This window comes from Dactylosporangium salmoneum (assembly GCF_039532525.1).
In the GTDB taxonomy this organism is placed as follows: Bacteria; Actinomycetota; Actinomycetes; order Mycobacteriales; family Micromonosporaceae; genus Dactylosporangium; species Dactylosporangium salmoneum.
Genome location: NZ_BAAARV010000086.1, coordinates 112,892 through 169,671, shown reverse-complemented (window position 1 = coordinate 169,671; position 56,780 = coordinate 112,892). Strand labels below are relative to the sequence as shown.

Below are 56,780 nucleotides of genomic sequence, written 5' to 3'. Positions count from 1 at the left end.
ACGTCGAGCACCCGCTCCCGGCCGGCGGGCGCGAGGTCGGCGAGGGCGGCGAGGACGCGGCTCGGTTCCATAGGTGCCCGATTCTGTCACCGCGGCGCACCCGCCGCCGGGTCGGCGCCGTTCAGCCGGTCGCGTCCACGGAGTACAGGTTGACGCGGGAGTTGGTCATCCGGCGCGGCACGAAGGCGTTGACGGCGGCGAGGGTGAGCCGCGTGTGACGGGGCAGGGCGCGGCGGACCACCCAGTCGGGCCGGCTCAGCGGCCACGACTCGCGCAGCGTCAGGCCCAGGTCCCAGTCCTGCAGGGCCTTCGGGTCCTCGCAGGCCCACACCAGGTCGGCCGCCATCCGGGTGAGCGGGCCGCGGGAGCGTTTCACGATCCACTCGCCGTGGGTGTCCAGCGCGACGCGGCAGCCCGGGAAGCGGGTGGCCACCGTGGTCAGCGCCCGGCGCACGCCGGCCGGCTCGAGATAGACCAGGACGCCTTCGGCGAGGAAGAGGTACGGCCCGGGGTCGGCCGCCACCGCGTCGGCCCAGCCGTCCTCGAGGACCGAGCCGGTGATCGTGCGGCGCCGCTCCCCGTCGGGCAGCAGGGCACGGCGCAGCTCGGTGGCGTCGGGCAGGTCGACGTAGCACCAGTGCGCCGTGCCGTTGTCGAGGCGGTCGGCCCGGGTGCTCAGCCCCGCGCCGAGCTCCACGACGGTCCCGTGTGGACACTCGGCGAGGAACTGGCGGGTCCACTCGTCCAGCGCCGCGCAGCGCAGCACGTGGAACAGCTCCGTGGCGCCGGCGTTGCGCTGCATCGGGGCGAAGTCGTAGTCGATGGCCTCGACCAGCCGGGCCGCGGCCTCGTCGCCGCAGCGGGCCCGGGCGTGCAGCGTGATGAGCATCGTCTCCTGCACGGCGCCGAGCCCCGGCGCCCGCTTGGCCACCGCCGTCAGTCCTCGTCGGACTTCTTGGTGCGCCGCTTGCGGGTGGTGGCGCGCTTGCGCGGGCGCGGGGCGCCGGAGGCGAGCTTGGTGTACGTCAGCATGTTGGCCAGCCCGACGCCGACCGCGGCGAAGAGGACCTGGATGCCCAGCTCCCACCAGCTCCACTGGATCTTCCACACCTTGACGACGGCCTTGTCGTCGAGGTTGACCAGCTCGGCCACCAGCGTGCCGAGCAGCGCCGCGCCGACGCCGATCAGGAACGTGATGAACCCGCCGATGTTCTGCTTGCCGGGCAGCACGAGGCGCCCGAGCACCCCGATGAGCAGGCCGACCGGAATGGCGACCCAGAAGTCGTTGATGTGCATGGTCCCGCGCTCCCCTCGCGTGTGGTTCGACGGGACCGTACACGATCACCCGGGGAGGCGCAGAGATGGGCATGTTTCGTTCAAGCGGCGGTCATGCCGCCGTCGACCGTCACCACCTGCCCCGTGACGAATCTGGCCTGGTCGGAGCCGAGGAACAGCACCGCGTCGGCGATCTCGTCGGGAGTGCCCAGGCGGCCCATCGGCACCTGGGCGGCGAAGTCGGTCTCGGTCGTGCCGGCGGCGCCCACGTACCGGTCCAGCATCGCGGTGCGCGTCGGGCCCGGCGCGACGGCGTTGACCCGGATCCCGTCGTCGGCGGACTCCAGCGCGACCGACTTCGTCAGGCCCTCGACGGCGTGCTTGCTGGCCGCGTACACCCCGGCGCCGGCCAGCCCGGCGTGGCCGGCCACCGAGGAGACGTTGACGATGCTGCCGCTGTGCCTCGGCCGCATGACCCGCAGCTCGTGCTTGAGGCTGAGCATCGTGCCCAGGACGTTGGTGTCGAAGATCTCGGCGTACGACTGCGGGGTCTGCTCCTCGATGCGGCCGACGTGACCCTCGGTGCCGGCGTTGTTCACCGCCACGTCAAGGCGGCCGTAGTGCTCGACGATGTCGTCGACGAGCCGGCCGACCTCCGCGTCGTTGCGGACGTCGGCGTGCACGTACTCGGCCCGGCCGCCGGCGTCGCGCAGGTCGGCGACCAGCTCCCGGCCGGCGTCGTCGTGCCGTCCGGTGACGACGAGGGCGGCGTGACGCTCGGCGTAGGCGAGCGCGGTGGCCCGGCCGATGCCGGTCAGGGCCCCGGTGATGAGGACGACAGGTGTGGTCATGGCGGTGAGGATGCCCGCCCGGGCGGGGTCAAACCCGTTCCCGGTCCGTTCCCGGTCCGTTCCCGTGCGTTACGGGCGCCCCAGCGTGGCCAGAATCGTGTCCCGGACCGAGGCGCGGCCCGCCTCCTGGGCGCCGAGCAGGGCGGCGTCGTCCTGGACGCGGGTCGTGGCGATCGTGGTGTCCAGCGGCGCCGCCTCGGCCAGCGCCATGGCAACCGCGGTGCCGAGCAGCTCGCCACCCGCCTGCCCGACCTCGCCGCCGATGACGACCAACGGCGGGTCGAGCACCGCGACGACGGCCGACAGGCCGATCGCGATCCGGCCGGCGAGCTGCGTGACGAACGCCCCGGCCGCCGCGTCGCCGGCGCCGGCGCGCTCGGCCGCCTCGGCCATGGTCTCGGCGGCGCTCGGCGCGGCGATGCCGTGCGCGGCCGCGAGCTCGAGGACGGCCGCACCGCCGACGAGGTCCTGGAAGGCGAGGCGGCGGTCGCCGCCGGCCATCGGCATGTACCCGATCTCGCCGGCCCCGCCGCGGGCGCCCCGCAGCAGCGTGCCGCCGAGGTCGATGGCCAGGCCCAGGCCGGTCTCGCCGAGCCACAGCAGCGCGAAGCTCTCCGCCCCGCGCCCGGCGCCGTGCGCCCGCTCGGCCACCGCGGCCAGGTTGACGTCGTTGTCCACCCCGACGGGCACCCCGAGCCGGCGGCGCAGGTCCTCGACCAGCCCCGGCCGGCCCCAGCCGGGCACCTCGACGTGGTGCAGGACGTCGGAGCGGGGGTCGTACGAGCCGGCCACGGCGATCTGCACCTGGGCCACCGGGTCGCGGGCGAGGCCGGCCTCCTTGCAGACCGCCTCCACGGTGTCGACGACCCCGGTCACCGGGTCGGTCCGGGCGAAGTCGACGGCGGACTCCAGCCGCCCGCGCACCGCCCCGGACAGGTCGGTGACGGCGGCGGTGACGGTCGGCGTGTCGCTGTCCCCGCGGTCGCGCACCGACAGGGCCACGGCGTAGGCGGCGTCGGGGTTGACGGCGTACACCTCGGCGTTGGGACCCGGCCCGGCGCTGACGTAGCCGACCACGCTCACCAGGCGCGCCTCGGTCAGGCGCCGCAGCGCCTCCGAGATCGTGGGCTTGGACAGCCCGGTGAGGTCGCGCAGCTCCCCGCGGGTCAGCGGCCCGCGTTCCAGCACGTGACTCAGGGCGGCCGCGTCGTTCATGGCCCTGAGCAGCTTCGATGATCCACCGAGGTGCGTCATGGTGGCTCGAACCGTATGGTCGGCGCGCAGCGTGTGTCAATCGCGGATCGCGTAATTGGGCACATGTCACGATTTATGCACATAATCCGGACAGAGAAGCCCTTGCCCGGATCGCCCCCGAGAGAGACCGTGGAAGGGGTACTAGGGGGTGCGTCATGCTGCTGGAACACAGTCCCGTCGTGGTCGGCGTCGACGGCACGACGGCGTCGATGGGCGCCGTGCGGTGGGCCGCCGACGAGGCCGCCCGGCACGATCGCTTGCTGCGCATCGTCCACGCGCTGACCTGGGAGGGTCCCGCCGACGGTCAGGGTGTGGCGCTGAACGCCGCCGCCGAGGCCCGCGACTGGCAGCCCGGCATCGCGGTGGAGACCATGACCCTGGGCGGCGCCCCGGCCCGGATCCTGCGCGAGCAGTCCCGCACCGCCCACCTGGTCGTGATCGGCGGCCGGGTCCACGAGGGCGGCCAGTTCGACGCCTCGATCAGCGCCCACCTGGCCGCCTTCGCGCACTGCCCGGTCCTCGTGGTCAACAACGGCTGGCGCTGGGCCGACCCGATCACCGCCCTGCCCGGCCACGCCCCGGTGGTGGTGGGCGTCGACGGCTCCCCGTCGAGCCAGCGGGCGCTGGCCTACGGCTACGGCGAGGCCTCCTCGCGCCACGTGCCGCTCGTCGCCCTGCACGCCGGCCGCGCCCGCCCGCACGACGTCGTGGCCGCCGAGCTCGAGCCGTGGCTGCGCCGCCACCCCGAGGTCGAGACCCGCTTCGACAGCCGCGACACCGGCGTGCTGGAGACCCTGACCGAGGCGGCCCGCGATGCGCTGATGCTCATCGTGGGCGCGCACCGGGTCGGGTGGTACGAGCGGCCCCGGCCCAACCCGGTCACGCAGCTCGTGGTCCGCCACGCCGCGTCGCCGGTGCTCGTGACCCGCAGCGTGTAGCCCGGCCCCGGCGAAAGGCCCACCCCGCGTGGAGCCCGGCCCCGGCGAAAGGCCCACCCCGGCATGGAGCCCGGCCCCGGCGAAAGGCCCACCCCGGCATGGAACCCGGCCCCGGCGAAAGGCCCACCCCGGCATGGAACCCGGCCCCGGCTACGCGGCCGGGACCGGGTCCAGTCCGCGGGCGCCGCCCGGGCGGCAGCGCGACAGGCGGCGGGCGGCCAGCCACCCGCCGCGGACCGCGCCGTGCCTGGTGATGGCCTCGGCGGCGTAGTGGGAGCAGCTCGGGGTGAACCGGCAGCACGGGCGCTCCCGCTTGGCGCTGACCTCACGCTGGTACCGCCGGATCGCACCGACGAGGGGACCGTCCGCGGCGGCGGCCGAGCGCGGCGCCCGCGCCATCGTGAACAGCATGCTCGGCAGGGAGAGCAGGCCCAGCATCAGGCAGCTGCCGTCGATCGCCTCGCCGATGCAACAGCCGGCCTCGAGCAGGCAGGCGTCGCGCAGGCAGCTGTTGCCGCCGCCGCGCCGGTAGCCGTAGTCCTGGTTCCGGCCGTAACGCCGGCGTGACCATCGTTCGCGCATACGTCCGTGATAGCGCCCCGGCGCCACCAGTAAGGGTGGACCCCGAGGCCGGTCAGCTCGCGCTGCCCTCCCGCGCCTCCTGGAACACCCCCGCGGCGGCCAGCTCGCCGATCACCGCGTTCAGCTCGTCGATCTGCTCGTCGGTGTTGGCCGCGGTCACCTGGACCCGGAAGCCCACCTGGTCGCGGGGCACGCCCGGGTACGGCGCCAGCGTCACGAACAGGCCGCGCTCCCACAGCAGCTCCGAGACGTCGACGAGGTCGCGGTCCAGGGCGATGGGCAGCTCGATGATCGGGGTGTCGTCGGTGTTCGGGGTGAAGACGCCCAGGCCGCGGACGTGGTTGAGCACGCGCATCGACATCCGGTGCAGATCGGCGCGCAGCTTGTCGCCGCGCTCGGCGTTGACGTCGAAGCCGGCCAGGACGGTGGCCAGGGAGGCGGTCGGCGACGGGCCGGAGTAGAGGTAGGGGGCCGCGGCGGACTTCAGGCGGTTCTTGAGCACCGTCGGCAGGGCGAGGAAGGCGAGCAGGGACGAGTACGCCTTGGAGAACCCGCCGACGAGCACCACGTCGTCGTAGGACTCCCCGCAGTACCGGATGATGGAGTTGCCCATGGTGCCGTAGGGGCTCGTCTCGTCCTCGCTGCGGGCGCCGATGACGCCGAAGCCGTGCGCGTCGTCGATGTAGAGGACGGCGCCGTGCGCGCGGCACAGGTCGAGATACCGGCGCACGTCCGGGATGTTGCCGGTCATGCTGTTGACGCCGTCCATGCAGACCAGGATCGGGGACGTGGTGGCCTCGGCCAGGCGGTCGGCCAGCTCGTCCAGGGTGCGGAAGCGGGTCAGGGTGGCGCCCTGGGCGCGGGCGAAGACGCAGCCGTCCCAGATGGTCTTGTGGGCGCGCGAGTCGATGAGGATCGTGCCCTGGCCGGCCAGGGCCGGGATCACGGACAGGTGGATCTGCGTGATCGTCGGCAGGACCAGCGTGTCCGGGGCGCCCAGCAGCGCGGCCAGGCGCTCCTCGATGACGGGGTACAGCCGCGGGTTGCCCAGCATGCGCGACCAGGACGGGTGGGTGCCCCAGCGGCGCAGCTGCTCCTCGACGGCGCCGATGATCTGCGGCTCGAGGTCGAAGCCGAGGTAGTTGCAGGAGGCCCAATCGGTGAGCCAGTGCTCGCCGATGCGGATCCGCCGCCCGTCGATCTCGTCGATGACCGCGTCGTAGAAGCGGGTCTCCTCGCGGAGGCGGGCGATGCCGCTGTACCGCGGGTCGGTATCGACGGCAGTGGCGAGTTGCTCGGCGCGCACGTAATCCCCCAGGGTCTCTCAGGCCGCGGTGCGACCTCCCCGTTGAGGCCCCGACGAATCCTCGGACAACCATTGACTCGCGTCACCGTAGCTCAAGGGCCGCGAGAACAAGTACCCCTGGCCGTGATCGCAGCCCATCTCCACCAGCAGCTCACGCTCGGCCATGGTCTCGATGCCCTCCGCCACGACCTGGAGCTTCAACAGGCGCGCGAGCTGCACGATCATGTTGACCACGGCGTGCTGCTCGCTGGAGGACACGACGGTGTCGATGAAGCTCTTGTCGAGCTTCAGCACGTCGACCGGCAGCCGGCGCAGATACGACAACGACGAGAAGCCGGTGCCGAAGTCGTCGATGGCGATGCGCACGCCGGCCTGGCGCAGCGCGGCGAGCTCGGCGGCGACCTCGCCGTCGTCGTGCAGCAGCAGGCTCTCGGTCATCTCCAGCAGCAGGCCGCCGGGCGGCAGGCCCATCCGCTCGATCTCGGCGAGCACCCACTGGGCGAAGTCGGGCGAGCGGAACTGCCGGGCGGAGACGTTGACCGAGACGTAGACCTCCTCGGTCGGGTACGCGATGCGCCACTGCGCGGCGGCGGTGATGGCGCTGGAGAGCACCCAGTAGCCCAGCGGCACGATGAGGCCGCTCTCCTCGGCGACCGAGATGAACTCGTCGGGCGGGACCATGCCGCGGGTCGGGTGGTTCCAGCGGACCAGGGCCTCGAAGCCGCGGGTGCGGTCGTCGGCGAGGGTGACGATCGGCTGGAAGTGCAGCAGGAAGGCCTCGTCGGCGATGGCCCGGTCGAGGTCGGCGCGCAGCTTGTGGCGCTCGACGACGGCGCTGTGCAGCGAGGACTCGTAGCGGCGCCAGCGGTCGCGGCCGGCGTCCTTGGCGACGTATACGGCCAGGTCGGCGTGGCGCAGCAGGTCCTGCGCGCTGCCGGCCTCGGCGGTGGTGGCGACCCCGATGCTCGCGGTGGCGGTGACGGTACCGTAGGCCAGCTCGAACGGCGCCTTGAAGCTCTCCAGCACGCGCCCCGCGACCCGCTCCACGTCCGACGGGCTGCCGGCCCGGCGCACCAGCGCGGCGAACTCGTCGCCGCCGAGCCGGGCCACGGTGCCGGTCGCGCCGTAGGAGCCGTCGACGGCCCGCAGCGCCTCGGTGAGCCGCTTGCCGACCGCGACCAGCAGGGCGTCGCCGGCGCCGTGGCCGAAGGTGTCGTTGACGACCTTGAAGTCGTCGAGCTCGACGATGAGCACGCCGACGGTCGCGCCGGTCTCCGCGCCGGAGGCGACGGCCTCCTGGACCCGGGTGAGGAACACCTCGCGGTTCGGCAGGCCGGTGAGCGCGTCGAAGGTGGCCCGCTGGTACAGCTCGGCCTGCAGCCGGCTGCGCTCGGTCACGTCGCGCAGGGTGACCACCACGCCACGCACGGTCGGCTCGGCGCGCAGGTCCCGGAACGCGGCCTCGACCAGCGCCGGGCGCCCCTCGGGGCCGGTCACCTGGAGGTCCTCACCCGGCCGGTCGGCGGTGCCGGCGCGCACCTCGGCGAGGCGCCGGGCGACCTCGGCCGCGCTGTCGTCGGCGAACGCGGCCGGCAGGGCGGTGCCGACGAGGTCGGAGCCGAAGAGCGCCTGCGCCGAGGGGCTGGCGTAGTTGACCAGGTCGTCGGCGCCGACGATGAGGATGACGTCGGCGGTGTTGAGCACGAGGGTGCGGAAGTACGCCTCGCTGTTGCGCCGCCCGATCTCGTCGCCGAGCGCGATGCGTTCCAGGGCCATGGCGGCCTGGGTGGCGAGGATCTGGGCGGCGTCGGTGAGCCCGGCCAGCACGGCCTCGTCGGTGGCCACGTAGAGGGCCCGCTCGGCCGCCCGCCCGTCGGCGAGGGCGAGGGGGCAGCAGAGCGTCACCTCGAACTCGCCGAGGGTGGCGGCCACGCCCGCGTCGATGTCGCGGGTGTACGGCATGGTCGTCCTGCCCCCGAGCGCCGGCCCGAACGCGATCGCGTGCGGGCGGCCCGGCGGCAGCAGCGCGGCGACGGCGTCGCGGACGGTCTGCGCGACGGCGGCCTCGTCGGTGGCCAGCAGCAGCGCGGCGCCCGCGCTGCGCAGCCGCCGCTCCCGCTGCACGGTGAGCCGCTGCGCGCGCACGGCCCGGCCGAGGCGCAGCAGCACCAGCCCGGACAGCAGCGCCGACACGGCGGCGATGGCGGCGGCGTCGCGCACCTGGCCTCCCCGCATCTCCACGAACAGCACGATCGGGGCGATGAACAACGACAGGCCGAGCAGCAGCAGCCGGCCGAGCCGCTCGTCGCCGGCCCGCTGCACCTGCGGCTCGGTGAGCTGCCGCATCGAGGGGTGCAGGGCGGCGGCGCCCCACAGCACGTAGAAGGCGGCCCAGCCGATGTCGACCGGGCCGCCCGTGGCCCAGTCGTCGGCGAGCTGCCGCAGGCCGTAGCCCACGTCGGAGCTGAGCAGCCCGACCCCGCCGAGGGCCAGCAGCGCGACGGCGGTGTTGAACCGCACCGAGGCGATGAGCCGGGCGCCGACGAGCAGCACGATGATGTCGGCGAGCGGGTAGGCGATGGAGATGGCCCGGTCCAGGGCCGACAGGTGCGGATTGTCGACGTAGGGCCGGATCAGGAAGATGTACGACAGCAGGCCCAGCCCCGCCGTCAGCGTGATCGCGTCGAAGAGCCCCGCGGGGTCGCGGCGGACCACCCCGAGCCGGTAGAGCCAGACGAGGGCGGCCGCGATCAGCACGTACATCGACAGGTAGCAGGTGTCGGCCAGCGACGGGAAGCCCGGCCGGTGCAGCAGCCGGGTGAGCACGTCGGCGGTGAGGTCGCCGGTGATGAAGCAGCCGACGGCGGCGGCCAGCAGCAGCCACGGGGCGCGGCGGCGCGGCCGGTGCAGGTACACGCCGAGGAGGATCGCCGCGACGCTGGCGTAGCCGATCGCCGACCACAGCACGAGGTGGAAATCGGGCAGCGCGAAGTTGGCGATCACCAGGACCGCCATCGTGCCGACGTACCCCGCCAGCACCCCGCGTGCCGACCCGTTCACTCCCAGCTGCCCTCTACCTATCCGCGCTTGCCTGTAGCGAGGCAGACGCTACCCAGTTCGTTGCCGAATGAGGAGTACCTGGCAGGATCGTTCCGAGCACGCTGGGCGCCGCTTTTGACGGCATGTACGTATTTAACGGCTTACATGCGACTGACGGACGCGTCACACATCAACGCGGCGCAGTGGAGTGCTTGACGCAGCGCAATCACCGGCAACCGCTTTCCCGATTCATTCACGCGACGGCGGCGAGGAACGTGGCCGCGATCGGGGCGGTGACGTCCGCCCCGGAGCCGGCGACGTAGACGCAGTAGGCGATGTCGCCGCGCACCCCGAGGCTCAGCCCCGGCACGTCGAGCGCGCCGGAGACCGCCGGGCCGGCCGGGGCCGGCTCATCCGGGGCCGGGTCCTTCACGAGCACGGGCTGCTGCCACTTGCCGCGGGCCAGGGCGGCGGCCGCGGCCGCGTACCCGATCGGGGCGGCCACGACGCCGCCGGACGCGGCGCGCCCGGTGAACACGTCGGCGCCGAGGTGCCAGGGCGCGCCGACCCCGAGCGCGGCGGGGTCGGCCGGCCAGGCCGGGCCGGGCACCTCGCCGAGCAGGGCCAGGTCGTAGCCGGCCGCGTCGGGGCCGTTGGCCACGGCCAGCACCGCGCCGTCGCTGACCCGGATCGCGACCAGGGCGGACTGCTTGGCCGTCCCCGTCAGCGCGGCGTCGGCGGCCTGCTGCACCTTCACGTCGAGGGTGGTGACGACCTTCGCGCCGTCCTTGGCCGGCAGGGTCACCAGCGCATCGCCGGCCTTGGCCTTGCCACCGGTCGCGTCCACCGGCACCACCGAGAGCCCTGGCAGGCCGCGCAGCTGGGTGTCGTACTGCCGCTGCAGCCCCGTCAGCCCGGCGATGTCCCCGTCCTCGAGCGCGCCCTTGCTCGCGTCGATGAGCTCCTTCGTCACCGGGCCGGAGGTGCCGAGCAGGGCCCGCGCGAAGGTGCGGGTCAGCGGCAGCGACAGCGAGCCCTCCCGCAGCCGCACGCCCTCGGTCGCGCCGAGGTCGCCGGCGATCTCGGTGTAGTCGCTCTTGCGCAGGGTGACCACGTCGACGAACGCGTCGGGCTTGGCGGCCTTGAGCCGCGCCGGCAGGCCCTGCACGTCGACGGTGACCTTCACCGACTGGAACAGCAGGTCCAGCCGCTTGACCAGGGCGTCGACGTCGGGCACCCGCTGCGGCTCGACGCCGATGTAGACGACGGGCACGTCGCCGGCGATCTGGGTGCCGTCGGCGGCCGCGACGACGCCGCGCTTCGCCGGGGAGCTGCGCAGGGCGAGCTTCTGGCCGTCCTGCAGGGCCGGGTGGACCGTCTGCGCCCCGAGGTACAGCCGCCAGCGCTCGTTCAGCAGCCGGGCGGTGACCGTCGTGTCGTAGTCCCAGGTGCGCCCGTCCGGCAGCGTCCAGCGCACCCCGACCGTGAGCGCGGCGTCGGAGTGGTCGACGAAGGCCTTGCCGTGCGGGGTCAGGGCCGGGCGGCGGGCGGCCAGGTCGCCCTCGAAGCCGGCCAGCGCGGCGTTGGCCGCGGCGGTGTCCAGCGCCCGGCCCTGCGGGGTGAGCAGGTCGGCCACCCCGGCGAAGTCGCCCTTGCGCCAGGCGGCGACGAACCCGGCGAACCGGTCGTCGACCGACGGCTGGTCGGGCTCGCAGGCCGCGACGGCCGGAAGGGCCAGGACCAGGGCCGCGAGTAGGAACGCCATCCCCCGAAGCTTCCTCACGGCCCTGACCCTATCCCGGTCTATGCGCTGAGCCGGGACACCGACCGCATCTTGTTCATTGCGTCAAGCGCGGCAACCTTGTAGGACTCCGCGAGCGTCGGGTAGTTGAACACCGCGTCGACCAGGTAGTCCACGGTGCCGCCGCAGCCCATCACCGTCTGTCCGATGTGGACGAGCTCGGTGGCCCCGGTGCCGAAGACGTGCACGCCGAGGATCTTGCGGTCCCCGGGCGACACGATGAGCTTCAGCATGCCGTACGAGTCGCCGATGATCTGCCCGCGCGCCAGCTCGCGGTAGCGGGAGATGCCGACCTCGAACGGGATGTTGTTGTCGGTCAGGTCGTCCTCGGTCCGCCCGACGAAGCTGATCTCCGGGATGGTGTAGATGCCGATCGGCTGCAGCTCCTGCATGCCCCGCACCGGCTCGTCGCAGGCGTGGTGGGCGGCCAGGCGGCCCTGCTCCATCGAGGTGGAGGCGAGCGCCGGGAAGCCGATGATGTCGCCGACGGCGTAGATGTGCGGGACCTCGGTGCGGAAGTTCGCGTCGACGCTGATCCGCCCGCGCGCGTCGTAGGACAGCCCGGCCTTGTCCAGCCCGATCAGGTCCGCCGCGCCCTGGCGGCCCGCCGAGTACATGACGGTGTCGGCGGCGATCCGCTTGCCGCTGGCCAGCACCGCCACGGCCGCGCGCCCGTGCCGCTCGACCGCCGCGACGGACTCGCGGAAGCGGAAGGAGACCGAAAGATCCCGCAGGTGGTACTTCAGCGCCTCGATGATCTCCAGGTCGCAGAAGTCCAGCATGCGCTCCCGCCGCTCGACCACCGTGACCTTGGTGCCCAGCGCCGCGAACATCGACGCGTACTCGATGCCGATCACCCCGGCCCCGACCACGACCATCGACCCGGGCACCTTGTCCAGGTTGAGGATGCCGTCGGAGTCGATGATCGTGACATCGTCGAAGTCGACGCTGTCCGGCCGCGCGGGCCGCGTCCCGGCCGCGATAATGATCTTCTCCGCCGTGATGTGCGACTCCCGCCCCTGCTCGTCCTCGACGGCGATGGTGTGCGGGTCGACGAACACGCCGGTCCCCTGCAGCAGCCGCACCCGGTTGCGGGCCAGCTGGCTGCGAATGACCTCGATCTCCCGCCCGATGACGTGCGTGGTGCGGGCGGCGAGGTCACCGACGGTGATGTCCTCCTTGACGCGGTAGCTCTGGCCGTACATCTCCCGCTGGTTCAGGCCGGTCAGGTACATGACCGCCTCCCGCAGCGTCTTGCTCGGAATCGTGCCGGTGTTGATGCAGACGCCACCGATCATGTTCCGCTTCTCGATCACGGCCACCCGCCGGTCGAGCTTCGCGGCCGCGATCGCGGCTTTCTGCCCACCCGGCCCGGAGCCGAGCACGAGGACATCGAAGTCGTACATGGGCCACAGTCTCCCCGGCGCGCCCGGCACCGTAAAGACGCGGACGGCTATGGTCGTCGGCGTGAAACGACTTCTTCAGGCCGTGGCAACGCGGCTGGGCCTGGCCCCCCGCCCGACCACCTCGGTGCGCCCCGTCCCGCCGCGCCAGGCCCCCGCCACGCCGGCGCCGCGCCCCACGGCCGCCCGCCACGCCCCGGTGCCCGGCCCGCCGCCGCACCACGAGACGCAGAAGCTGCTGGAGTACGCCCCGCAGCTGGACGGCGACGCCGACCCGGGCGAGATCGTGTGGACCTGGGTGCCGTACGAGGACGACCCCGCGCAGGGCAAGGACCGCCCGGTCCTGGTCGTCGGCCGCCAGGGCGCCGCGGTGCTGGGCCTGATGCTGTCGAGCCAGTCGGAGCGCAACGGCCAGCACAACTGGTTCGCCCTCGGACCGGGCTCGTGGGACCGGGAGAAGCGGCCGAGCTGGGTCCGCCTGGACCGCGTCCTGACCGTGGACGCCGACGGCATCCGGCGCGAGGGCGCGATCCTGGACCGCGACCGCTTCGACCGGGTCGCGGCCGAGCTGCGCTCGTCCTACGGCTGGTCCTGAGTCACCGTTCGCGTTCGAGGAGACGATCGAGGATGCCCCGGGCCGCACGGCCGGGGCATCTTTCGCGTTGACCCGCGATGTTCTGGTTGATGTCGGCGCCCAGGGCCTTTCAGCGCGGGCGGGTCCCGTCGGCGTCGCGGCCGGTCGGGGGTGTCGCGGGCCGCACGGGTCAGCGTCGACTGCGCTACTGCGTGAAGTAGGCGGCACTCGCCGCGTCTGCCGGGTAGTACGACTCGATCGCGACCTCGTCGACCGTGACGTCCATCGGGGTGCCGAATGTGGTGATGGTCGAGAACAGTCGCAGCTCTCGTCCACCGACGCGAAGGATCATCGGGATCACGACGTCGGTGTCGACCCGGTGGCTCGACGCGTCGCCGGGTTCGGGCGCCAGCAGTCCTTCGTAGAGCGCGGTGAGCTCAGGGTCGGGGGCAGTGGCGAGCTGGCGTGCGATCCGGGTGCGGAACACCGCGCGCACGTCGGCCAGGTTGACGACCATGCGAGCGAACCCGCGCGGGTCCAGTCCCAGCCGCACGAGGTTGACCGGCGGCCGCAGCAGGTCGGGAGCCACCTGCGCGAAGAACGGGTCGACGGCGCGATTGGTCATCACGATGTTCCACCGCCGATCGAAGACCACCGCCGGATACGGCTCGTGCGCGCGCAGCACCCTTCGGATCGCGTCGTGGACGGCCGACAGTGCTTTGTCGGCGAGCGGACGCTCGGCGTGCCGGGGTGCGAAGCCCCCGGCGAGCAGGAGCCGGTTGCGATCGCGTAGCGGCACGTGGAGCTGATCCGCGAGCCGGAGGATCATGTCGGCGCTCGGCCTGGATTTGCCCGTCTCGACCAGGCTGACGTGACGAGCCGAGACGTCCGCGGCGATCGCAAGATCCAGTTGGCTGAGTCCCCGGCGGTGCCGCCACTGCCGCAGGAGCTCCCCGACCGTGTACACGATCATGAAGCGTACGCGTCGCTGAGCCGGACGCCATGAAATGCGAGTTCATCGACAATCGAAGCAGCCGCGGAAACACTGCGTCCATGACCACGGAGAACACGAGCATCGTCCAGCGGGCGCTGGCCGGGCTGATCGAGACCGGTGACGTCGCTGCGCTCGGACAGTTCCTGAGTGATGACTTCGTCCACCACAGGCCGGGTTCAACCACATCGACCAAGGCGGAATGGCTCGCCGCCGTCCACGCCGCGCTGGTGCCGCTCGCCGGCATGCAGGTCGAGATTCATCAGATGCTGGCCGACGGTGATCACGTCGTGGTGTACTCGCGGCGCTGGCTCCCCGATGCGGGACCAGAGATCGCGGTCGTCGACATCTGGCGGATCGACGGCGGGCTGATCGCTGAGGGGTGGGAAATCATCGAGCCGGTGGCCCAGGTGGCCGCCAATCTGGTGTGGTGGGAATCCGCTCAGCGCTGACCGTGCGCATGGAGGCGAAGGCTACGGCCTGGGCGCGGTCGGGTAGCCGGGCTGCGGCCGCGCCCGCCGTGCCGGGGCGGGTGCCCGGCCGGCTGCCGCGCCGGCGCCCCGGCGGCCTTCCTGCGGCTGCGCCGGCGCCCCGGCGGCCTTCCTGCGGCTGCGCCGGCGCCCCGGCGGCCTTCCTGCGGCTGCGCCACGCCGAGGCGCGTTAGCATCGGGCCATGTCCTTGCGGCCCGGCGACGTCGAGCGTTTCGAGGCCGCCCGGCCGCGGCTGGAGGCCATCGCCTACCGGCTGCTCGGCTCGGCCGCGGAGGCCGAGGACGCCGTGCAGGAGACGTTCCTGCGCTGGCAGGGCGCCGACGTCGAGCGCGTCGAGGTGCCCGAGGCCTGGCTGACCAAGGTGCTCACCAACCTGTGCCTCAACCAGCTGACCTCCGCCCGGGCGCGTCGCGAGACCTACGTGGGCCAGTGGCTGCCCGAGCCGCTGCTCGCCGGGGATCCGATGCTCGGCCCCGCCGAGACCGCCGAGCAGCGGGAGTCGGTGTCGTACGCCGTGCTGACACTCATGGAGCGGCTCTCCCCGAGCGAGCGGGCGGTGTACGTCCTGCGGGAGGCCTTCGACTACCCGCACCGGGAGATCGCCGGGATCCTCGACATCACCGAGGCCGCCAGCCAGCAGATCTTCCACCGCGCCAAGCAGCACGTCGCCGGGGGCAGGGCCCGCACCGAGGTCGACGCGGCCGCCGCGCGGCGGATCGTCGAGGAGTTCCTGGCCGCCGCGACCAGCGGCAAGACCGAGCCGCTCGTGCGCCTGCTGACCGCCGACGTCCTCTCGGTCGGCGACGGCGGCGGGAAGGTCCCGGCCCGCGCCAAGGCGTTCGAGGGCGCCGTCGCGGTCGCGAAGTTCGTGTGGGGCCTGTTCAAGCCCAGCCCGGCCAAGCGCGCCTACGTCGGCGCGGCGCCGCAGGTGTACGCCTGGACCGCCAACGGCGATCCCGCCGTCGTGGCCGTCTCGGACGGCCGGGTCATCGGCGTCATGTGCCTGGCGGTCACCGCGGACGGCATCGCCGAGATCCTGAACCAGGTCAATCCGGACAAGCTCGACCGCGCGACCGCGCGCTGGGCCGCCGCCGACCACGAGGAGCCGCTGTTCCGGGCCTTCCTGTGAGGTGCGGCGCCCTTGTGAAGTGCGGCGCCCTTGTGAACTGAGGCGCCGTTGTGAACTGCGGCGCCGTTGTGAACTGCGGCGCCGTTGTGAAGTGCGGCGCCGTTGTGAAGTGCGGCGCCCTTGTGTAAGTGAGGCGCCTCACAGCCCGCTGCTGTCAGGAAACGCGGGGCCGCCCGGTTCAGGGGGCAACCGCACAAGACAGGAGCAGGGACATGCCGCATCGCATCATCGTCCTCGGCGCCGGATACTCCGGAGCGATCGCAGCCGGCCGCCTCGCCCGCCGGCTGCGCCGCGAGGACGTCGCCATCACCCTCGTCAACGCCGAGCCCGACTTCGTCGAACGCGTCCGCAATCACCAGCTGGCGACCGGGCAGACCCTCAAGCCGCGCCCGCTCGCCGAGTTGTTCGCGGGCACGGGGGTGGACCTGCGGATCGCGCGCGTTGCCGCGGTGGACGCCGACCGGCGGACCGTGACCCTCGGCGACGGGAGCGAGCTCGCGTACGACACCCTGGTCTACGCCCTCGGCAGCGGCTGGAACGCCCGGGCCGTCCCCGGAGCCGCCGAGCACGCGTACGAGCTCGCGAGCCGCCCCGGCGCCCTGCGGCTGCGCGAGCGGCTGGCCGGCCTGACCCCCGGGAGTACCGTGCTGGTCGTCGGCGGCGGCCTGACCGGCCTGGAGGCCGCGACCGAGATCGCCGAGGCCCGTCCGGACCTGCGGGTTTCCCTGGCCGCCCGGGATGCCCTCGGCGACTGGCTGTCCCCGAAGGGCCGGGCCCACCTGCGCAAGGTCCTCGCCGGGCTGGGCGTCACCGCCCACGAGCACACGGCCGTCGCCTCGGTCGAGTCCGGCCACGTCACCACCGCGGACGGCGCGACGATCCCGGCGGAGGTCACGGTCTGGACGACGGGCTTCGCGGTGCACCCGATCGCGGGCGCGACGACCCTGGAGGTCACCGGCACCGGCCAGATCGTGGTCGACGGCTCGATGCGCTCGGTCTCGCACCCGGACGTGTACGCGATCGGCGACGCGGCGCGGGCGATGGGCCCGGGCGGCAAGCCGCTGCGCATGTCGTGCGCCTCGGGCACTCCGATGGCCTGGCAGGCCGCAGACACGATCGCCGCGCGCCTGACCGGCGGCAAGCTGCCGCACGCCCCGCTGCGGTACTTCAACCAGTGCATCTCGCTGGGCCGCAGGCAGGGCCTGATCCAGTACGTGACGGCCGACGACCGGGCGGTGTCCGCGGTCCTGACGGGGAAGGCGGCCGCGATCTACAAGGAGCTGGTCTGCAAGGGCGCCGCCTGGGGCGTCGCGAACCCGATGCTGGGCCTGCCGGCCAGGCGCCGCCCCGTCACGCACCAGCCCACCGCGAGCAGGACCCCGGCGTAGCGCGCGAACGGGACGGGCGCGGGGTGTCCCGTCAGGGGTGTGGCGAGGAGGCCATCGCGACCTCCTCGCCACCGGCCGGGATCAGCAGGTCTGTGCGCAGTTGCGCAGACCGTAGCGGATCTTCAGTTGGGTGCCGCCGTTGCCGTCCCAGTCGTCGACGTAGACGGCGGTCAGGTAACCGCCCTGGTCGACGCCGATCGCCGGGGCGTCCTGACGGTTGGCGGTGAACACGCTCAGCCGGTACTCGGGGAACAGGTTGCTCGTCCCACCGGCCGGGCCGATGCCGCGCGCCCACACCTCGGTGCCGCTGCTGCCGCTGGTGAGCCCGGTCGACTGCCCGGACTCCTGCCAGGTCACCACGGCGTTGCCGGAGCCGTCCACGGCGACGTCCGGACGCGACTGGCGACCGACCCGGTCGGACTGGTAGGCCGTCTGCGTGGTGACCGTGTACGTGCCCGCCGAGTCGGCCGCCCACCGGTAGATCGGCCCGCTGACGGTACGGGCGGCGAACGCGGCGGTCGTGCCGGTGAACCCGCGTACGTAGATCAGCGACTGCGGTTGGCCGTCGTAGCCGGTCCGGCCCGAGTAGCTGTCGGTCCAGGCGACATACCAGGTCCCGGACGCGCCGATCGCGACCGACGGCTCGAGTTGCGGGCCGTCGGAGAGCGTGCCGGTGTGGACGGCGACCGTCGCGCCGAACGTCCCGGCGAGCGTGCCGGTCTTCGCCCGGATGCTGTACCCGCCGTTGCCGTCCTCGTCGTCCTCCCAGGCGACCACGGCGGTGCCGGAGGCGTTGATCGCGAGGTCCGGCTTGTGGTACGTGCCGCCGGCCACGGCCTGCACCGGTACGTCGTAACCGCCGCTCACCGGGGACAGCCGCGCGTCGGTGGCACTGAACGAGGCGTACCGGATCGAGCTCGCCCCGGCCGTGGTCGTGTCCTGCCAGGCCACGCCGAACCGGCCGTCGGGCAGCACCGCGATGGACGGTTCGCTCTGGTCGCCGGCGGCCTGGGAGTTGACGTTGACGATCGAGGTCATCGTCCCGTCCGGGTGGACCCGGCGGGACCGGATCTCGTAGCCGCCGTTGCCGTTGCTGTCGTCGGCCCACACGACCACCGCGTCGCCGTTGCCGGCCAGACCGACGTCGGGCGTGCGGTAGTTCCAGTTCGTACTGCCGCCGGTGCGCACGACGACGTCGGACTGGCGGACCCCGTCGACGAAGCGACCCAGCCGGATCTCGTTGCCGGTGCCGGTCAGCGAGCCGGAGCTGAACGCGACCACGCTGACGTGGTGCCCGGCCGCGTCGCGGTCGGCGGCGACCGCCGGCTCGAACTGGTCGCCGGTGGCCACCTGGTTCGCCGTGGCGAAGGTGGCGTCGGGGTACCGCGACGGCGCGATCTTCACCGCGGCGTCCTTGATGGCGGCGAAGTCGGCGACGTAGCCGTTGTAGACGGTGGCGTCGTCGATCCGCATGAACGTCTCGTCGTTCTTCTTCAGCGCGCCGTTGGTCAGGTTGTGCGAGCCGGTGTACACGTACCGGTGCGTCTGGTTGTCCTTGCGTGACACGCCCTGCACGAGCACGTACTTGGAGTGGATACTGCCGTCGGAGCACTCGGCGTTGACGGCGGAGCCGACGCCGAAGAACGACTGCCGGCAGCCACCCGGGTCCATGGCGTAGACGCCGATGCCGCGTGCGGCCAGATCGTCGATCGCGTCCTCGTGCTCGCCGGTGGCGACCTCGACGGTACAACCGGCGTCGAGCTTGTCGCCGAGGGCGTCGATGACCTCGGGACGGGCTTCACGAAACGACCACATCGCGAGCCGGATCACGTCGTCCGTGCTGGTCGTCGAGCACTGCACGTCGTCGATGGCGGCGGCGAAGATGTCGTGGCGCGTGCTCTGCGGGTTGAACGAGCTGGTGATCTCGTTGTCCTCGGCGGTACTCGGGGAGTTGCGCGGTGAGAACCAGAGCCGGAACGACCCTGCGTCGACGTGCCCGGTCTCGTAGACCTTGCTGCTGCCGGTCACGGCGAGCTTGCGGTCCACGTAGTTGCGGTAGGCCGTGGCGAGCGCGGCGTTGCCGGTGACCTCGACGAGGTTCTGGAACATCTGCTGCTGCGGGTTGGTGGGGTTGTACGACCCGACGAGGGTGACGTCGGTGCGCCCGTCCGACAGGGCGCTGAACACCCAGAACTTGTTGTGGTCGATGCCGACGCCCCCGCCGGCGCAGGAGGCGAAGCATCGCTTGACCCATGAGCCGGTCGCGCCGGACGACCACACCGGCAGTCCGGCGACCAGCGCGTTGACCTGGGCGGACTGGTTGCACACCGCCGGGTCGCCGTCGGTGCAGGCCTCGATGAGCAGGCGCACCTTCACCCCGCGTGCGTGCGCGGCCAGCAGGTGGTCGGTGATGGCCTGGTCGGTGAACGTGTACAGCGACGCGTAGAGCGTCGACCCGGACACGCTGGCCTGGACCAGGGTGTCGATCTCGTCGCGCAGTCCGGTGGTCTGGTACTGCGTGAACTGCGATCCGGATTTGGTCGGGTCGGGGGTGGCGTAGTCGGCGTCGGGGACAGGGTCCAGGTTCGGGCGGAGGAACAGGACCTTGATCGAGCCGCTGGTGACGGTGACGGTGGAGGCGGCGGCCTGCGCCACCGTGCCGAGAACCGTACCGATCACGAGTGTGAGCGCCAGCAGGACACGGCGCATGACGGAGCTCCCTTCAGCGCGGAGGTGGGGGGAGTCGGAGCCGGACGTTGCGGTCCGGCGCGCCGCCGGCCGCGCCGGTGCGACCGGCCCGGACGGCGTCGTTGTAGGCCAGCTCGCGGTGCAGCGCGGCGAGCCGGTCGGTGGTGTCCTGGCCGGCGGCCGGCACCACGGGCGCGTCGTGGTCGACGAGGGTGCTGGTGATGCTGATGCCGCCGGAGCGTTCGCGGTCGATCCGCAGCACCCTCGCCTGCACCGGCCAGTCGGCGATCGCCGCCGTGGTCACCTCGAACAGCCCGCCGCCGTCGCCGCGGTGGTGCGCGACGACCCGGTTGGCATGGTGGTGGCCGTTGAGCCAGAGCACCACGTTGCGGCAGCCGAGCGCCAGGCGCAGGATCTCGCCGGCGTACGCGCGCTCGCCCGGGTGGTCCGGGCAGACGCCGTAGCCGTTGCGCAGTGAGCTGGTCGCGTGGTGGGAGGCGAGCACGATCAGCGGGTCGTCCGGGCCGTGCGCGGCGAGCTGGCCGGCGAGCCAGTCGAGCTGGGCCCGGTCCATGCTGCCGTCCCAATGCCCGTGCGGGTTGTCGGTGTTGAGCACGATGATCCGCAGGCCCGGCACCGGATCGTAGGTGTAGTACGCGGTGCCGTCGCGGACATTGGCCGCCGTGAACCCGTGCCCGGCCGGGCACGCGTCCGGGCGCCGGTGGGCGGCCACGAAGCCGGCCGGGGTGATGAGGGCCCGGCCGGGAAGTGCCGGCACCGGGCGGAACGGCCCGGCGAAGAGCGCGGCCGGATCGGTGAGGAACGTGCCGAGGGCGTCGGGCAGCTGCGGTCCGGCCGGCAGGCCGACCGGCTTGCGTGCCCCGGTGGCGATCGCCGCGAGGTCCGGGCGGGGCGCGGTGGCGCCGCCGACCAGCAGGTCGTGGTTGCCGAGGCAGGCGAGCCACGGGTGGCCGAGGCCACCGCCGTCGAACGGCGTCACGGCTACTTCGAGGAGGCCTGGATGGGTCGGGAATCCCCACAGTCGCTTGTACCGGTCGTCGCCCGGGTCGGGCCGCCAGTACCACGGGTCGTCCCAGTCCAGGCGCTGCGGGCCGTGGTAGCCGTGCGGGCTGAGCTCGACCTTGCCGCCGTCGAGCAGCGCGAGGTAGGCGGCGAGCTCGTTCGCCTGCGCGTTGTCGATGTTGTCGCCGGTGACCACGCACGCGTCGATGTCGAGCGCGGCGAGCGTGCGGATCATCGCCGCGGCGGCGTGCGGGGCGAGTGCCTCCTGCGGCCGGAACACCCAGTCGACGAGGCCCGCCCAGCTGGCGGTGCCGGCGCCGGTGCGCATGGCGAAGTCCAGCCGGGCCGGTGACCCGGGGTCGACGACGTGCAGGTCCGTCAGGTGGGCGAAGGTGGCGATCACGGTGTTGCCGGCGAGCGGCGCCGGGCCGGGGACGAAGTCCGTGCGCACGGTGTGGGCCTCGCCCGGCACCTCGCGCAGCCGGTGGTACAGGCCGTGGCTGCCGGTGCCGGCGACCTCACCCGGCACGAGGGCCCGGGCCGGCCGCTGCGGGATCGTGGTCATCGGACCGCCCCCGCCGTCAGGCCGCGCACGATGTGCCGCTGGAACATGTAGATCATCACCAGCATCGGGATGATGGCGAGCACGACGCCGGCGAAGATGACGTCGGGCGCCCGCTCCTCGACCGAGTTGAGCTGGGCCAGACCGATCTGCAGCGTCTGCATCTTCGGTGTGTTCGTGACCAGCAGGGGCCAGAAGTAGTGGTTGTAGCTGCTGATGAACGAGTGGATGGCCAGGGTGCCGATCGCGGGCCGGGACAGCGGGACGAGGATCCGCCAGAGGAAGCGTATGTGTCCGCAGCCCTCGACCTTCGCCGCCTCGTACACCTCTTTCGGGAAGCTCAGGAAGAACTGCCGCATGAGGAAGGTGCCGAAGCCGGCGGCGAGGAACGGCAGGAACAGCGCCGGGAACGTGTTGATCAGACCCCAGTCCGCGATGGTGAGGTAGTTGGGGATGATCATCGACTCGGCCGGCACCATCATCGTGGCGAGGAACATGCCGAACGCGAGCCGCTTGAACGGGAAGTGCAGGAACGCGAACACGTAGCCGGACAGCACCGAGGTGACCAGCACGCCGAGCACGACCACCAGCGACACCAGGATGCTGTTGCCGTACTGGCGGGCCAGCGGCACCGCGTCCAGGACGGCGCCGAAGCTGCTCACGTGGAGGCTCGTCGGGAACAGCGCGGGCGGGAAGCGGGTCAGGTCGTCGCGATCCATCAGCGATCCGGCGACCGCGTAGTACAGCGGGAAGATCACCAAGGAGACCAGGACGACCAGCCCGGCAACCGTGCCCGCGCCGCGCAACCGGCTCATGAGTAGAACACCTTCCGCTGCAGGACCCGGAACTGGATCGCGGTGATCGCCGTGACGAGCAGCAACAGGACGACGCCCTGCACCGAGGCGAGGCCGTAGTCGGAGGCGCCGAACGCGAACGCCGACTTGTACAGGCCGTAGACCAGGGTGGTGGTGGCGCCGTCGGGGCCGCCGCCGGTGAGGATGTTGATCTCGCCGAAGGTCTGCAGCGAGCCGATCGTCGTCACCACGAGCATGAAGAAGATCGTCGGGGTGAGCAGCGGCAGGACGATCCCCCGCAGCACGCGCCAGCGGCCGGCGCCGTCGAGGCGGGCGGCCTCCAGGTACTCCTCGGGGATCGCCTGCAGGCCGGCGGAGAAGACCAGGACCGCGTAGCCGAGGTCGCGCCACACGCTGACCATCGCGAGGCTGGGCAGCGCGGTGGCGGGGTCGGTGAGCCAGTCGACGCCGGACGCGCCGAGCATGCTGAGGATGCCGTTGAAGACGCCGAGGCTCGGGCTGTAGAAGACGTCGAACACGACCGCCGCCGACGCCGCGGAGAATGCGAACGGCGTGGCCATCAGCGTCCGGAAGAAGCCGATGCCCCTGACCTTCGACTGCAGCGCCAGGGCCAGTCCGAGCCCCAGCACGAGCGTGGGCAGTACCGTGCACAGCGCGAACAGGACCGTGACGAGCAGGACCCGGCGCAGGTTGGGATCGCCGAAGAAGTCCGCGTAACGGTCCAGCCCGACGAAGTTCGTGGCGTTGCCGAAGATGTCGCTGCCGTGCACGCTCAGCCAGACGGTGCGCACGAGCGGGTAGAACACGAACAGGACGAAGACGACGGTGGACGGGACGAGGAACGCGAGGGCCACCCCGATCTCGGCCGGCCGGTAGCGCGGCCGGCGCCGGGCCTCGAGGGCCGGCGCCGGCGGCACCGCCGCGGACGCCGGGGCGCTCGTCGTGGAGTTCGCAGTGCTCATGCGGCCGCCCGCCACAGCTGCCAGAGCTCACCGGCGACGCCCGGCGCGGCGGCGAGGATGCCGTCTTCGGGCACCCCGCCGCTCACGCCGTCCCGCCCGTGGACCAGCGCGCCGCCCTCTCTGGCGATCAACGCTCCGGCGGCGACGTCCCAGAGGTTGTACCGGCCGGGCAGGAGCGCGCCGGCGGCGCGTCCGGCGCCTACGGCGGCCAGGGCCAGGGCGCAGGAGCCCATGATGCGGGTGGCGGCGAACCGGTCGGACACCTCGGTCAGCACCGTGTACATGCCGGGCCATGGCCGGTTCTTCGACCACTCGGTCAGCAGCACCTCGCCGGCGAGCGAGCCCGCCGGCCGGCAGCTGACGGGCTTGCCGTCGGCGAAGGCCCCACCGCCGCGGACGGCGCTGAGGATCTCGCCGCGGGCCGGGTCGGCGACCACGCCGACCGCCACGCCGTCCTCGTCGAACCCGGCCAGGCTGTACGAGGACCAGGGCAGCCCGTGCACGAAGTTGGTGGTGCCGTCGATCGGGTCGACGTACCAGGTGAACCCGTCGCCGTCGCTGCCGCCGTACTCCTCCCCCACGACCCGGTGGCCGGGGAACCTGCGGGCGATCTCGTCGCGGGTGAGCCGCTCGACCTCGCGGTCGAACGGCGTCACCCAGTCGGCGGCGTCGGCCTTGGTCCCGGCGGTCGCCGGTTCGGGCCGGCTCGCTGCGATCGTCCGCATCGCGGCACCGGCGAGTGCCACGGCGAACTCGTGCAGCGACTGCAACTCGTCCGTCGGTACGGCCATCAGTGGCCCACCCCGGCGAGGACCGGCGTCACGGCGGGCAGGTCGTTGGAGATGATCCCGTCGATGCCCCAGGCGAGTGCCCGGGCCGCCTCGTCCGCCTCGTCGATGCAGTAGGTCCACATGCGCAGCCCGAGGTCGGCCGCCCGCTTGACGGACTCCTTCGTCAGGCTGTCCCAGCGCAGGTTGAGCGCCTGCGGCCGGACCGTGTCGAGCAGGGTCGCCGGCGGCAGGTCCGGGCCTACCCAGGAGAGCACGATCTCGGCCTCCGGCTGGTGCTCACGTACGACGGTGAGCACCTCGGGCTCGCCGATGAAGCACGAGCGCTCCAGCGCGCCCGCGGCCCGCAGTTCGGCGGCCACCACCGGTACCAGCTCCGGGTTCTTGTTGTCCACGACGAGCCGCAGCGGCACCGCGGCGGCGACCTCGGCGAGCGTGGGGATCCGCTCGCCGTCCTCCTCGGTCCGCAGGGCCCGCAGCTCGGCGAGGCTCGCCTCCCCGGGCGTCCGCGGGTCGTTCCAGAACCGCTGGAGCGTGCGGTCGTGCAGCAGGATCGGGTGGCCGTCGGCGCTGCCGCGGACGTCGAACTCGACCGCTTCGGCGCCGAGCTGCGCCGCGAGCAGCAGCGACGGGATCGTGTTCTCCGTGCGGCGCAGGGGCGCGCCGCGGTGTCCGACGACGATCGGCACTTGTGCGCCCCTCACTGTCCGACGGACTTGTTGTACGTGGCGATGGCTTCCCCCATCGACGACTGCGCGGCGGTGATCGCCTGGTCGGCGCTGGACTTGCCGAGGATGACCGACTCGACGATGTCGTTCATCTTGTCCCGGGCCTGGGGCATGACGCCCAGGAGGCAGCCGCTGCTGGCCGGGGTGGACGCGGCGGTGCGCAGCTCGGCGCCGGGCTTGGCGAAGTCCGGGTAGGTGGTGAGGGTCTCCTGGAACGCCTTGCTGTCCGCCGCGGCCTTGACGACCGGGATGTAGCCGGTCTGCGCGGCCCAGTAGCCCTGCGCGTCGGCCGAGGCGAGGTACTTGAGGAACTCCCCTGCGGCGGCCTGCTGCGCCTTCGGGTGCCCGGCCATCGTCCAGACCGCCGCGCCGCCGTTGAACACGCCGCTCGCGGTGGTGTTGTCCGGCCGGATGTAGTTGGCGACCCCGACCTCGAACTTCGAGCCCTTGATGATGTCGCGCAGGTTGGCCGAGGTGAACGGCAGCATCGCGGCGCGCCCGGCCTGGAACGCGGCGGACGCGTCGGTGTTGTTGCGCCCCACGTTGAGCAGGCTGCCGTCCTTGACCATCGCGGCCCAGGTGTTCACGATCCCGCGCAGCTCCGGGGTGTCCCAGTTGACCGCGGTGGTGCGCCCGGATCGGCCGTTGTCCTGGTTGCAGTACTGCACGCCGCCCGCGGCGAGCATCTGCTCGACGAGCCAGCCGTCGATCGACGCGACCGCGCCGTAGCGGGTGGTCTTGCTGCCGTCGCCGACCTTCAGCTTGCGGGCCGCCTCGGCCAGCTCGCCCATCGTGGTCGGCGGCTTCTCCGGGTCGAGACCGGCATCCTTGAACGCCGTCTTGTTGTAGAACAGCATCGGCGCTGAGGCGTTGAAGGGCAGGGCCTGCAGCTTGCCGTTGACCGTGTAGTACTTGGCGATGCCCGGCTCGACGGTGGCGGTGTCGATCCCGGCCGGTCCGGCGAGGTCGGCGAAGGCGACCGTCGCCTTGGTGTCGACCATGAGCTGCGTGCCGATCTCGAAGACCTGCACCAGGTTGGGCGTCTGCCGCGACTGCACCGACGCCTTGAGCTTGGTGAGCGAGTCGTTGTACTTGCCCTGGAACGTCGCCTCGACCTTGATCTTCCCGGCGTGCGTCTTGTTGAACTCCTCGACGAGGTGGTTGACCGCCTCGCCGTTGGCGCCGGCCATCGAGTGCCAGAACGTCACCGTCTGCTCGCCGCTGCCGCCGCTGTCCTCGCCGGCGTTGTCACCGCAGGCGGCGAGGCCCACGAGCAGCGTCGCAGCCGCGGTGGCCACAAGAAAGCGTCTCCGTACCATATCTCCTCCTGATGCGCCGTAGCGCTGCGGTGAACGTCGCAGACGGGGGTGTAACGGCGTTGGAGCGATTTAACATCAGCCGTGTTGTTTTCACAAGACCATCATCACTTCGGCGACCTCGCCGACGGCCCTGACGAGCCGATCGACCGCCCGCGCGGCACCGGACACCCGGACGCGACGGCACCGACAGGGCACGTTATCTGCGTGGGAACTTCACTCGGCCGGTTACTGGAAGCGCTTCATCACGCCGTCGGCGAGGGCGTCCGCCGCGGCGGCGAGCCGCTCGCCCGCGACGTCCAGCCGGCCGAGCAGCATCACCGGCGCGAGGGCCCGCGAACCGGCGTCCGGCATGAGCGTCGCGACCGCGTGCTGGTAGGCCGGGCGGACGCCGGGCTTCTTCGCCTCCGCCGCGGCCTCAGCGGCACGCCGGGGCTCGCGCAGCAACAGCAGCACCGCGGCGTCGAGCCGGGCGAGCCCGCCGGCGAGGCGGTCGAGCACCGGCCCGTACAACGGGTCGGGCACCGCGCCGAACAGGTCGAACTCCCGCACGAAGTCGCGTATCGCGTCGAGCACGTCGTCGACCCCCCGGGACAGCCGGAACAGGTCCTCGCGGTCGATCGGGGAGGTCACACTGCGCCGCAGCCGGCCGATCAGGGCCACCCGGTGCGCGTCGCCTTCGTGCTCCACCACGCCCACGAGCTGCCGGGCCCGGGCCGGGTCCACGGCACCCGCGGTGACCTGGCGGGCCACCTCGATGCCGCGTTCGGCGCAGCGCACCTGCGCGGCGACGTGGCCCACCAGCGATCGGTCGTTGGCGCCGGTCAGGTCCCGGACCAGCCGGGGCAGCCCGCTCAGGACACCAGCGACACCACCACCGCTGAGCAGGCGCCGCCGGCGACGAACGCCGCCGGCAGGGTCAGTAGCCAGGCCTGACTCAGCCGCAGGACCTTCCGCCATCGCACTCTCCTCGTTCCTCGAGAGAGTCCGGCGCCGATGAGCGCGCCGGACATCGACTGGGTCATACTCACCGGCGCACCGACCGCGGCGGTGCCGAGCACCACGCCGGCGCTCGACAGCTCGGTCACCACCATCCCGTCCTGCCGGGCCGCGACCAGCCCGCCGCCGGCACCGCCCAGGCGGCGCACACCGAGCAGGCCGCCCGCCATGAAACAGGCCGCGATGAGCGCCAGCGCGGCCGGCGACCGGGCGTAGCGGTCCGGCCCCCCGCCGAGCAGCACCGCGTAGACCGCCAGCATCTTCTGGCCGTCATTGGCGCCGTACGCGACGCAGGCCGCGACGAACCCGCCCAGGTGCAGCCGGCGCAGGCGACTCGCGGCCCCACCCGGGCGCTGCGCCGAAGCCGGGGGCAGCGTGGCGACGAGCCGCGCCGCGGCCAGGGCCACCAGCCCGCCGACCAGCGGCGCCGCGGCCGCCGCGGCGAGCACCCCGCCCACCACGGCCCAGTCGACGGCGTCGCCACCACCGGCGACCAGCCCGCCGCCGGTGCCCGCGCCCGCGATACCGCCGATGAGGGCCAGCGTCAGGCTGGTGGGCAGCCGACGGGCCGCCAGCAGCACGGTGACCGCGACGGCCGCGCCGATGCCGGCGAGGATCTGCGCCCGCGACGCCGGCCCCGGCGCCCCGGCCGGCACCAGCCGCCCGTCGAGGGTCGTGGCCACCGCGGTTCCCACCAGCACCGGCGCGGCGAGCACCGCGGCGGTGAGCAGCGCGAGTGCGCCGGGCGGGCGCAGCCCCGGCGCCCCCACCCCGATCCCGACCATGACGCCGGCGTCGTTGAATCCGGTGAACAATGCGAACAGGGCCGCAACGCCGAGGGCGACAGCCGTAGCGGTCGACACCCGCACCATCCGTTCCGGCGCTTCGAATCACGCCCGTCGTGAACCACCGATGTGAAGTTCTCGCACCATCGCGAACGAGACGCCGCCGTGCGGCGTCGGCCAATACCGGTCGGGCGGCGGCTTGAGCTGGGGATACGCCAAACTCGGCGCGCCCGATCTAGCCGATACGATAAGTGGCTGTTATCTTAACATCAACTGAACGCTCACTTCGCACGACGGGAAGCTGCGACCGCGTATGGGAACAGAGCACACTTCTACCGCGGGCCTGTGGGCCGGCGTCGACGTCGGCACGCAGAGCCTGCGAGTCCTGCTGGTGGACGACCACGGAACCGTGGTGGGGCACGGTGCCGGCCGGCTGGACAGCCACCGGTCCGGCCCCGTCCACGAGCAGGAGCCCGAGCAGTGGTGGCAGGTCCTCGGCCGCGCGAGCAGGGAGGCTCTCGCCGCCGCCGAGCGGATCCGGCCCCGGGCCGCCGAGCTCGTGCGCGGGCTGGCGATCTGCGGCACGTCCGGGACGTTCCTCCTCGCCGAGGACTCGACAGGGCCGGCGAAGGCACTGACGCCGGCGCTCATGTACGACGACGGGCGGGCCGCCGACGGCTGGACCGGCCTCGGGCAACCCTCCTGGCCGCTGGCGAAGCTCGCCTGGCTGGCCGAGCACGGCAGCGCACCGGTGCGCGCCGGCCTCGCCGCCGGCCGGGTCCGGCTGGAGCACTGCCCCGACCACCTCGCCTCCCGGCTGGTCGGGCACCCGGTCGCGGCGGACTGGAGCCACGCGCTGAAGACCGGCTACGACCCGGCCGCGCAGGCCTGGCCGGAAGGACCGGAGGTGCCCTCCGGGGTGCTGCCGGAGGTGGTACGGCCCGGGACGCTGCTCGGCCGGGTCGGCGCGGCCGGCGCCGAGCACACCGGGTTCGCCGCCGGCACGCCCGTGCGGGCCGGGATGACTGACGGGTGCGCCGCGCAGATCGCGGCCGGCGCGCTGGTCCCCGGCTCGTGGAACGCCGTGCTCGGCACCACCCTCGTGCTCAAGGGGGTCACGGAGGACCGGCTCGACGACCCGGCCGGTGCCGTGTACTCGCACCGCCACCCCGATCACGGCTGGCTGCCGGGCGGCGCGTCGAGCGTCGGCGCCGGCCTGCTCGACCTGCGCTTCCCCGCCGCCGACCGCGACCGCCGAGACGCGGCGGCGGCACGGTTCGAACCCGCCGGCGGCATCGTCTACCCGCTCACCGGACGAGGAGAACGGTTCCCGTTCGTCCGGCCCGACGCCGAGGCGTTCGAGACCGGCGTCTTCACCGACGACGACGACCGGTACGCGGCCGTACTGCAGGCCGTCGGCTACGTGGAGAAGCTCGCCTACGCACACATGCGCCGCCTCGGCGCACGGGCCGACGGGCCGTACTACATCACCGGTGGCGGCACCCGCAGCCGCTACTGGTGCCAGCTGCGCGCCGACATCCTCGGCCACGAGCTGGTGCTGCCCGCCAGCGCCGAGCCCGCGTTCGGCATGGCCGTCCTCGCCGCGGCCGGCGACGGCCCGCTCGTCACGGCGGCCGGACGCATGGTCCGTCCCAGAACGGTCGTCACGCCCCGGTCCGACGCGACCGCACGCTTCACGGACGCCTACGCAAAGTTCCTCGACGCGCTGGTCGAGCGCGACTGGATCGACGCCGCGCTCGCCGACTACGCCAAGGACGTCCCGCTCGTCGGCGCTTCGGGCGGTGCGGCATGAGGACCGTGACGCTGGCCCGGCACGGCCGGACGGCCTGGCACGCGCCCAACCGGTACACCGGGCGCAGCGACATCGAGCTCGACGACGTCGGCGTGCGGCAGGCGGAGGCGCTCGCCCGCTGGGCCGCCGGCCGCGGGTTCGTCGCCCTGGCCAGCTCCGACCTGCGACGGGCCGTGCACACCGCGGCCGCCGTGGCGGCGACGACCGGCCTCGTCCCGGCCGCCGATCCCCGGTTGCGGGAGCTCGACTTCGGTATCGCGGAGGGGCACACGCTCGCCGACCTCGACCCCGCCGTCGCCGAACGGTTCGGCCGCGACCCGGTCGGGCACCACTTCCCCGGCGGGGAGCATCCGGCCGACGCCGTCGACCGGTTCCGCGCCGGGCTGACCGCGCTGCACGAGCGAGCGGCGGCCGGGAGTGTACTGGTGGTAGCGCACAGCACGGTCATCCGGCTGGTCGTGTGCGCGGCACTGGGGCTGCCGCTCGCGCAGTACCGTCGCAGGCTGCCGGCGCTCGATCCGACCGCGGTGACGACGCTCCGGCTCTCCGGAGACGGCACGCCGGAGGCCCTGCTGGCGTACAACGTGCCGGTATCTGAAGGATGGCAGCCATGACCGACGCAACGGAACGCAGCCGACCGGCCCAGCGCCAGGCGGAGATCGTCGAGCACGTCCTGCAGCACGGTTCCGTGTCGGCCAACGACCTGGCCGAACTGTTCCACGTCAGCCTGATGACCATCCATCGCGACCTGGACGAGCTGGAACGGCAGGGCGTCGTGCGCAAGTTCCGCGGCGGGGTGAGCGCACAGCCGTCGAGCGTGTTCGAGAGCAACGTGTCGTACCGGCTGCGCGCCGCGAAGGCCGAGAAGCTCGCCATCGCGCAGCGGGCCCGCGAGCTGATCGAGCCCGGAATGGCGATCATGCTCGACGACTCGACCACGACCCTGGAACTCGCCCGGCTCCTGGAGGACGCGGCGCCACTCACCGTGATGACCAACTTCCTGGAGACCATCAAGCTGCTCAGCACCATGCGGGGCATCCGGCTGCTGGCGCTGGGCGGGGAGTACTACCCGACGCACGACTCCTTCCTGGGTGTGCCGTGCATCGACGCGATCGAGGCGCTGCGGGTCGACCTGCTCTTCGCCTCCACGTCGGCGGTGTCCGGCACGTACGCGTACCACCAGGAGCAGGAGATCGTCCTGGTCAAGCGGGCCATGATCCGCGCCGCCCAGCGATCCGTGCTCATGGTCGACCACACCAAGCTCGGCCGGGCCGCCCTGCACCGGCTCGCCCCGCTGTCCGACATCGACCTGGTCATCACCGACAAGCAGGCGCCGCCGGAGGCGCTGCTGGAGATGCGGGAGAACGGCGTCAAACATGAGGCCGTCTGAGCGTCCCCACGCGGTCGGCGTCGACGTCGGCACGACCCTCACCAAGGCGGTCGTGTTCGCGTCGGACGGCACCGCGCTGCGCCGCGCCGCCCGGCCCACCGTGCTGCACCGGGCGGGCCCGGGACGCTACGAGCAGGACGCGGCCGCCGTCGCCGCCTCGGTCGTGGCCGTCCTCGACGAACTCGATCCCGGGCCCGTCGCCGCGGTCGGGGTCACCGGGCAGGGCGACGGGCTCTGGACGGTGGACGAGGACGGCCACCCGGTCCGGCCGGCCATCTCCTGGCTCGACGCGCGCGCCGCCGGCATCGTCGCCGAATGGACGGCGGGCGGCGTACTGCAGCAGGTGTTCGACCACACCGGCAACCTGCCGTTCGCCGGCAGTGCCGGCCCGCTGCTCGCCTGGCTCGACCGGCACGAGCCGGGCACGCTCGACCGGGCGGCCACGGCCGCATACTGCAAGGACGTCGTCGTGCAACGACTGACCGGGCTGCGGGCGACCGATGTGTCCTCGGTGCCGTTGCTCGACCCGGGCACCCGCGACTACGACCCGGCGCTACTCGCCGCGCTGGGCCTGGCGCACCGCCGGGACCTGCTCGCACCGGTGCTGGCCGCGCCGGCCGGAGCGCTGCGCGCGGCGATCGGCGGGCTGCCGGCCGGCACACCGGTGGTCGCCGCGCCGTACGACCTGCCGGCCGCCGCCCTGGGTGCCGGCGTCGCGCAGGTCGGCGACGGCCTGCTGATCGTCGGCACGACCCTGGCCTGCCAGGTGCTCACCGACCGGATCGGCGCCGGTGAGGCCGCCGGGCTGACGCTCACCACCTGGGAGCCCGGGCGGTGGCTGCGGGCGCTGCCGGCGATGGTCGGGACGGCGGGACTGGACTGGGTGCTCGGCCTGGCCGGGGCGACCACCGACGACCTGCCGGCATTGCTGGCGGGCGGCGACTCCACCGGCCTGTCGGTGCTGCCCTTCTTCGCCGAGGCGGGGGAACGGGCGCCGTTCGTGGCGCCGGCGGCCCGGGCCCGCATCGACGGGCTGCACACCGGCGTCACGGTCGCCGACCTGGCCGTCGCCACCTGTGAGGCGATCGCGTACAGCGCACGGCACTGCCTCACCGCCGCCGGCCTCGACGGCGAACTGCTCGCCTGCGGTGGCGGCATGCGCAGCGCCGCCTGGGCGCAGATCTTCGCCGACGTGCTCGGGCGGCCCGTCCGGGTGCTGACCGGTGAGGAGGTCGGCGCCCGCGGCGCGGCCCAGGCGGCCCTGCGCACCGTCGGCGCCGCGGAACTGCCACCGCCACCGCCGACCGCGGTGTTCAGCCCGTGCCGCTCCTACGACGACCGCTACGCCGACTACCTCTCCGCCGTTGCCAACGCCCGCTCGACCTGGAGGACCACCCCGTGACCCGCGTACTCGTCGCCGGCGACCACTTCGTCACCCCCGCGCTCGTGGTCGACGCCCTCGACAGATTCACCAACCTCGACATCGTCACGCACACCGGACCGTGGCCGCACGTGCCGTTCGGCCGGGTCGCCGAGGTCGACGAGGCGTCGGACATCGAGGACGAGCTCATCGCGCTGCTGCCCGGGGTCGAGGTGGTGATCACCCAGATGGCGCCGCTCACCGAACGGGTGCTGGCCGCCGCCCCGGAGCTGAAACTGATCGTGGTCACCCGTGGCGGCCCGGTGAACGTCAACCTCGCCGCCGCCGAGGCCCGCGGGATCGAGGTCCGCAGCACCCCCGGGCGCAACGCCGCGGCCGCCGCCGAGCACACCGTCGCGCTGCTGCTCGCGGCGCTGCGGATGATCCCGGCCACCCACGCGTCGGTACTCGCCGGCGAGTGGCGTTCCGACCTCTACGCGCTCGACGCCGTCGGCTCGGAACTCGGCGGCGCCACCGTGGGCCTGGTCGGCTACGGCGCCATCGGCCGCCGGGTGGCCCGAATCCTGCGTGCGTTCGACGCCACCGTGCTCGTGCACGACCCGTACGCCGACCCCACCACCCTCGACGGCGCCGAAGCGGTCCCGTTGGACGAGCTGCTGCCGCGCAGCCAGGTGCTGAGCCTGCACGCCCGGCTCACCGCCGAGACCCGCGGCATGATCGGCGCGAAGGAGCTCGCGCGGTTGCCGCACGGCGCGGTGCTGGTGAACTCCGCACGCGGCGGGCTGCTCGACTACCGGGCGGTGGCCGACTCCCTCGAGTCGGGACGCCTCCGGGCCGCCGCGTTCGACGTGTTCGACGCCGAGCCGCTGCCGGCGGACTCACCCCTGCGGACGGCACCCGGCGTGGTGCTCACCCCACACCTCGCCGGCGCGACCGTGCAGACCGCCCGGCGCGCCGCGGCGCAGGCCGCCGACGCGTTCGAGGCATGGCTCGCCGGCGCCACGGCCCCGACCGGCTGACGGTCGGCTACGTTCAGCTGCGCCCCCAGTTCGCCGCCGCCGCGATCCGCTGCTACCTGCAACACCCCGAGCAACGACCCGCCATCGGTACACCGGATGGCTGTGCCCGGCTCAACGCCGCCGTCCAGGAGGCCCCGTGACAGGGGTGGCAGCCGCCCGCCGTGTTTTCCGCCCGTAGGCGCATCGACCGTGGCTTCAGGCGGTCCCGGACCGGCGCCTGCCGTGGAAGATCGGGTCCTCGGCGAGGACCATGCACTCCCAGGAGGCGTCGCGGCGGCCGGAGTGCCGATCCGGGCCGTTGAACTGGCTGAGCAGCGCCGGGCCGCCGTACCGGCGGATGTCGCGGTTGACGGCGACCTCGTTGCCGCACAAGGTCAGTTCGTCGCCGGCCTCGTGCAGCGCTCGGGCGGAGCCCGACAGCACCACGGTGTGGGCGTGCTCGGCGACCGACAGCCACTCCCGCGCCCAGGGCCGGTCCCGGTGGTCCGCCGGCCGGCGGGGAGCGGGCGTCACCATGGTGGTGAGCGCGCCGTGGCCCGGGCCGTGCCGCAGCCGGGCCCGGATCGCCGGCCACGCCGACGGGCGCAGCGGTATGTCCCGGCGCACGACGAGCAGGTCGGCGAGGTCCGGGGTGTCCGCCCAGCACGCGACCGACGGGCTCGGCGGGTTCGCGCGCAGCGGCAGGAACACGGCGCTGTGCGGGCTGACGGCGGCCAGCCGGAACAGCGCCCCCATCCGCAACAGGTCCGCCCGGGAGCCGATCAGCACCCCGGTGTGCCGCCACAGCAGCCTCGTGACGTGGCTGCGGCGCAGCGGTGCGGCCGTCGTGAGCACCCGGCGCAGCACGGTGTCAGCGGCGAGGTGATGTACGCGCATGCGCAGCCGCATCCGTGCCGCGTCCGCGCCATCGACCACCACCGGACCGTACGGCCGGCAGCGGCCGGGCGGCAACCGTGTGTCGGTACCGCGACGTTGAGCATGCTGGTGGCATGTCACCGTCTGGACCTGGTGGTGCTGCCCCGTTACTGCAGTGGCATCCACTGGGCACGGACCTCGGTCAGCGCCTCGTCCAGGATCCGAAGCCCCGCGCGAGCCTCCTGCGCAGTGGTGGTCAGCGGAGGTACCAGGTGGATGCGGTTGAAGTTGCTGAAGGGAAGCAGCCCTCGCCGCCGGGCGGCGGTGAGCAGGGCCGCCATCTCGGGGCTGCTGCCCGCGTAGGGCGCCAGCGGCTCCCGGGTGGCTCGGTCCCGGACCAGCTCGACGGCCCAGAACACGCCGGTGCCGCGCACGTCGCCGATCCAGTCGTGCTTGGCGGCAAGCTGCTCGAGGGCGGGGCCGAACACCTCCTCGCCGAGGAAGGCGGCGTGCTCCACGATCTTGTCCTCCTGCATGGCCTGGATGGTGGCGACCGCGGCGGCGCAGGCAAGGGGGTGTCCGGAGTAGGTGAGCCCGCCGGGGTAGGCGCGGCGGGCGAAGGTCTGGTAGATCGCGTCGCTGAGCGCTACCCCGCCCAGGGGGACGTAGCCGGAGTTGACGCCCTTGGCGAAGGTGAGCAGGTCGGGTACCACGTTGTCGTGCTCGATCGCGAACCACCTGCCGCTGCGGCCGAAGCCGGCCATCACCTCGTCGGCGATGAACACGATCCCGTATCTGTCGCACAGTTCGCGCACGCCGGCGAGGTAGCCGGCGGGGGGCACCATGATGCCGGCGGTGCCGGGGATCGACTCGAGGATGATCGCCGCGATCGTCGAGGGGCCTTCCAGGGCGATCACCTGCTCGAGGTGCTCGAGCGCACGGTCGCGCTCTTCCTCCTCGGTCGTGGCGTTGAAGGCGCTGCGGTAGAGGAACGGGCCGAAGAAGTGGACGCTGCCGGTCGAGCCGTTGTCGTTGGGCCAGCGTCGCGGGTCGCCGGTGACGTTGACGGCCAGCTGCGTGCCGCCGTGGTAGGAGCGGTAGGTGGACAGGACCTTGTGTTTGCCGGTGTGCAGGCGGGCCATGCGGATGGCGTGCTCGTTGGCGTCGGCCCCGCCGTTGGTGAAGAAGATCCGGTCGAGGTCGCCGGGGGTGTGCGACGCGATGAGGTGGGCTGCCTCGGATCGTGCCGCGTTGGCGTACCCCGGGGCAATGGTGCACAGCGTGGCCGCCTGCTCCTGGATCGCCTGGACGATGCGGGGGTGCTGGTGGCCGAGGTTGGTGTAGACCAGCTGCGAGGTGAAGTCCAGCAGGCGGTTGTCGTCGCGGTCCCACACGTAGGAGCCGGCGGCCCTGGTGATGACGATCGGGTCGAGGTCCGCCTGGGCCGACCAGGGGTGGAAGACGTGGGCCCGGTCCAGCTCGTAGGTGCGGTGGGGGTCGCTGTACAGGGCCGGGTGGGTCGTGGTCTCAGTCATTTTTCGGGAACCCCAGTTCGAGGCCGCCGGCAGGGCGGGCGGCCGGGTTGACCCAGCGGCTGGTGACGGCCTTCGCGCGCGTGAAGAAGTGCACGCCTTCGGTGCCGTGGGCGTGGGTGTCGCCCAGCAGCGACCGCTTCCAGCCGCCGAAGGAGTAGTAGGCCACCGGAACCGGGATCGGCACGTTGATGCCGATCATGCCGACGTGGACGTCGCGCTCGAAACGGCGCGCGGCGCCGCCGTCGTTGGTGAAGACGGCCGTCCCGTTGCCGTACTCGTTGGCGTTCACGAGCGCGACGGCCTCGTCGTAGGAGGCCACCCGCACCACGGACAGGACCGGGCCGAAGATCTCCTCGGCGTAGATGTCCATCTCCGGCGAGACGTGGTCGAACAGGGTCGGGCCGAGCCAGAAGCCGTCCTGCGCACCACGGGGCTCGACGACACGCCCGTCGACAACCAGCTTGGCGCCGGCGGCCTCGCCCGAGGCGATGAAGCCGGCGACGCGGTCGCGGTGCGCCTTGGTGATCAGCGGGCCCATGTCGGCTTCCCTGGCAGCGGTCCCGGTAGCGCCCGGACTGCCGTCGCCGACCTGCAGGGTCCTGGTGCGCTCGGCGATGCGGGCGACCAGCTCGTCCCCGATCGGGTCGACCGCGACCAGCACGCTGATCGCCATGCACCGCTCGCCCGCACTGCCGTAGCCGGCGTTGACGGCCGCGTCGGCCGCCAGGTCGAGGTCGGCGTCCGGGAGGACCACCATGTGGTTCTTCGCTCCGCCCAGCGCCTGCACCCGCTTACCGTGACGGCTGGCCTCCCCGTAGACGTACTGGGCGACCGGGGTCGAGCCGACGAAGCTGATGGCGGCCACGTCGGGAGACTGCAGGAGCGCGTCGACGGCGACCTTGTCGCCCTGGAGCACGTTGAACACGCCGTCCGGGAGGCCGGCCTCCTGCCACAGTCTCGCGATCCAGATCGACGCCGAGGGGTCCTTCTCGCTCGGCTTGAGCACGACCGCGTTGCCCGCCGCGACGGCGATCGGGAAGAACCACATCGGCACCATGGCCGGAAAGTTGAAGGGGCTGATGATCCCGACCACGCCGAGGGGATCGCGCTTGGAGTGGACGTCGATGCCGGTGGAGACGTTCTCGGAGTGGCCGCCCTTGAGCAGATGGGCGATGCCGCAGGCGAACTCCACGACCTCCTGCCCCCGGGCGATCTCACCCAGGGCGTCGCTGAAGACCTTGCCGTGCTCGGCAGTGATCAGGTGAGCCAGCTCATCCTTACGGCGGTTGAGCAGCTCGCGGAAGGCGAAGACGATCTGGGTACGGCGCGCCAGCGACGTCTCGGCCCACGGGCCGGCGGCCGCCTGCGCAGCGGCCACGACCAGCCGGGCGTCCTCGGCGCTGGCAAGTGCCACCCTCCCGGAGACCTTCCCTGTGGCGGGGTTCGTGACATCGGCCCACCGGCCGGAGGCGCCGTCGAACGCCGCGCCGTCCTTCCAGTGCGGGATCGTGTCGAACATCAATCCATCCCTTCAACGTCGATGGGCCGATCGTCTCGTGCGAGGTACCGAAGCCGGCCCGTCGTTTTGTAGGATTGGATCTCGGATGGCGACATTTTGTCGGCCGAGGTGAGCGGTGCGGAGGAGCCTGACAGCTGTGTTGACCGTTGCCGATGTACTGGCGATGCCAGCGGTTCGCAGCGCCGGCCCACGTGTGGTCGCCTGCCCCACCAGGCTCGACACGGCGGTCCGGTGGGTCCACTCGGGTGAGCTGGCCGACATCGGTCCGCTGCTGCGCGAGGGAGACCTCCTGCTCAGCACCGGCGTTGCGATGCCCGACACCGACGAGGGACTGCGGCAGATGGTGGCCGGCCTGTCCGAGAGTGGCGCGGCCGGGCTGGTGATCGAGCTGGGGCGGCGATGGCGCGACCTGCCACAAGCGCTGGCCGCCGCCTGCGACGAGCGGCAGCTTCCCCTGATCGCGCTGGCCCGTGAGGTGCGCTTCGCCGCCGTTGCCCAGGCCGTGGGCGAGCGGATCGTCGACGAGCAGCTGACGGAGCTTCGTGAGGCCCAGCGGGTCCACGACACGTTCACCGAGCTGAGCATCGCCGAGGCGGGCCCGGGCGACATCCTGGCGGCCGTCCAGCGGCTGGCAGGTGCCGCCGTGGTCCTCGAGAGCGAGCAGCATCACGTGCTCGACTATCGGGCCGGACCCGGAGACATCCTGGCGGTTCTGGCCGACTGGACGACAGCGTCGAAGTCGATGGCGCTCGACGGGCGAACGTCGTGGGACAGCGAGCGCGGCTGGCTGGTGACCCGCGTGGGCAAGCGGGACCGCGGCTGGGGTCGCCTCGCCGTCCAGAGCTGGACAGCGCCGACCGCGCGGCAGGTGGTGATGGTCGAGCGGGCGGCCGCGGCCCTGGCGCTGCACCGGCTCCACGACCGGCAGCGTGACAGCGCGGTACGCCGCACTCACCATGAGCTGCTCCTCGCGCTGCTCGCCGATCCGACGTCCGAGGAGGTGCTCCGACGTTGCCAGCTCGCCGGCCTGCCCACGGTGCGCCGGCAGTTCGCCGGGCTCACCCTTCGCCCGCAGATCACTTCACCGGCGGCGACCAGCACCCCCGGCCTGCGGCTCGACGAGATCGCTGCGGCCGTCGTGCATGCGGCGCACGAGCTGCGGGTGCCGGCCCTGGTGAGCGACCTGGACGGTGAGGTCAGGGCATTGCTGTCCTTCCCTTCCTCGTCCGACGGCGATCGCGTCGTCGACGAGCTCGCCGCGCGGGTGCGCCGTCGGCAGGAGGTCGTGGTCGGCGCCGGGCGACCGGCCACGCGGGCGGCCGAGATCGACCGGACGCTGCGAGAATCCCGGCAGGTGATCGCTTCGCTCGGGGGCGCAAGCGTCCGCCACGACGGTGTCTACCGGCTCGACGACGTCCACCTGCGCGGCCTGCTCGCCATGCTGCACGACGACGAGCGCGTCCAGCTCTTCGTCCGGCGCGAGCTCACGGCGCTCAAGGATCACGACGCCGAGTGGCACACCGGCCTGCTCGCGGCGGTCCGGGCCCTGCTCATGTACCCGACCAGCAAGTCGGACGCCGCGGCCAGCCTCCACATCTCCCGGCCGGTCTTCTACGACCGCCTCGCCAAGGCCGAACGGGTGCTGGGCGCCAGCCTCGACGACGCGGACATCAGAGTCTCGCTCCATGTGGCGATCATCGCCGACGAGATCGGCTCCGCAGAGCCGGCCTGAACCCGCGTCACCGGCGGCCGCGAGGGGCTGCGGCGCCGGCCGCCCTCACGCCTGTGCGACCGTGCTGCCAGCACCGGAGGGGAAACCCGGCGGCGCTGGGGCGAGATCGTGGCGGAGGCGCGGTCAACCGGCACGGGTATGCTGGCGGGGCCGGTCCCGGTTCGGTTGGCCTGTTTGCATAGGGTGGTCAAGCCGCGTGGGCGGCCCTGAATATCGTCACTGGAGTTGTGTTGGTCGGGACGAGTCGGCGACGATCGAGCCGCGACCGTGTCACCGGGGCCGAGGTCGCCGAGGCCGCCGGGGTCTCGACATCGGTCGTGTCGCTTGTCCTCAACGGCAAGGACGCGGGCCGGGCGAACCAGGCCACCCGGGACCGCGTTCTCGCCGCCGCCCGCGAGCTGGGCTACCGAATCGACGGGCGGGGCCAGAGCCTCGCCACCGGCCAGACCGGCATCATCGGCTTCATCGCTCCCGACAACACCACTCCGTTCTTCGCCAGCCTGCAACACGGACTGCTGAGCCGGCTCAACCCCGAGTATCACCTGCTGACGGTCGTTACCGACCTCGGGCAGGCCGTCACCTCCGAGAGCATCGAACGGATGCTGCGTCTCGGACCTGACGCCATCATCGTGTTCGCGCTCGGTACCGAAGACCTGTCTGCCCTTCGTCCCGGCTGCCCAGTCCTTGTCCTCGACTCGCCAGGCAGCGAACCGCACTTTCCGCGTATCGATCTCGACGTCAGCGCCAGTGCTCGCGCCCTGGGACAGCACCTGGCGTCGAATGGCCACCGCTGCCTGGCGTATCTGGACGGCAACACCGGATCACAGAGCATGGAAGTTCGCCGACGAGCGTTGCTCTCCGCGTTTCGCCGGGGTTCGACGCAGGCGCGCACGACCGTGGCGCGCTGCGCCATCGATGCCGCCGTCGCTCGCGCGACTGTCGCGGCGCACTGGCCGACCTGGAAGGACGCCGGCGTCACCGCCATCGCCTGCGGCTCGGACCTGCAGGCGTTCGGCGCCATCGCCGCGCTGCGCGACGTCGGGGTGGCCGTGCCGCGTGACGTCTCCGTGACCGGCGCCGACGACCAGCCGTTGTCGACGGTCATCGAACCGAACCTGACCACCGTCCGCCTGCCCTCACAGCTCCTTGGCGAAATGGCGGCCGCGCAGGTGCGCGGCATCCTGAACGGCGAGCCCGCCCAGGCGCTCCCCACCGTGCTGCCCACCGAAGTCGTCTTCCGCGACTCGACCGGCGCCGCCCCGACGCATTAGGGCTGTCACCGCCCCATCACCGAACGCGCACCGAGAGCTGCAGCGCTCGACAGCGAACTAGCCAGGACCGCCGTCGTCAATCCTCACGGCGAACCTGGGCTCCAGGAGGTCCACCCGCCGTCCGCGGCTTGACCGCCTGACGATCACGACAGGTGACAACCGAGGCGCCGGCCTCCTCCGCCTGCACCAGATTCGATGCCGGAAACCCCAATGAAGTCAACACGTCAAGCGCTTGACCCATGACTTCGCGGCGACCTATGGTGAACCCCCATGGATGCGGTCCACTGACCGCGAGACGACCGGCGATGGGTGCATCGCGGGCGATCCGAGGAGGCCCCGATGGCGGAACCGAGCCGGCACGGCGATGCTGGCGAACAAAGCGGGATCGCGATCGTCGGCGGATCGGTCGCCGGTGTCGCGGCGGCCGACGCCGTCCGGCGCGCGGGGTACCAGGGCCCGGTGTGGCTCATCGAAGCGCAGCCGCACGAGCCCTACGACCGGCCACCGCTGTCCAAGCAGGCGTTGTCGCCGGCCACCGCCGCGGACGGCGCCGAGCCGGCGTCGTACCGCCTGCGCGAGCCCCAGCACTGGGGGCGACTGGGGATTACCCTGCGCACCGGCGTGGCCGCCACGAGCCTGGACGTCGCCGCGCGCCGAATCCGGCTGGCCGACGGCACGGAGTACGCGTGCCAAGCAATGGTGCTGGCCCCCGGAGCCGAGCCCCGACCCCTCCCGTTCGCTGTCGACGATGCGCCGGTCCATGTGTTGCGTGGGCTGGGCGATGCGCGCGCGCTGGCCGCCGCGCTGCGCCTCGCGCAGCGGCTGCTCGTCATCGGCGCGGGATTCGTCGGTCTCGAGGTGGCCTCCGCCGCTCGCGCCCATGGGGTCGACGTCACGGTCGTCGAGATCGCACCAGCGCCGCTCGCGCCGCTGGTCGGCAGTCCGGCCGCCGACTATCTCCTGGCGCGCCACCGGGCAGCCGGCACCGCCATCGCATGCGGCCGATCGGTCCACGCTGTGCGCCGGCAGGGAGCGGCACTCGTTGCACTCCTGGACGACGGCAGCGAGCTGACCGCCGACACGGTCGTCGCGGGCATCGGGGTGCGGCCCGCCACCGACTGGCTCAACGGCTCGGGCATCGAGCTGACGGACGGGATCGTCGCCGACGAGCGGCTGCGCGCCGGCGCTGCCGGTGTCTACGCGTGCGGCGACGCGGTCCGCTGGACCAACCCGCTCTACGGCCAGGCCATGCGCATCGAACACTGGACGACCGCGCGGGAGCAGGGCGAGCGGGCCGGGACGAACGCCGCGCTCTTCGCCATGACAGGGCAGCCCGGACAGGTGTTCACGCACGTGCCGTACGTGTGGTCGGACCAGCTCGGGCTGAAGCTGCAATTCGTCGGCCGCCGGCTGCCCGGCAGCGCGACCGTCGTCGAGCGCAGCGACGAGGGCGGCCACGTCAGCACGCACTGGCTCGACGGCCGGCTGATCGGCTGCACGGCCATCAACTCGCCCAAGGACGCCATGCTGGCCCGCCGCACGATCCAGACCCAGTGCCTGGAGGAACGGCCACCGGCGCCTCCGGCCTCACCGCCCGAACCCGGCCTCGCCGCCGGCCACCAGAGGAGATGACCTTGACCGAGCCGACGGCTCCGACAATCGCATTCGACCCGACGGACCCCGCGTTTCTCGCCGACCCGTACCCGATCCTCGACGCGGTCCGCGAGAGCGACACCCCGGTGGCGTACGCGCCGGCGATCGACAAGTGGATCGTGACCCGGCATGCGGACGTCCGCGCATGCCAGCGGGAGGCGCGGCTCGGCCGCGTCTTCGACCACATGTACACGCCCGAGCAGATCTCCGCGCAGCCACGCGACCCGCGCTGGGTCAACTTCTGGGAAGCCGAGCGCTTCAGCCTGCTGGAGCTCGAACCGCCGGCGCACGACCGGATTCGCTCCCTGGTGTCCGCGGCGTTCACCCCGCGGCGCGTGCTGGACCTCCGGCAGCCGGCGCGGCAGCGCGCCGCCGAGTTGCTGTCGCCGCTGCGCGAACGCGCCAGCTTCGACCTGCTGCACGACTATGCCATGCCGTACTCGATATCGATCATCTGCGAGCTGCTCGGCGCCGACCGCAGCTACGAGCAGCTCTTCCTCGACTGGGCCCACAGCATGGTGCGGATGTACGAGGTCGACACCAGCGAGCAGCACGCCGCCGAGGCCGATCAGGCGGCGCGGGATTTCGTGGCGTGCATACGTGAGCTCATCGCCGACACGCGGAGAAGCCCGCGCGACGGCCTGATCTCGGCCCTCGTGTCGGTCCACGACGAGGACGACACGCTCAGCGAGGCAGAGATCATCTCGACGGTCATCGTGCTGCTCAACGCCGGCCACGAGGCGACGGTCAACACGACCGGCAACGGGATCGCCGCGCTGCTGACGCACCCCGACCAGTGGCAGCGGCTCCTCGCCGGCGAGGTTGAGCCGCGCCAGGCGATCGAGGAGCTCATCCGCTGGAACCCGCCGCTGCAGATGTTCGAGCGCTGGGCCCTCACCGAGGACATCACCATCGGCGGCGTCGCCATCCCGTTCGGCGCCAAGGTCGCGATGCTCTACGGCGCGGCGAACCGCGATCCACGAGTCTTCGACCATCCCGAACGGCTCGACATCGGCCGGGCCAACGCATCGCGCCACGTGAACTTCGGCGGCGGTATCCACGCGTGCCTCGGCGCACCGCTGGCGCGCATCGAGCTTGAGGCGAGCTTCAGCCTGATCCGCGAGCTGTGCCCCGACCTGCGGCTGGTGAGCGAGCCGAAGCACACGAACGCATTCGTCATCTGGGGCTACGAGGCCGTTCAGGTGAGCGCTCAGCGGGCGGCCTGAATGTCGTTGCATCGAGAACACTTGGAGGCAGGAATGGCTCATCTGCGCATCGACACGGTCGCCTGCAAAGGACACGGCTTGTGCTTCTTCGGCTGGTCCCAGCTCTTCGATCTCCGCGAGGACGGCATCGCCGTCGGGCTGGTCGACGAGATCCCTCCCGACCTTCGCCAGGACGCCGAGGACGCGGCGGCCGCATGCCCCGAGCGGGCCATTCTCATCGTCGAAGCACCGTAGCGGCCCTGTCGTCGCGGGGCCGGGGCGAGGCTCGATCGGCCAGGTGGTGCGGTGCGGCCCGTTCCTTCGACCCGGCGGTCACGCCGGCTCCCGCGAGCTTGAGCGAGGGAGCCGGCGCTCCCGCGAGCTTGAGCGAGGGATGACGACGCGATAGGTTGGACCTCCAACCACTGCTCATGAGCAGCGCCTGTCCGGCGAGTCGAAATGGGGGCCCTCAATGAGCGGCTACGCCGGCGGTCGCGGGCTGCATCAGTCCCGCGACCAGCTCATCCGCTCGGCGATCCGGCGGCCGGCGGCCGGCCGATGACGTCCCCCGACATCAGCTGCTGCGGCCCGGCCCGGCCGCCCGCGCCGGACGACGTGCGCGAGCCGGCGGCCGGCCGCCCGCCGGCGGGATCCCCTCACGCGTCCCGCCGCCCTGCCGGCATCCGCGACGCGGTAACCGTGTCCGGCGGGCGCTATCTGGTCGGCGGCGACGACCCCGACGCGAACCCGGGCGACGGCGAGGGACCGGCGCGCGCGGTCACGGTCTCCGGCTACGGCATCGGACGGTTCACCGTGACCAATCGGCAGTTCGCCGCGTTCGTCAAGGCGACCGGTCATGTGACCGACGCCGAGCGCTACGGGTGGTCCTATGTGTTCTGGTCGCTGGTGCCCCCCGAGGCCCGGGCTGACGTGATCGACGCGCGGGTTGCTGAGGCCCCGTGGTGGCGCGGCGTTCGCGGTGCCGACTGGCGCCACCCACGGGGCCGAGGCTCGAGCAACGGCCGGCTGGCGAACCACCCGGTCGTGCACGTCTCCTGGCACGATGCCGTCGCATACGCCGCCTGGGCCGGCGGCCGGTTGCCGACCGAGGCCGAATGGGAGATCGCCGCGCGCGGCGGCCTGGCCGGCGCGACCTACCCCTGGGGTGACGAGCTGGCGCCACGAGGGCGGCGGCGCTGCAACATCTGGCAAGGCGCGTTTCCCGGCTACGGACGCGGCGATCTCGACGATGTCGGCACGGTGCCCGTCGACAGCTTCGCCCCCAACGGATACGGCCTGTACAACATGGCCGGCAACGTCTGGGAGTGGTGCGCCGACCGGTGGAGCACCACCTGGCACCACGCCGAGAGCGCCGCCACCCGCATCGACCCGCGGGGTCCCGAGGACGGCGCCGACCACGTCGTGCGCGGCGGCTCGTATCTGTGCCACGTCTCCTACTGCAACCGCTACCGAGTCGCGGCCCGGACGCACAACAGCCCGGACTCCTCGACCGGCCACACCGGCTTTCGCTGCGCGATCGACGTCACCGGGTAGGCGTGACGTCCGCGAACGTTGTCCGCGCGAGACACGGAGTCTGGCGGCGACCCTGCCCGGGTGGAGACGGCGGGACAACTCCCCGTCCAGGTCGAGGCCCTGGTGGACCCGGACGGGGAACGAACGGCCGGGATTGACTACCCGTGCTGGTGTGGCTCTTCGGCCGACACGCGAAGACGCGTCGCGTCGAAGGCCCATGGGAGAATCGCCGTCATGGGCTGGGGCCCATCCGGAGTCGCGACGAGTAGCTGCGCGCCTCCGTGCTCCCAGAGAAGTTGCCGGCAACGCCCGCACGGCATGAGCAGCTCGCCCTCGCCATCGACACACACGAACGCCACCAGCCGGCCGCCGCCGGAAGCGTGCAACGCCGAGACCAGGCCGCACTCAGCGCACAAGCCCAGCCCGTAGGAGGCGTTGGCTACATTGCAGCCGACGACGACCCGCCCGTCGTCGACGAGCGCGGCCGCGCCGACGGGGAAGTTCGTGTAGGGAGAATAGGCTCTGGCCATGACCGCTACGGCAGCGGCTCGCAGCGATACCCAGTCGATCCCGGGCACGTTCGGCGGTGTGGTACTCACCGATCGACCTCCACCAGGGATCGTTGCTGCGCCGGCCCGGCCGTCTGTGCCGTCGGCCTGAGGTTGATCCGGGGAATGATGGTCTCGCCATAGGCGGCCAGGGTTGCGTCCTTCGCGTCGTGCTGCAGGTACAGCGCGAACTGATCCACGCCGAGCGAGCGCAGCTGCTCCAGCCGCTCCACCTGCGCTGCCGGTGGGCCGATCAGGCAGAACCGGTCGATCACCTCGTCGGGGACGAAGTCCGTGTGCGCGTTACCCGCCTTGCCGTGCGAGTTGTAGTCGTAGCTCCCGCGACCGGCGATGTAGTCCGACAGCGCCTTGGGGACGGCGGCTCCGTCGGCGCCGTAGCGGGCGACGATGTCGGCGACGTGGTTGCCGACCATGCCGCCGAACCAGCGGCACTGGTCTCGGCCCCAGGCCAACCCGCCGGCCGACCCGTCGGTGACGTACGCCGGCGCGGCCACGCAGATCGTGATCGACTCCGGATCCCGGCCGGCGGACGCGGCGGCCTCGCGGACGGCCCGGATCGACCAGGCGGTGATGTCGGGGTCGGCCAGTTGCAGGATGAACCCGTCGGCGATCTCGCCGGTGAGGGCGAGCATCCTGGGGCCGTAGGCGCCGACCCAGATCGGCAGCCGGGACTGCTCCCCCCAGGCAAAGCGCAGCTGGTTGCCCTTGTAGTCGGCCGCCTGCCCGTTGGCCAGTGGCCGGATCACCCCGATGGCGGCGCGCAGCTCGGCCAGCGTGACCGGCTTGCCGTTGATCACCCGCACCGCCGAGTCGCCCCGCCCGATGCCGCAGACCGTACGGTTGCCGAACATGTGGTTCAGCGTCGCGAACAGCGAGGCGGTGACCGTCCAGTCGCGGGTCGCCGGGTTGGTCACCATCGGCCCGACCGTGACCCGGTGCGTGGCCGCGAGAATCTGCGAGTAGACGACGAACGGCTCCTGCCAGAGCAGGTGCGAGTCGAACGTCCACACGTGCGAGAACCCGTAGTTCTCGGCCCGCTGGGCGAGGTCGACCACCCGCCATGCTGGCGGATCGTTCTGCAGCACAATCCCGAAATCCACCGGTCCTCCTAGATGAGGTTCTGCGAGAGCTCGCGCTTGACGAAGCGGCCGTGGCGCTTGGACCCGACGTAGCCGGTCTCGTCCTTGATCACGACACCGCGGGACAGGACCACGTCGACATGCCCGTCGATCTCCCAGCCCTGCCAGGCCGAGTAGTCCATGTTCATGTGGTGGGTGCGGCCCTCGCCGATGCCGATCGAGGTGTGACCGTTCGGGTCGTACACGACGACATCGGCGTCGGCGCCCGGCGCGATCACGCCCTTCCTGCCGTAGAGGCCGAACATCCGGGCCGGGGTGGTGCAGCACACGTCGACCCACCGTTCGAGTGAGATCCGGCCGTCCTTGACGCCCTGGAAGAGCAGGTCCATCCGGTGCTCGACCGAGCCGATGCCGTTGGGAATCCTGGCGAAGTCGCCGATCCCCATCTCCTTCTGATCCTTCATGCAGAACGGGCAGTGGTCGGTGGACACCGTGGTCACGTCACCGGTACGGATGTACCGCCACAGCTCGTCCTGATGGCCCTCGGCCCGGGCCCGCAGCGGCGTCGAGCAGACCCACTTGGCCCCTTCGAAGTCGCCCCACCGCTCGCTCCGGGCGCCGAGCTGCTCCTCCAGCGACAGGTACAGGTACTGCGGGCAGGTCTCGCCGAACACGTTCTGGCCGGCATTGCGGGCCTCGGCGATGCGGGCCAGCGCTTGCTTGGCCGACACGTGCACGACGTAGAGCGGCGCGCCGGTGAGGTCGGCCAGCATGACCGCCCGGTGGGTGGCCTCCTGCTCGGCCTGCCACGGCCGCGTGACGCCGTGGAAGTACGGGCCGGTATCACCGCGTGCGAGGGCCTGCTGGACGAGCACGTCGATGGCTGAGCCGTTCTCGGCGTGCATCATGATCAGCCCGCCGTTGCGGGCCGCGGTCTGCATGGCCCGCACGATCTGGCCGTCGCTCGACAGGAACACGCCCGGGTACGCCATGAACAGCTTGAAGCTGGTGATGCCCTCCGCGATGAGCTCGTCCATGGCCTTGAGCGACTCGTCGTTCACGTCGCCGATGATCTGGTGAAACGCGTAGTCGACCGCGCAGGCGCCGGCGGCCTTCTCGTGCCAGCGTGCGACCTGGTCCTGCACCCGCTGCCCGTGGGCCTGCACGACGAAGTCGACGATCGTGGTCGTTCCGCCCCACGCGGCCGCCCGCGAGCCCGTCTCGAAGGTGTCCGAGGCGAACGTGCCGCCGAAGGGCATCTCCATGTGGGTGTGCGCGTCGATGCCGCCGGGGATCACGTACTTGCCGGTGGCGTCGATCGTGGTCGCCGGCTCGATCCCGATGGTGTCGGCGACGCCGGGAGCCAGCAGTGCGGCGATCCGTTCGCCGTCGATGACGACATCGGTGAGGCTGCTGCCGGTGGACGACACCACGGTGCCGCCCTTGATGATCACGTCAGGCATCTGTACTCCTCAGGGCATGACTGTCCGCCGGTAGGAGTCCGGCCGCCGGTCGCGATAGAACTGCCAGTCGTTGCGGACCTTGGTGATCTCGTCGAGCTCGAGATCCCGGATCACGAGCTCCTCGTGGTCCTCGGAGGCGACCTCACCGACGTAGTTGCCCCGCGGGTCGACGAAGTACGACGAGCCGTAGAAGTGCGGCGCGTCCGCGCCGAACTCGCCGACCTCCTGGCCGATGCGGTTGCTGGCCGCGACGAAGTACTGGTTGGCCGCGGCCGCGGCCGGCTGCTCGAGCTGCCACAGCCGGTTGGACAGGCCCGGCTTGGTCGCCGACGGGTTGAACACGATCTGCGCGTTGTTCAGCCCCAGCTCGCGCCAGCCCTCCGGGAAGTGCCGGTCGTAGCAGATGTAGACGCCGATCCGGCCGGCCGCCGTGTCGAACACCGGGTACCCCAGGTTTCCCGGCCGGAAGTAGAACTTCTCCCAGAAGTTCGGCAGGTGCGGGATGTGATGCTTGCGGTACTTGCCCAGCAGCGTGCCGTCGGCATCGATCACCGCGGCCGTGTTGTAGTACTCGCCCTCGTTGGCCACCTCGTAGATGGGCAGCACGATCACCAGGTGCAGCTCCTTGGCCAGCGCCTGGAACCGCTCGGTGGTCGGCCCGGGGATGGGCTCGACGTACTGGTAGTACTTCTGGTCCTGCACGGCGCCGAAGTACGGCCCGTAGAACAGCTCCTGGAACCCGATGACCTGCACGCCCTGGCCGGCCGCCTCGCGGGACAGTGCCTCGTGCCGGGCGATCATGGATTCCTTGTCGCCCGTCCAGGCGACCTGGGTTACTGCTGCGCGTACCACGCCCATGCGTGCTCCAATGCCTATCGCGTCGGTTCGTCGTGACGAATGGTTGCTAGGACGAGCTCACGGCCGGCGTGGCTCGGTTCGCCGGCCGGGGCGATGGTGACCGCGGTCGCGAGGTCCCGCATCGCCGCGTCGAGGCGGTCAGGCGTGTCGGTCCGCAGTTCGAAGAGTGGCGCGCCGCGCGTGACCGGGTCGCCGGGTTTGGCCAGGCAGACGACTCCGGCGGCCGCCTGAACGGCGTCCTCCTTCCGAGCCCGACCGCTTCCGAGTCGCCATGCGGCCCGGGCAACCTGCATCGCGTCGAGCGTGTCGACCCGGCCGTCCGTTGCTGCCGTGACGCGTTCGACATGGCGCGGCGCGGGCAGTGCGGCGTCCGGATCGCCGCCCTGGGCGAGGACCATGGCCCGCCAGGTGTCCATCGCCTTGCCCGACGCCAGGACCGCGGCCGGATCGGCGTCGACGCGGGCCAGGCGCAGCATCTCGTCGGCCAACGCCAGGGTGAGCGACACGACGTCCGCCGGGCCGCCCCCGGCGAGGACGTCGAGCGCCTCGGACACTTCGACGGCATTGCCAACGGCGTGACCGAGCGGGGTGGACATGTCCGTCAACAAGGCGGAGACGCTGACGCCGTGCGCCGCACCGAGGTCGATCATGGTGTGCGCAAGCTCGGTAGCGGCCCCGGCCTCTGTCATGAAGGCACCGGTGCCCACCTTCACGTCGAGCACCAGGTTGCGCGGGCCCGCGGCGATCTTCTTGCTCATGATCGACGCGGAGATCATCGGAATGGATGCCACGGTCGCGGTGGCATCGCGCAGCGCGTACAGGGCGCGATCGGCCGGCGCAAGGTCCTCCGACGCCGCGCAGATGGCTCCGCCGACGCCGTCGAGCTGTCGCACGAACTCCTCGACGGCCAGATCGGCGCGCCATCCGGGGATCGACTCCATCTTGTCGAGCGTGCCGCCGGTGTGGCCGAGGCCGCGGCCCGCCATCTGCGGGACGATGGCGCCGCACGCGGCCACGAGCGGCACGAGGATCAGGGAGATCTTGTCGCCGACGCCGCCGGTCGAGTGTTTGTCCACGGTGGGTCTCGGTAGCCGCGACAGGTCGACGCGCCTACCGGAGTTGATCATGGCGCGGGTCCACTGCGCGATCTCTCTCGGGCTCATGCCGTTGAGGTAGATCGCCATCAGCAGCGCCGCCATCTGTTCTTCCGCAACGGTGCCGTTGGTGTAGGCGGCGATGGCCCAGTCGATCTGGGCATCGGTCAGTGCTCCGCCGTCGCGTTTGGTGGCGATCACATCGGTGGCGGTCAGGTCCTGCACGCGGGGCTACTCTCCTTCGACGAGATTTGGCGTTACCAGCCCTGTCGGGCATACAGGCCGGCACCGGGCGGCGGGTTGTCCCTCGTGATCAGCGCTTGGAGCAGTTGGCGACTCAGGCCCGTCCGCAGCGACTCGGTGCCGGCCCGGCCGACGAGGTTGTCCTGCTCGTCGGGGTCGACCTGCAGGTCGAAGAGCTGTTCGCTGCCGTCGCCGTAGACGGTGTACCGGTATCGAGCGGTGCGCAGCGTACGAGCGAAGCCGTCAGCGTCGCCGTTCCAATGCGTCGCGTAGCTCTCGATCAGGATCGAGTCTCGGCTTGGCGCGGGATGCTCTCCGGAGCCGATTCGGCCGAGACTTCGGCCGTGCAGTGCGCGCAGGTCCCACCTGACGGAAGCGTCGGCGGCCTCGAATCTCGGCAGTCTCGGCTCCGCGACGCCGCAGAGATCCAGGATGGTTGGCGCGAGATCCGTCAGCTCGACGAGGCTGTCGTCGACGGCTCCGGCGGCAATGCCCGGACCGGCGATGAGGAGCGGGACCCGAATACACGCGTCGTAGTGCCTGTTCCACTTGCCGAGGAGCCCGTGGTCGTAGAGCAGTTCCCCATGATCGCTGGTGAAGATCAGATACGTGTCGTGCAGCCTGCCTGAGTCGATCAGCGCTTGCCGGAGGCGACCGAACTGCTGGTCGAGATGGATCAGGTCCGCGAAGTAGATCTGGCGTGCGTTGCGGCCGGCCTCGTCGTAGGTGGCGCACGGACCTCGCTTCGCCGACGAGAAGATGGTCGGAGCGTTCGGGTCACTGGCCCACTCGGCGGGTACCGGCGCGGGGATGGCCGCCTCGTTGACCAACGGCAGGAGCTCTTCAGGAGCGCAGAACGGGTTGTGCGGTTGGACGTACCCGACCTGTGCGAACAGCGGCTCGCTACCCGAGTGCGCGGTAAGGCGGTCGACGGCTCGATCGGTGATCCACGCCGACTGTGATACTTCCTCCGGAAACGGAAGAACGTAACTCTCAGCCGTGTCCAGCGGCCGCTCGTCGGAGGCCCACCGCCAGGCGCGCCGCGCCTTCTCGATGTCTTCGCGCAGCCCGGCGTACGGTTCCGTCCGCAAGGCCGGGTGCATGGTCATCCAGACCGTGGCCAACGCCGCCGGGTAATGCAGCGGGTGCGTGGTACGGACCCAGTCCAGCCATGGTCCGACGCGCACGTCCTCCGTCACATCGGTGTGGTCGAACCCGTATTGGCGGTAGTCGGGGTAGAAGGTCTCCAAGTTCGGCTGAAAGTGGAGTTTGCCGTGCAGGCTCGTCCTCCACCCCGCGCGTTGCAGTTCGCGCATGAATGTGGGTATCGCTGGGTCGAGACGATACCCACACTCGAGCACACCGTGTGCTGACGACGGCAAGCCGGTGGCCAGGGACGCTCGTGCCGGGCTGCAGACCGGATTGGGCGTGAACGCGTTGCGGAACGTCGTCCCGGAGTCCCGCAGCCACTCCAGGTTCGGCAGCGGGGCCGCTCCGTCGAACGCCGCTTCGAGCCACTTCGCGGCAAGTTGATCGACGATGACGAGCAGGACATTGGGGGGCGTCGCGGACTTGTGCGTCGGTGTAGGCATAACGATATGGGCTCCTGAACTCCCTCAATCATCGAGCGGTCGCGCCTCCCGGCGCCCTAGTAGCTCCCGGCAGTCGTCATGTAGCGGCGTAGCAGGGTGCTCCCGATGAGCTTCCACAGCCGGTCGAAGACGAACCCGAGGATGCCCAGGAAGAGGATTCCGACGAAGATCGCATCGGTCCGGAAGTAGATTCGCGCATTCCAAATGAGGTAGCCGAGACCGCTCTGGGTCGCGAGCGCCTCCGCTGCGACGATCACGAGGAAGGCGTTCGCCAACGCGAGCCGCATGCCGGTGAACATGTACGGAACGCTCGCCGGGATCGACACGGTCAGCACGGTCGCCAGCCGGCTCGCGCCGACGCACCGGGCCGCACTGATCTTGTCCGGGGGCACGGCGCCCACGCCGGCAGCGGTGTTGACCACCACCGTGAACCCGGCGGCGTAGGCGACAAGGTAGACCTTCGAGACTTCGCCGATGCCGAACCAGAGAATGAACAGGGACGTGAGCGCAATCGCGGGAATGAACCGAAAGAAATGCACGAAGGGGTCGATCACCGCACGCCCATACGGCGAGATGCCCGCGATGACGCCGAGCGGGAGCGCGATCGCGCAGCCCAGGAGCCAGCCGAGCAGGATCCGCCGGATCGACACACCTACGGCCGACCACAGCGTTCCGTCGTCCCACAGCTCACCCGTCGCGCGCAGCGTCTGGGCGGGGGTAGGTAGCAGCGTCGGGTCAGCGCGCACGGAAGCCAGGGTCCAGACGCCGATGAATGCTGCAACCGCTAGGATCGAGATTGCGACTCGAAGCCATCGCCGGCCCACAGTTTACTCACCTCCTCCTCGATGTCCGCTTCGACTTTGCTGGCCAGATCCACGAACTCCGGCGCGAACTCATCTCGCGGGTACGGCATGGCGATCTCATACGTCGTTCTGATCGTCGACTGCGGCGGTGCCGTCATCACGGCAACCTTGGTCCCGAGCAGGACAGCCTCACGAATATCGTGCGTCACGTAGATGACCGTGCGCGGCTCGTCCTGCCAGAGACTGACCAGCTCCCGCTGGAGCAACCGACGGGTTTGGGCGTCCAGCGCCGCGAACGGCTCGTCCATGAGCAGCACGCTCGGGTTCGACGCGAGAACTCTGGCGATCTGCACCCGCTGCTTCATTCCGCCGGACAGCTGATGCGGATACTTGCTCGCCGCACGATGCAGACCAACCTTCCGCAGATACTGATCCACGGTCGCCGCGCGGACACTCCGAGGCACGCGCTGCATCCGAAGCCCGTACTCGACATTGCGGCGTACGTTGAGCCACTCCATGAGTGGGGTGTCCACGCTCTGGAACACCATTGCCCGGTCCGGCCCCGGCCCATGGACAACTCCGCGACTGGTCTGCGCAAATCCTTCGGTCGGCTTGGCGATACCCGCCAGCACTCGCAGGAGGGTCGACTTCCCGCATCCGCTCGGCCCGACGATCACGAAGAACTCGTTGTCGCCGATCTCGAGGTCGAGGTGGCGCAGCACCCACTCCCCTCGCTGTTTCGGGGTGAAGTTGATGCCGACGTCACGGAACCTGATCGAGCCGTCGGCCGATGTCGCAGCGTCTGTCATGGCTCGAACGCCGCTCAGCTCGACCATGCGGTGACACTGCCGGGCTCGACGGCCTCCATCGCGCGCAGGTCGAAGTAGGACTTGAGCTCGCCCGTTGCGTTGTTGACGCCCTTGGACGCCAGGAACGTCCGCTCCTGCTCCAACCAGTCCACCTGATTCGAGGTGAACTTGAACGAGAATGCTTCCACGGCAACCACAGGCTCGATGGCCGACGCTTGCGCCTTGACGGCCTTCGCATCGATGGCGGCCGCCTGGCTGGGGTTCGCGATGGTGAAGGTGATGGCATCGCGATAGGCGGTGAGCACGCGCTTCAGGAGATCCTGGTTGTCAGCGACCCAGCTCGCCTTGGCCACGAGATAGATCCCCTGCGCCCCCGTTCCGATCACCGAGCTGTCGTCCCCGATCACTGACAGGTTCTTGTCCGCCTTCACCTGAGCCACGCCGTCGGCCCAGACGAATCCGGCGTCGACGTGGCCCGACTTCAGTGCGCCGACCAGCTCGAACAGCCCGGGCAGCGCGACGAGCTCCACGTCCGTCAGCTGCTGGTTCTTCACGTACTGGCGGGTGATGTTCTCCTCGGCGGTGCCCGTGACGTAACCGATCTTCTTGCCGGCCAGCTCGCTCGGCGAGGTGATCGGCTTGCGCGCGGCGAGCTGATTGAACCCGGCCTTCGGCGATGCAACCGCTCCGACGACCTTCAACCCGGGCGACAGCGCGGACAGCATGCCGAAGTCGAGCGCCGGAGCGATGTCGGCCTGGCCGGCAATCACTGCCTTGATGCCGTCAACGCCGGTCTGATAGGTCTCCGGCGTCACGGTGACGTTCTGCTTCGCGAAGTACCCCTGATCCATCGCAACCCACATGGGCAGCCCGATCACAAAGCTGTCGGTCGTGATTCGCACATTGGCCGCCGCGTTGCTGTTCGGCCCGGACGCTCCCGTAGTGGACCCACCGCCGCCCGAACCCGAGCACGCGGCCAGCAGCATGGCAGTCGCCGCGGCAAGAGCGGCGCATAAGGAACGATTGCGGCGGTTTCGTGAGGGCACGGAGATCTCCTTCGACGTGATGGTTGGGCACGCAAAAGCCCGGCGTGGTCGGGCATGCAAGAGCCGGCGTGGCTGGGCACACGAAAGCCGGCGTGGTTGGGCACGCAAAGGCCGAGGTGGTTGGGCATGCAAACGCCGAGGTGGTTGGGCATGCAAAGGCCGAGGTGGCCGGGCACTCGAAGGCCCGGCGCGCCGCGGGCAGGTCAGGTTCGGGCGAAGCTCAGGCGCACCTGTTCGGCCAGGTAGTGCGCCACCGTGTAGATCACAACGTCGCCGGTGGCCAGCAGCGACTGCTGGTGGACGCGCACCAGCGGCTGCCCTTGCTGGACGCGGAACAGATCGGCGAGGTCACCGTTGGCAGCGACCGCGTCGAGCACACCCTCCATGCGGTCAACGGTGATGCCCGCCTGCTCTCCGAGCAGGTCGATGATCGTGACGTTGAGCTCGCACAGCGGCACCAGGTCGATCTGTCGATTGCGCACGACCATCGGCGCGTAGTCGCGCAGCAGGACGGCCGGCGTGTCGTCGATGCAGAAGAGGCGTTCGACGCACCACGCCTTCTCCTCCGGGCCGAGCCGAAGAGCCTTGCCGATCTCCGACGGCGGCAGTGCGGGCACCGCGGCAGCATGGGCCAGCCGCGGCGTCCGGCCGGCGTCCGCGATGACGTCGCGAATCGGCTTGATCGCGAGAAGGCTCAGCGAAACCTGCGAACCGGGCTCTCGCACGATCGTCCCAACGCCCCACCGGCGCTCGACGAGCCCGTCGAGCACCAGCTGAGCCAATGCCTCACGCACCGTGTTGCGGCTGACGCCGAGTCGACCGGCCAGATCCTTCTCGTTCGGAAGCTGACTTCCGGGCGGAAAGTCACGACTGATGACTTGGCGAAGCTGCTCCGCAGCCGCGCTGGCGATCGGGCGGTACCGTGGCACGATCCCTCCCCAGATGATGGAGGACTGGAGGTCCAACCTCTTGTGCCGGAAGTTTGGCGCGTTCGAGCCATCGATGTCAACGGTCCACCGGGCACAACTTTGTTGTGGCACAGTGCAGGTCACGGTCGGTGCTGAGCCGCCGACGGCCATGACCTTCGTCCGTCGGGGTCACGTCCACGCAAGGGGTGTACGAATCGCCCGCGTTTGAGGCGGTCGAGGAGATGCGGACGGTCGCCGCGACCCTTCAGCCCTTTCCGGTGCCGGACAGGCGGTCCTCGACCTTGCCGGCCTGGCCCGCGTCGGCGGCCAGCCGCGCGCGGGCCTTCTCGTCGCCGAGCAGCGACCAGCGCAGGAAGTCGGTCGTGGCCGCGGCCACCGCGTCGAAGTCCTTGCCCGGGCCGAGGTACGGCCGCAGGTGGTCGCCGGCCGGTAGGTCCAGCAGCGCCTTGGGCCAGGGCAGGGGGTCGTACGCCTCGGTGGCGCCCTCGAACTTCACCACGCTGTCGGCGCGGCCGTGCACGAACAGGATCGGCGCCGGCGCCCCGGTGTAGCCGACCCCGAAGGGCCACTGGCCGCCGGCGAGGACGATGCCGGCCTTGAGCCGCGCGTCGCGGTGCTTGGTGAACATGCCGACCGTCGTCATGCCGCCGAGCGAGTGCCCGGCCGCCGCGACGCGGTCCCTGTCGATGCGGCCGGAGAGCGGGTCGCCCGGCGCGGTATCGAGCGCCAGCACGGCGCTCAGCACGGCCGCGTTGTCGCCGGGCTGGTTGACGATGTCCTGGTCGTCGAGCTGCTGCTGGCCACGCGCCGAGTGCGGGAAGGTCGGGGCGACGACGATGAAGCCGGCGGCCGCCCACGTCCTGAGCAGCGGCAGGTAGTCGTCCGGGGTGCGGGTGTACCCGTGGCTGAACACCACGACCGGGTGCCGCCCCTCGGACGCGGGCTGCACCACCAGCGTGGGCAGCGGCCGGTCGGTCCCGTTGGCCAGGGTCAGCGTCCGCTCGGTGACCGCCGCGGGCGAGGCTGACGGACCGGGCGAGGCTGACGGCCCGGGCGAGGCTGACGGCCCAGGCGAGGCCGGAACGCTACCACCACGTCCACAGCCGGCGAGCAGGCCGGCCACCAGCACGCCGGCGAGAGCGCCGCGAATCAGCCGCATGCGCGATCGTACCGCCATCGATGTACAGCAGCGGGGCACCGGCGCGATCCGGGTCACGTCGAGCGGGTGAGTTTGTCCAGGTACGGACGGTGGTTTGAGAAGATCGAGGTGTGCCGCGCAGACCGCACGCCGTGGTGACCGAGCCCCTCGGAGCCCTGCTCGCCAGCGTGCCCAAGAGCCGCCCCAGCTGGCTGACCGTGGTCAAGACGACCGTGGCGGCGACCTTGGCGTGGGTGTTCGCCCGGCAGCTCGGGGAGAACGTGGCGGTACTGTTCGCGCCGATCGTGGCGGTGCTGACGCTGCAGGCCAGCGTGTACGGGTCGATCGCCACCGGGCTGCAGCTGCTGTTCGCCAACCTCGTCGGCACGGCGCTGGCCATCGCCTGGACGCAGGCACTCGGGCTGACCTGGTGGTCGCTGGCGCTCGGGGCGTTCGTCGCGCTCGTCGTGGCCCGGCAGGTGACCAACACTCCCCTGGCGCGCAACCAGCTCACCATCGCCACGCTCGCGGTGCTGCTGCTGGCGCCGGTGGCCCGGGGGTA

The 56,780-nt window shown here is 71.7% G+C and carries 51 protein-coding genes and 1 pseudogene (2 of these 52 running past the window's edge); 18 read left to right on the top strand and 34 right to left on the bottom strand.

The window, feature by feature from the left end:
- The 5 genes from ABD352_RS44175 to ABD352_RS44155 all read right to left on the bottom strand — a co-directional run.
- On the bottom strand, positions 1-71 hold part of the coding region annotated (locus ABD352_RS44175; protein ID WP_344618588.1) for an AAA family ATPase (this coding region is incomplete at its 3' end). The annotated region extends 1,350 nt beyond the left edge of the window; 71 of 1,421 annotated nt are visible.
- 50 nt (positions 72-121) lie between these two features.
- Positions 122-931, bottom strand: a complete 810-nt coding sequence (locus tag ABD352_RS44170; RefSeq protein ID WP_344618587.1) for a class I SAM-dependent methyltransferase — start codon at positions 929-931, stop codon at positions 122-124.
- A gap of 5 nt (positions 932-936) precedes the next feature.
- Positions 937-1,296, bottom strand: coding sequence for a GlsB/YeaQ/YmgE family stress response membrane protein (locus tag ABD352_RS44165; RefSeq protein ID WP_344618586.1), 360 nt, complete (start codon positions 1,294-1,296; stop codon positions 937-939).
- Between the two features lie 80 nt (positions 1,297-1,376).
- The gene (locus tag ABD352_RS44160; RefSeq protein ID WP_344618585.1) at positions 1,377-2,126 is read right to left on the bottom strand and encodes an SDR family NAD(P)-dependent oxidoreductase; all 750 of its coding nucleotides are present in this window, start codon (positions 2,124-2,126) and stop codon (positions 1,377-1,379) included.
- Between the two features lie 69 nt (positions 2,127-2,195).
- Positions 2,196-3,380, bottom strand: coding sequence for an ROK family transcriptional regulator (locus ABD352_RS44155; RefSeq protein WP_344618584.1), 1,185 nt, complete (start codon positions 3,378-3,380; stop codon positions 2,196-2,198).
- A gap of 155 nt (positions 3,381-3,535) precedes the next feature.
- Here ABD352_RS44155 and ABD352_RS44150 point away from each other — a divergent pair, with 155 nt between their 5' ends.
- Positions 3,536-4,318 (top strand): universal stress protein, encoded by a 783-nt coding sequence (locus ABD352_RS44150; protein WP_344618583.1) that lies wholly within the window; start codon positions 3,536-3,538, stop codon positions 4,316-4,318.
- Between the two features lie 150 nt (positions 4,319-4,468).
- On the opposite strand, the gene yidD is transcribed toward ABD352_RS44150, so the two are convergent.
- The 5 genes from yidD to sthA all read right to left on the bottom strand — a co-directional run bounded on the left by yidD (position 4,469) and on the right by sthA (position 12,452).
- The gene (gene yidD, locus ABD352_RS57870; RefSeq protein WP_425553909.1) at positions 4,469-4,900 is read right to left on the bottom strand and encodes a membrane protein insertion efficiency factor YidD; all 432 of its coding nucleotides are present in this window, start codon (positions 4,898-4,900) and stop codon (positions 4,469-4,471) included.
- Positions 4,901-4,952: 52 nt separating this feature from the next.
- Positions 4,953-6,206, bottom strand: a complete 1,254-nt coding sequence (locus ABD352_RS44140; RefSeq protein WP_344618582.1) for an aminotransferase class I/II-fold pyridoxal phosphate-dependent enzyme — start codon at positions 6,204-6,206, stop codon at positions 4,953-4,955.
- 18 nt (positions 6,207-6,224) lie between these two features.
- Complete coding sequence (locus ABD352_RS44135; protein ID WP_344618581.1) at positions 6,225-9,266, bottom strand: putative bifunctional diguanylate cyclase/phosphodiesterase; 3,042 nt, start codon at positions 9,264-9,266, stop codon at positions 6,225-6,227.
- Positions 9,267-9,498: 232 nt separating this feature from the next.
- Entirely contained in the window at positions 9,499-11,028 is a 1,530-nt protein-coding gene (locus tag ABD352_RS44130) for an NTF2-like N-terminal transpeptidase domain-containing protein (RefSeq protein ID WP_344618580.1), read from the bottom strand.
- Positions 11,029-11,048: 20 nt separating this feature from the next.
- A complete protein-coding gene (gene sthA, locus ABD352_RS44125) occupies positions 11,049-12,452 on the bottom strand; it encodes a Si-specific NAD(P)(+) transhydrogenase (RefSeq protein ID WP_344618579.1) in 1,404 nt (467 codons plus the stop codon).
- A 61-nt stretch (positions 12,453-12,513) separates the two neighbouring features.
- On the opposite strand from sthA, the gene ABD352_RS44120 reads away from it, so the two are divergent.
- Positions 12,514-13,044, top strand: a complete 531-nt coding sequence (locus ABD352_RS44120; RefSeq protein ID WP_344618578.1) for a type II toxin-antitoxin system PemK/MazF family toxin — start codon at positions 12,514-12,516, stop codon at positions 13,042-13,044.
- Positions 13,045-13,228: 184 nt separating this feature from the next.
- Here ABD352_RS44120 and ABD352_RS44115 read toward each other — a convergent pair whose 3' ends face one another.
- Entirely contained in the window at positions 13,229-13,996 is a 768-nt protein-coding gene (locus ABD352_RS44115) for a helix-turn-helix domain-containing protein (RefSeq protein WP_344618577.1), read from the bottom strand.
- An 80-nt stretch (positions 13,997-14,076) separates the two neighbouring features.
- Here ABD352_RS44115 and ABD352_RS44110 point away from each other — a divergent pair, with 80 nt between their 5' ends.
- The 3 genes from ABD352_RS44110 to ABD352_RS44100 all read left to right on the top strand — a co-directional run bounded on the left by ABD352_RS44110 (position 14,077) and on the right by ABD352_RS44100 (position 17,023).
- On the top strand, positions 14,077-14,466 hold the full coding sequence (locus ABD352_RS44110; protein WP_344618576.1) for a nuclear transport factor 2 family protein: 390 nt from the start codon (positions 14,077-14,079) through the stop codon (positions 14,464-14,466).
- Positions 14,467-14,687: 221 nt separating this feature from the next.
- Positions 14,688-15,635 (top strand): RNA polymerase sigma-70 factor, encoded by a 948-nt coding sequence (locus ABD352_RS44105; protein WP_344618575.1) that lies wholly within the window; start codon positions 14,688-14,690, stop codon positions 15,633-15,635.
- Between the two features lie 212 nt (positions 15,636-15,847).
- On the top strand, positions 15,848-17,023 hold the full coding sequence (locus ABD352_RS44100; protein ID WP_344618574.1) for an NAD(P)/FAD-dependent oxidoreductase: 1,176 nt from the start codon (positions 15,848-15,850) through the stop codon (positions 17,021-17,023).
- Positions 17,024-17,104: 81 nt separating this feature from the next.
- Here the strand turns inward: ABD352_RS44100 and ABD352_RS44095 are convergent, their stop codons facing one another.
- The 9 genes from ABD352_RS44095 to ABD352_RS44055 all read right to left on the bottom strand — a co-directional run bounded on the left by ABD352_RS44095 (position 17,105) and on the right by ABD352_RS44055 (position 27,767).
- On the bottom strand, positions 17,105-19,732 hold the full coding sequence (locus tag ABD352_RS44095; RefSeq protein ID WP_344618573.1) for a phospholipase D-like domain-containing protein: 2,628 nt from the start codon (positions 19,730-19,732) through the stop codon (positions 17,105-17,107).
- 13 nt (positions 19,733-19,745) lie between these two features.
- Positions 19,746-21,299, bottom strand: coding sequence for a metallophosphoesterase family protein (locus ABD352_RS44090; RefSeq protein WP_344618572.1), 1,554 nt, complete (start codon positions 21,297-21,299; stop codon positions 19,746-19,748).
- Positions 21,296-22,111, bottom strand: a complete 816-nt coding sequence (locus tag ABD352_RS44085) for a carbohydrate ABC transporter permease (protein WP_344618571.1) — start codon at positions 22,109-22,111, stop codon at positions 21,296-21,298. Before ABD352_RS44085 ends, ABD352_RS44090 begins: the two co-directional genes overlap by 4 nt.
- A complete protein-coding gene (locus tag ABD352_RS44080) occupies positions 22,108-23,073 on the bottom strand; it encodes a carbohydrate ABC transporter permease (protein WP_344618570.1) in 966 nt (321 codons plus the stop codon). The genes ABD352_RS44085 and ABD352_RS44080 overlap by 4 nt, the downstream gene beginning before the upstream one ends.
- Positions 23,070-23,864 (bottom strand): inositol monophosphatase family protein, encoded by a 795-nt coding sequence (locus tag ABD352_RS44075; RefSeq protein ID WP_344618569.1) that lies wholly within the window; start codon positions 23,862-23,864, stop codon positions 23,070-23,072. The genes ABD352_RS44080 and ABD352_RS44075 overlap by 4 nt, the downstream gene beginning before the upstream one ends.
- A complete protein-coding gene (locus ABD352_RS44070; RefSeq protein WP_344618568.1) occupies positions 23,864-24,550 on the bottom strand; it encodes a glycerophosphodiester phosphodiesterase in 687 nt (228 codons plus the stop codon). Before ABD352_RS44070 ends, ABD352_RS44075 begins: the two co-directional genes overlap by 1 nt.
- A gap of 11 nt (positions 24,551-24,561) precedes the next feature.
- On the bottom strand, positions 24,562-25,887 hold the full coding sequence (locus ABD352_RS44065) for an ABC transporter substrate-binding protein (RefSeq protein ID WP_344618567.1): 1,326 nt from the start codon (positions 25,885-25,887) through the stop codon (positions 24,562-24,564).
- A gap of 246 nt (positions 25,888-26,133) precedes the next feature.
- Positions 26,134-26,865 carry a DUF47 domain-containing protein gene (locus tag ABD352_RS44060; RefSeq protein ID WP_344618566.1) on the bottom strand — a complete coding sequence of 244 codons (732 nt, stop codon included), beginning with the start codon at positions 26,863-26,865 and terminating at the stop codon, positions 26,134-26,136.
- Positions 26,760-27,767 (bottom strand): inorganic phosphate transporter, encoded by a 1,008-nt coding sequence (locus ABD352_RS44055; RefSeq protein ID WP_344618565.1) that lies wholly within the window; start codon positions 27,765-27,767, stop codon positions 26,760-26,762. The genes ABD352_RS44060 and ABD352_RS44055 overlap by 106 nt, the downstream gene beginning before the upstream one ends.
- A 235-nt stretch (positions 27,768-28,002) precedes the next feature.
- Between ABD352_RS44055 and ABD352_RS44050 the strand changes: the two genes are divergently transcribed.
- From ABD352_RS44050 to ABD352_RS44025, 6 genes are read left to right on the top strand one after another with little or no spacing between them, the layout of a single operon-like run.
- The gene (locus tag ABD352_RS44050) at positions 28,003-29,502 is read left to right on the top strand and encodes an FGGY-family carbohydrate kinase (protein ID WP_344618564.1); all 1,500 of its coding nucleotides are present in this window, start codon (positions 28,003-28,005) and stop codon (positions 29,500-29,502) included.
- On the top strand, positions 29,499-30,116 hold the full coding sequence (locus ABD352_RS44045; protein WP_344618563.1) for a histidine phosphatase family protein: 618 nt from the start codon (positions 29,499-29,501) through the stop codon (positions 30,114-30,116). The genes ABD352_RS44050 and ABD352_RS44045 overlap by 4 nt, the downstream gene beginning before the upstream one ends.
- Positions 30,113-30,892 carry a DeoR/GlpR family DNA-binding transcription regulator gene (locus ABD352_RS44040; protein WP_344618562.1) on the top strand — a complete coding sequence of 260 codons (780 nt, stop codon included), beginning with the start codon at positions 30,113-30,115 and terminating at the stop codon, positions 30,890-30,892. The genes ABD352_RS44045 and ABD352_RS44040 overlap by 4 nt, the downstream gene beginning before the upstream one ends.
- Positions 30,879-32,294 (top strand): FGGY family carbohydrate kinase, encoded by a 1,416-nt coding sequence (locus tag ABD352_RS44035; RefSeq protein ID WP_344618561.1) that lies wholly within the window; start codon positions 30,879-30,881, stop codon positions 32,292-32,294. The genes ABD352_RS44040 and ABD352_RS44035 overlap by 14 nt, the downstream gene beginning before the upstream one ends.
- Complete coding sequence (locus ABD352_RS44030) at positions 32,291-33,292, top strand: 2-hydroxyacid dehydrogenase (protein ID WP_344618560.1); 1,002 nt, start codon at positions 32,291-32,293, stop codon at positions 33,290-33,292. Before ABD352_RS44035 ends, ABD352_RS44030 begins: the two co-directional genes overlap by 4 nt.
- Positions 33,259-33,432 (top strand): hypothetical protein, encoded by a 174-nt coding sequence (locus ABD352_RS44025; RefSeq protein WP_344618559.1) that lies wholly within the window; start codon positions 33,259-33,261, stop codon positions 33,430-33,432. The genes ABD352_RS44030 and ABD352_RS44025 overlap by 34 nt, the downstream gene beginning before the upstream one ends.
- A 55-nt stretch (positions 33,433-33,487) precedes the next feature.
- Here ABD352_RS44025 and ABD352_RS44020 read toward each other — a convergent pair whose 3' ends face one another.
- From ABD352_RS44020 to ABD352_RS44010, 3 genes are all read right to left on the bottom strand, one after another.
- Positions 33,488-34,207, bottom strand: coding sequence for a hypothetical protein (locus ABD352_RS44020; RefSeq protein ID WP_344618558.1), 720 nt, complete (start codon positions 34,205-34,207; stop codon positions 33,488-33,490).
- 107 nt (positions 34,208-34,314) lie between these two features.
- Positions 34,315-35,682, bottom strand: a complete 1,368-nt coding sequence (locus ABD352_RS44015; protein WP_344618557.1) for an aspartate aminotransferase family protein — start codon at positions 35,680-35,682, stop codon at positions 34,315-34,317.
- Entirely contained in the window at positions 35,675-37,201 is a 1,527-nt protein-coding gene (locus ABD352_RS44010; RefSeq protein ID WP_344618556.1) for a CoA-acylating methylmalonate-semialdehyde dehydrogenase, read from the bottom strand. The genes ABD352_RS44015 and ABD352_RS44010 overlap by 8 nt, the downstream gene beginning before the upstream one ends.
- Positions 37,202-37,364: 163 nt before the next feature.
- On the opposite strand from ABD352_RS44010, the gene ABD352_RS44005 reads away from it, so the two are divergent.
- The 6 genes from ABD352_RS44005 to ABD352_RS43980 all read left to right on the top strand — a co-directional run bounded on the left by ABD352_RS44005 (position 37,365) and on the right by ABD352_RS43980 (position 44,616).
- Positions 37,365-38,933: a PucR family transcriptional regulator gene (locus ABD352_RS44005; protein ID WP_344618555.1), complete on the top strand. Its 1,569-nt coding sequence runs from the start codon at positions 37,365-37,367 to the stop codon at positions 38,931-38,933.
- Positions 38,934-39,160: 227 nt separating this feature from the next.
- Positions 39,161-40,204 carry a LacI family DNA-binding transcriptional regulator gene (locus ABD352_RS44000; RefSeq protein WP_344618554.1) on the top strand — a complete coding sequence of 348 codons (1,044 nt, stop codon included), beginning with the start codon at positions 39,161-39,163 and terminating at the stop codon, positions 40,202-40,204.
- 339 nt (positions 40,205-40,543) lie between these two features.
- Positions 40,544-41,836, top strand: coding sequence for an NAD(P)/FAD-dependent oxidoreductase (locus ABD352_RS43995; RefSeq protein WP_344618553.1), 1,293 nt, complete (start codon positions 40,544-40,546; stop codon positions 41,834-41,836).
- 2 nt (positions 41,837-41,838) lie between these two features.
- Positions 41,839-43,083, top strand: coding sequence for a cytochrome P450 (locus tag ABD352_RS43990; protein WP_344618552.1), 1,245 nt, complete (start codon positions 41,839-41,841; stop codon positions 43,081-43,083).
- A gap of 33 nt (positions 43,084-43,116) precedes the next feature.
- Positions 43,117-43,317, top strand: coding sequence for a ferredoxin (locus ABD352_RS43985; RefSeq protein WP_344618551.1), 201 nt, complete (start codon positions 43,117-43,119; stop codon positions 43,315-43,317).
- Between the two features lie 303 nt (positions 43,318-43,620).
- Positions 43,621-44,616 carry a formylglycine-generating enzyme family protein gene (locus ABD352_RS43980; protein WP_344618550.1) on the top strand — a complete coding sequence of 332 codons (996 nt, stop codon included), beginning with the start codon at positions 43,621-43,623 and terminating at the stop codon, positions 44,614-44,616.
- A 152-nt stretch (positions 44,617-44,768) separates the two neighbouring features.
- On the opposite strand, the pseudogene ABD352_RS43975 reads toward ABD352_RS43980, so the two are convergent.
- From ABD352_RS43975 to ABD352_RS43925, 11 genes and pseudogenes are all read right to left on the bottom strand, one after another.
- Positions 44,769-45,173 (bottom strand): annotated as a pseudogene (locus ABD352_RS43975) (cytidine deaminase); the annotation flags it as partial.
- Between the two features lie 17 nt (positions 45,174-45,190).
- Positions 45,191-46,264, bottom strand: a complete 1,074-nt coding sequence (locus ABD352_RS43970; protein ID WP_344618549.1) for a TIGR03842 family LLM class F420-dependent oxidoreductase — start codon at positions 46,262-46,264, stop codon at positions 45,191-45,193.
- Positions 46,265-46,272: 8 nt separating this feature from the next.
- A complete protein-coding gene (gene hydA / locus ABD352_RS43965) occupies positions 46,273-47,706 on the bottom strand; it encodes a dihydropyrimidinase (protein WP_344618548.1) in 1,434 nt (477 codons plus the stop codon).
- A 9-nt stretch (positions 47,707-47,715) separates the two neighbouring features.
- The gene (locus tag ABD352_RS43960) at positions 47,716-48,564 is read right to left on the bottom strand and encodes a nitrilase-related carbon-nitrogen hydrolase (RefSeq protein WP_344618547.1); all 849 of its coding nucleotides are present in this window, start codon (positions 48,562-48,564) and stop codon (positions 47,716-47,718) included.
- 14 nt (positions 48,565-48,578) lie between these two features.
- Entirely contained in the window at positions 48,579-49,883 is a 1,305-nt protein-coding gene (locus ABD352_RS43955) for a thymidine phosphorylase (protein ID WP_344618546.1), read from the bottom strand.
- 32 nt (positions 49,884-49,915) lie between these two features.
- Positions 49,916-51,493, bottom strand: coding sequence for a sulfatase family protein (locus ABD352_RS43950; RefSeq protein ID WP_344618545.1), 1,578 nt, complete (start codon positions 51,491-51,493; stop codon positions 49,916-49,918).
- A gap of 56 nt (positions 51,494-51,549) precedes the next feature.
- Entirely contained in the window at positions 51,550-52,239 is a 690-nt protein-coding gene (locus tag ABD352_RS43945) for an ABC transporter permease (protein ID WP_344618544.1), read from the bottom strand.
- 38 nt (positions 52,240-52,277) lie between these two features.
- A complete protein-coding gene (locus ABD352_RS43940; protein WP_344618543.1) occupies positions 52,278-53,132 on the bottom strand; it encodes an ABC transporter ATP-binding protein in 855 nt (284 codons plus the stop codon).
- Entirely contained in the window at positions 53,120-54,091 is a 972-nt protein-coding gene (locus tag ABD352_RS43935; RefSeq protein ID WP_344618542.1) for an ABC transporter substrate-binding protein, read from the bottom strand. The genes ABD352_RS43940 and ABD352_RS43935 overlap by 13 nt, the downstream gene beginning before the upstream one ends.
- A gap of 263 nt (positions 54,092-54,354) precedes the next feature.
- Entirely contained in the window at positions 54,355-55,230 is an 876-nt protein-coding gene (locus ABD352_RS43930) for a GntR family transcriptional regulator (protein ID WP_344618541.1), read from the bottom strand.
- A gap of 94 nt (positions 55,231-55,324) precedes the next feature.
- Positions 55,325-56,239, bottom strand: a complete 915-nt coding sequence (locus tag ABD352_RS43925) for an alpha/beta hydrolase family protein (protein WP_344618540.1) — start codon at positions 56,237-56,239, stop codon at positions 55,325-55,327.
- Between the two features lie 110 nt (positions 56,240-56,349).
- Here ABD352_RS43925 and ABD352_RS43920 point away from each other — a divergent pair, with 110 nt between their 5' ends.
- Positions 56,350-56,780, top strand: partial view of an FUSC family protein gene (locus ABD352_RS43920; protein ID WP_344618539.1) — the beginning only. The gene runs 691 nt beyond the window's last position; 431 of the gene's 1,122 nt are visible here — the first part of the coding sequence; its start codon is at positions 56,350-56,352; the stop codon falls past the right edge of the window.

What these genes read in the sequence shown, in the direction of transcription:
- ABD352_RS43935 (WP_344618542.1), bottom strand. Translation starts at nt 54,091, where the DNA reads ATGCTGCTGGCCGCGTGCTCGGGTTCGGGCGGCGGTGGGTCCACTACG.
- ABD352_RS43930 (WP_344618541.1), bottom strand. Translation starts at nt 55,230, where the DNA reads ATGGCCGTCGGCGGCTCAGCACCGACCGTGACCTGCACTGTGCCACAA.
- ABD352_RS44115 (WP_344618577.1), bottom strand. Translation starts at nt 13,996, where the DNA reads ATGATCGTGTACACGGTCGGGGAGCTCCTGCGGCAGTGGCGGCACCGC.
- ABD352_RS44050 (WP_344618564.1), top strand. Translation starts at nt 28,003, where the DNA reads ATGGGAACAGAGCACACTTCTACCGCGGGCCTGTGGGCCGGCGTCGAC.
- ABD352_RS43925 (WP_344618540.1), bottom strand. Translation starts at nt 56,239, where the DNA reads ATGCGGCTGATTCGCGGCGCTCTCGCCGGCGTGCTGGTGGCCGGCCTG.
- ABD352_RS44040 (WP_344618562.1), top strand. Translation starts at nt 30,113, where the DNA reads ATGACCGACGCAACGGAACGCAGCCGACCGGCCCAGCGCCAGGCGGAG.
- hydA (WP_344618548.1), bottom strand. Translation starts at nt 47,706, where the DNA reads ATGCCTGACGTGATCATCAAGGGCGGCACCGTGGTGTCGTCCACCGGC.
- ABD352_RS44060 (WP_344618566.1), bottom strand. Translation starts at nt 26,865, where the DNA reads ATGGCGGAAGGTCCTGCGGCTGAGTCAGGCCTGGCTACTGACCCTGCC.
- ABD352_RS44085 (WP_344618571.1), bottom strand. Translation starts at nt 22,111, where the DNA reads ATGAGCCGGTTGCGCGGCGCGGGCACGGTTGCCGGGCTGGTCGTCCTG.
- ABD352_RS44155 (WP_344618584.1), bottom strand. Translation starts at nt 3,380, where the DNA reads ATGACGCACCTCGGTGGATCATCGAAGCTGCTCAGGGCCATGAACGAC.
- ABD352_RS44095 (WP_344618573.1), bottom strand. Translation starts at nt 19,732, where the DNA reads ATGCGCCGTGTCCTGCTGGCGCTCACACTCGTGATCGGTACGGTTCTC.
- ABD352_RS44100 (WP_344618574.1), top strand. Translation starts at nt 15,848, where the DNA reads ATGCCGCATCGCATCATCGTCCTCGGCGCCGGATACTCCGGAGCGATC.
- yidD (WP_425553909.1), bottom strand. Translation starts at nt 4,900, where the DNA reads ATGCGCGAACGATGGTCACGCCGGCGTTACGGCCGGAACCAGGACTAC.
- ABD352_RS44035 (WP_344618561.1), top strand. Translation starts at nt 30,879, where the DNA reads ATGAGGCCGTCTGAGCGTCCCCACGCGGTCGGCGTCGACGTCGGCACG.
- ABD352_RS43950 (WP_344618545.1), bottom strand. Translation starts at nt 51,493, where the DNA reads ATGCCTACACCGACGCACAAGTCCGCGACGCCCCCCAATGTCCTGCTC.
- ABD352_RS43985 (WP_344618551.1), top strand. Translation starts at nt 43,117, where the DNA reads ATGGCTCATCTGCGCATCGACACGGTCGCCTGCAAAGGACACGGCTTG.
- ABD352_RS43940 (WP_344618543.1), bottom strand. Translation starts at nt 53,132, where the DNA reads ATGGTCGAGCTGAGCGGCGTTCGAGCCATGACAGACGCTGCGACATCG.
- ABD352_RS44165 (WP_344618586.1), bottom strand. Translation starts at nt 1,296, where the DNA reads ATGCACATCAACGACTTCTGGGTCGCCATTCCGGTCGGCCTGCTCATC.
- ABD352_RS44075 (WP_344618569.1), bottom strand. Translation starts at nt 23,864, where the DNA reads ATGGCCGTACCGACGGACGAGTTGCAGTCGCTGCACGAGTTCGCCGTG.
- ABD352_RS44005 (WP_344618555.1), top strand. Translation starts at nt 37,365, where the DNA reads ATGCCAGCGGTTCGCAGCGCCGGCCCACGTGTGGTCGCCTGCCCCACC.
- ABD352_RS44015 (WP_344618557.1), bottom strand. Translation starts at nt 35,682, where the DNA reads ATGACTGAGACCACGACCCACCCGGCCCTGTACAGCGACCCCCACCGC.
- ABD352_RS43960 (WP_344618547.1), bottom strand. Translation starts at nt 48,564, where the DNA reads ATGGGCGTGGTACGCGCAGCAGTAACCCAGGTCGCCTGGACGGGCGAC.
- ABD352_RS44010 (WP_344618556.1), bottom strand. Translation starts at nt 37,201, where the DNA reads ATGTTCGACACGATCCCGCACTGGAAGGACGGCGCGGCGTTCGACGGC.
- sthA (WP_344618579.1), bottom strand. Translation starts at nt 12,452, where the DNA reads ATGTACGACTTCGATGTCCTCGTGCTCGGCTCCGGGCCGGGTGGGCAG.
- ABD352_RS43995 (WP_344618553.1), top strand. Translation starts at nt 40,544, where the DNA reads ATGGCGGAACCGAGCCGGCACGGCGATGCTGGCGAACAAAGCGGGATC.
- ABD352_RS44105 (WP_344618575.1), top strand. Translation starts at nt 14,688, where the DNA reads ATGTCCTTGCGGCCCGGCGACGTCGAGCGTTTCGAGGCCGCCCGGCCG.
- ABD352_RS43980 (WP_344618550.1), top strand. Translation starts at nt 43,621, where the DNA reads ATGACGTCCCCCGACATCAGCTGCTGCGGCCCGGCCCGGCCGCCCGCG.
- ABD352_RS44090 (WP_344618572.1), bottom strand. Translation starts at nt 21,299, where the DNA reads ATGACCACGATCCCGCAGCGGCCGGCCCGGGCCCTCGTGCCGGGTGAG.
- ABD352_RS44110 (WP_344618576.1), top strand. Translation starts at nt 14,077, where the DNA reads ATGACCACGGAGAACACGAGCATCGTCCAGCGGGCGCTGGCCGGGCTG.
- ABD352_RS44080 (WP_344618570.1), bottom strand. Translation starts at nt 23,073, where the DNA reads ATGAGCACTGCGAACTCCACGACGAGCGCCCCGGCGTCCGCGGCGGTG.
- ABD352_RS44045 (WP_344618563.1), top strand. Translation starts at nt 29,499, where the DNA reads ATGAGGACCGTGACGCTGGCCCGGCACGGCCGGACGGCCTGGCACGCG.
- ABD352_RS44025 (WP_344618559.1), top strand. Translation starts at nt 33,259, where the DNA reads ATGGCTCGCCGGCGCCACGGCCCCGACCGGCTGACGGTCGGCTACGTT.
- ABD352_RS44150 (WP_344618583.1), top strand. Translation starts at nt 3,536, where the DNA reads ATGCTGCTGGAACACAGTCCCGTCGTGGTCGGCGTCGACGGCACGACG.
- ABD352_RS44160 (WP_344618585.1), bottom strand. Translation starts at nt 2,126, where the DNA reads ATGACCACACCTGTCGTCCTCATCACCGGGGCCCTGACCGGCATCGGC.